This is a genomic window from Mesorhizobium sp. WSM4820, from assembly GCF_055811075.1.
On record NZ_JBVVQN010000022.1, the window covers coordinates 1 to 57,671 of the forward strand.

The 57,671-nt window shown below is 62.2% G+C and carries 46 protein-coding genes (1 of these 46 running past the window's edge); 15 read left to right on the top strand and 31 right to left on the bottom strand.

Annotation, left to right across the window (positions count from 1 at the left end):
- The first annotated feature begins 476 nt into the window (after positions 1–476).
- The 3 genes from AC0L2R_RS27785 to AC0L2R_RS27795 are packed head-to-tail and all read left to right on the top strand — an operon-like array spanning position 477 to position 3,305.
- Positions 477–956, top strand: coding sequence for a DUF6932 family protein (locus AC0L2R_RS27785; protein ID WP_473512710.1), 480 nt, complete (start codon positions 477–479; stop codon positions 954–956).
- Positions 953–2,230 carry a helix-turn-helix domain-containing protein gene (locus AC0L2R_RS27790; RefSeq protein WP_473512711.1) on the top strand — a complete coding sequence of 426 codons (1,278 nt, stop codon included), beginning with the start codon at positions 953–955 and terminating at the stop codon, positions 2,228–2,230. The genes AC0L2R_RS27785 and AC0L2R_RS27790 overlap by 4 nt, the downstream gene beginning before the upstream one ends.
- A complete protein-coding gene (locus AC0L2R_RS27795; RefSeq protein ID WP_473512712.1) occupies positions 2,217–3,305 on the top strand; it encodes a beta family protein in 1,089 nt (362 codons plus the stop codon). Before AC0L2R_RS27790 ends, AC0L2R_RS27795 begins: the two co-directional genes overlap by 14 nt.
- Here AC0L2R_RS27795 and AC0L2R_RS27800 read toward each other — a convergent pair.
- From AC0L2R_RS27800 to AC0L2R_RS27810, 3 genes are all read right to left on the bottom strand, one after another.
- Positions 3,247–3,864 (bottom strand): sce7726 family protein, encoded by a 618-nt coding sequence (locus AC0L2R_RS27800; RefSeq protein ID WP_473512713.1) that lies wholly within the window; start codon positions 3,862–3,864, stop codon positions 3,247–3,249. The two genes, AC0L2R_RS27795 and AC0L2R_RS27800, sit on opposite strands and share 59 nt — an antisense overlap.
- 322 nt (positions 3,865–4,186) lie before the next feature.
- Positions 4,187–6,550 (bottom strand): relaxase/mobilization nuclease domain-containing protein, encoded by a 2,364-nt coding sequence (locus tag AC0L2R_RS27805; protein WP_473512714.1) that lies wholly within the window; start codon positions 6,548–6,550, stop codon positions 4,187–4,189.
- The gene (locus AC0L2R_RS27810) at positions 6,547–6,927 is read right to left on the bottom strand and encodes a hypothetical protein (protein ID WP_473512715.1); all 381 of its coding nucleotides are present in this window, start codon (positions 6,925–6,927) and stop codon (positions 6,547–6,549) included. The genes AC0L2R_RS27805 and AC0L2R_RS27810 overlap by 4 nt, the downstream gene beginning before the upstream one ends.
- A gap of 433 nt (positions 6,928–7,360) precedes the next feature.
- Here AC0L2R_RS27810 and AC0L2R_RS27815 point away from each other — a divergent pair, with 433 nt between their 5' ends.
- The 4 genes from AC0L2R_RS27815 to AC0L2R_RS27830 all read left to right on the top strand — a co-directional run bounded on the left by AC0L2R_RS27815 (position 7,361) and on the right by AC0L2R_RS27830 (position 9,189).
- Positions 7,361–8,047 (top strand): ParA family protein, encoded by a 687-nt coding sequence (locus tag AC0L2R_RS27815; RefSeq protein ID WP_352722731.1) that lies wholly within the window; start codon positions 7,361–7,363, stop codon positions 8,045–8,047.
- A 4-nt stretch (positions 8,048–8,051) separates the two neighbouring features.
- The gene (locus tag AC0L2R_RS27820; protein WP_352722730.1) at positions 8,052–8,375 is read left to right on the top strand and encodes a hypothetical protein; all 324 of its coding nucleotides are present in this window, start codon (positions 8,052–8,054) and stop codon (positions 8,373–8,375) included.
- A gap of 42 nt (positions 8,376–8,417) precedes the next feature.
- A complete protein-coding gene (locus tag AC0L2R_RS27825) occupies positions 8,418–8,696 on the top strand; it encodes an HU family DNA-binding protein (protein WP_473512716.1) in 279 nt (92 codons plus the stop codon).
- Between the two features lie 214 nt (positions 8,697–8,910).
- On the top strand, positions 8,911–9,189 hold the full coding sequence (locus AC0L2R_RS27830) for a WGR domain-containing protein (protein ID WP_352786935.1): 279 nt from the start codon (positions 8,911–8,913) through the stop codon (positions 9,187–9,189).
- A gap of 20 nt (positions 9,190–9,209) precedes the next feature.
- On the opposite strand, the gene AC0L2R_RS27835 is transcribed toward AC0L2R_RS27830, so the two are convergent.
- The 4 genes from AC0L2R_RS27835 to AC0L2R_RS27850 all read right to left on the bottom strand — a co-directional run bounded on the left by AC0L2R_RS27835 (position 9,210) and on the right by AC0L2R_RS27850 (position 13,560).
- Positions 9,210–9,521, bottom strand: coding sequence for a DUF736 domain-containing protein (locus AC0L2R_RS27835; RefSeq protein WP_352631226.1), 312 nt, complete (start codon positions 9,519–9,521; stop codon positions 9,210–9,212).
- Between the two features lie 811 nt (positions 9,522–10,332).
- Entirely contained in the window at positions 10,333–11,262 is a 930-nt protein-coding gene (locus tag AC0L2R_RS27840; protein ID WP_473512717.1) for an ArdC family protein, read from the bottom strand.
- 243 nt (positions 11,263–11,505) lie between these two features.
- A complete protein-coding gene (locus tag AC0L2R_RS27845) occupies positions 11,506–11,691 on the bottom strand; it encodes a hypothetical protein (RefSeq protein ID WP_473512718.1) in 186 nt (61 codons plus the stop codon).
- A gap of 528 nt (positions 11,692–12,219) precedes the next feature.
- Complete coding sequence (locus AC0L2R_RS27850; protein ID WP_473512719.1) at positions 12,220–13,560, bottom strand: anti-phage deoxyguanosine triphosphatase; 1,341 nt, start codon at positions 13,558–13,560, stop codon at positions 12,220–12,222.
- Positions 13,561–13,944: 384 nt separating this feature from the next.
- On the opposite strand from AC0L2R_RS27850, the gene AC0L2R_RS27855 reads away from it, so the two are divergent.
- Positions 13,945–15,999 carry a DEAD/DEAH box helicase gene (locus tag AC0L2R_RS27855; RefSeq protein WP_473512720.1) on the top strand — a complete coding sequence of 685 codons (2,055 nt, stop codon included), beginning with the start codon at positions 13,945–13,947 and terminating at the stop codon, positions 15,997–15,999.
- Positions 16,000–16,526: 527 nt separating this feature from the next.
- Here AC0L2R_RS27855 and AC0L2R_RS27860 read toward each other — a convergent pair.
- The 12 genes from AC0L2R_RS27860 to AC0L2R_RS27915 all read right to left on the bottom strand — a co-directional run bounded on the left by AC0L2R_RS27860 (position 16,527) and on the right by AC0L2R_RS27915 (position 30,437).
- Positions 16,527–17,114 carry a hypothetical protein gene (locus tag AC0L2R_RS27860; protein WP_352631238.1) on the bottom strand — a complete coding sequence of 196 codons (588 nt, stop codon included), beginning with the start codon at positions 17,112–17,114 and terminating at the stop codon, positions 16,527–16,529.
- Positions 17,115–17,578: 464 nt separating this feature from the next.
- The gene (locus AC0L2R_RS27865; protein WP_473512721.1) at positions 17,579–17,914 is read right to left on the bottom strand and encodes a hypothetical protein; all 336 of its coding nucleotides are present in this window, start codon (positions 17,912–17,914) and stop codon (positions 17,579–17,581) included.
- Complete coding sequence (locus tag AC0L2R_RS27870) at positions 17,911–18,798, bottom strand: DUF7007 domain-containing protein (RefSeq protein WP_473512723.1); 888 nt, start codon at positions 18,796–18,798, stop codon at positions 17,911–17,913. The genes AC0L2R_RS27865 and AC0L2R_RS27870 overlap by 4 nt, the downstream gene beginning before the upstream one ends.
- On the bottom strand, positions 18,795–19,271 hold the full coding sequence (locus tag AC0L2R_RS27875; protein WP_473512724.1) for a hypothetical protein: 477 nt from the start codon (positions 19,269–19,271) through the stop codon (positions 18,795–18,797). The genes AC0L2R_RS27870 and AC0L2R_RS27875 overlap by 4 nt, the downstream gene beginning before the upstream one ends.
- A gap of 87 nt (positions 19,272–19,358) precedes the next feature.
- Positions 19,359–21,041, bottom strand: coding sequence for a ParB N-terminal domain-containing protein (locus AC0L2R_RS27880; protein WP_473512725.1), 1,683 nt, complete (start codon positions 21,039–21,041; stop codon positions 19,359–19,361).
- A 313-nt stretch (positions 21,042–21,354) separates the two neighbouring features.
- On the bottom strand, positions 21,355–26,463 hold the full coding sequence (locus tag AC0L2R_RS27885) for a helicase-related protein (protein ID WP_473512726.1): 5,109 nt from the start codon (positions 26,461–26,463) through the stop codon (positions 21,355–21,357).
- 84 nt (positions 26,464–26,547) lie between these two features.
- Positions 26,548–26,946, bottom strand: coding sequence for a DUF3085 domain-containing protein (locus AC0L2R_RS27890; protein WP_473512728.1), 399 nt, complete (start codon positions 26,944–26,946; stop codon positions 26,548–26,550).
- Between the two features lie 10 nt (positions 26,947–26,956).
- On the bottom strand, positions 26,957–27,559 hold the full coding sequence (locus AC0L2R_RS27895) for a DUF1419 domain-containing protein (protein ID WP_473512730.1): 603 nt from the start codon (positions 27,557–27,559) through the stop codon (positions 26,957–26,959).
- 444 nt (positions 27,560–28,003) lie between these two features.
- A complete protein-coding gene (locus AC0L2R_RS27900; RefSeq protein WP_473512732.1) occupies positions 28,004–28,186 on the bottom strand; it encodes a hypothetical protein in 183 nt (60 codons plus the stop codon).
- A gap of 226 nt (positions 28,187–28,412) precedes the next feature.
- A complete protein-coding gene (locus tag AC0L2R_RS27905) occupies positions 28,413–29,318 on the bottom strand; it encodes a DUF3991 and toprim domain-containing protein (RefSeq protein ID WP_473512733.1) in 906 nt (301 codons plus the stop codon).
- 202 nt (positions 29,319–29,520) lie between these two features.
- Entirely contained in the window at positions 29,521–29,655 is a 135-nt protein-coding gene (locus AC0L2R_RS27910) for a hypothetical protein (RefSeq protein WP_473512734.1), read from the bottom strand.
- A 275-nt stretch (positions 29,656–29,930) separates the two neighbouring features.
- Positions 29,931–30,437 carry an SOS response-associated peptidase family protein gene (locus AC0L2R_RS27915; protein ID WP_473512736.1) on the bottom strand — a complete coding sequence of 169 codons (507 nt, stop codon included), beginning with the start codon at positions 30,435–30,437 and terminating at the stop codon, positions 29,931–29,933.
- 58 nt (positions 30,438–30,495) lie between these two features.
- On the opposite strand from AC0L2R_RS27915, the gene AC0L2R_RS27920 reads away from it, so the two are divergent.
- Positions 30,496–31,083, top strand: a complete 588-nt coding sequence (locus AC0L2R_RS27920) for an SOS response-associated peptidase (protein WP_473512737.1) — start codon at positions 30,496–30,498, stop codon at positions 31,081–31,083.
- Between the two features lie 27 nt (positions 31,084–31,110).
- Here the strand turns inward: AC0L2R_RS27920 and ligD are convergent, their stop codons facing one another.
- The 5 genes from ligD to AC0L2R_RS27945 all read right to left on the bottom strand — a co-directional run bounded on the left by ligD (position 31,111) and on the right by AC0L2R_RS27945 (position 40,967).
- Entirely contained in the window at positions 31,111–32,103 is a 993-nt protein-coding gene (ligD, locus tag AC0L2R_RS27925; RefSeq protein ID WP_473512738.1) for a non-homologous end-joining DNA ligase, read from the bottom strand.
- Between the two features lie 229 nt (positions 32,104–32,332).
- Entirely contained in the window at positions 32,333–35,056 is a 2,724-nt protein-coding gene (locus AC0L2R_RS27930; RefSeq protein WP_473512740.1) for a UvrD-helicase domain-containing protein, read from the bottom strand.
- A gap of 457 nt (positions 35,057–35,513) precedes the next feature.
- Positions 35,514–38,774: an error-prone DNA polymerase gene (locus tag AC0L2R_RS27935; RefSeq protein WP_473512741.1), complete on the bottom strand. Its 3,261-nt coding sequence runs from the start codon at positions 38,772–38,774 to the stop codon at positions 35,514–35,516.
- Positions 38,771–40,294 carry a Y-family DNA polymerase gene (locus AC0L2R_RS27940; RefSeq protein ID WP_473512742.1) on the bottom strand — a complete coding sequence of 508 codons (1,524 nt, stop codon included), beginning with the start codon at positions 40,292–40,294 and terminating at the stop codon, positions 38,771–38,773. Before AC0L2R_RS27940 ends, AC0L2R_RS27935 begins: the two co-directional genes overlap by 4 nt.
- Positions 40,209–40,967, bottom strand: a complete 759-nt coding sequence (locus tag AC0L2R_RS27945) for an ImuA family protein (protein ID WP_473512743.1) — start codon at positions 40,965–40,967, stop codon at positions 40,209–40,211. Before AC0L2R_RS27945 ends, AC0L2R_RS27940 begins: the two co-directional genes overlap by 86 nt.
- A 257-nt stretch (positions 40,968–41,224) precedes the next feature.
- On the opposite strand from AC0L2R_RS27945, the gene AC0L2R_RS27950 reads away from it, so the two are divergent.
- Both AC0L2R_RS27950 and AC0L2R_RS27955 read left to right on the top strand, forming a co-directional pair.
- On the top strand, positions 41,225–41,890 hold the full coding sequence (locus AC0L2R_RS27950) for a DUF6088 family protein (RefSeq protein WP_473512744.1): 666 nt from the start codon (positions 41,225–41,227) through the stop codon (positions 41,888–41,890).
- A complete protein-coding gene (locus tag AC0L2R_RS27955) occupies positions 41,887–42,927 on the top strand; it encodes a nucleotidyl transferase AbiEii/AbiGii toxin family protein (RefSeq protein ID WP_473512746.1) in 1,041 nt (346 codons plus the stop codon). The genes AC0L2R_RS27950 and AC0L2R_RS27955 overlap by 4 nt, the downstream gene beginning before the upstream one ends.
- 476 nt (positions 42,928–43,403) lie before the next feature.
- Here the strand turns inward: AC0L2R_RS27955 and AC0L2R_RS27960 are convergent, their stop codons facing one another.
- Genes AC0L2R_RS27960 through AC0L2R_RS27980 form a run of 5 tightly spaced genes read right to left on the bottom strand, consistent with a single transcriptional unit; the run spans position 43,404 to position 47,744 of the window.
- Complete coding sequence (locus AC0L2R_RS27960; protein WP_473512748.1) at positions 43,404–44,924, bottom strand: SAVED domain-containing protein; 1,521 nt, start codon at positions 44,922–44,924, stop codon at positions 43,404–43,406.
- 39 nt (positions 44,925–44,963) lie between these two features.
- Positions 44,964–45,863, bottom strand: a complete 900-nt coding sequence (locus AC0L2R_RS27965; RefSeq protein WP_473512750.1) for a CBASS oligonucleotide cyclase — start codon at positions 45,861–45,863, stop codon at positions 44,964–44,966.
- Positions 45,863–46,363 carry an HORMA domain containing protein gene (locus AC0L2R_RS27970; RefSeq protein ID WP_473512751.1) on the bottom strand — a complete coding sequence of 167 codons (501 nt, stop codon included), beginning with the start codon at positions 46,361–46,363 and terminating at the stop codon, positions 45,863–45,865. Before AC0L2R_RS27970 ends, AC0L2R_RS27965 begins: the two co-directional genes overlap by 1 nt.
- The gene (locus AC0L2R_RS27975) at positions 46,360–46,830 is read right to left on the bottom strand and encodes a hypothetical protein (protein ID WP_473512753.1); all 471 of its coding nucleotides are present in this window, start codon (positions 46,828–46,830) and stop codon (positions 46,360–46,362) included. The genes AC0L2R_RS27970 and AC0L2R_RS27975 overlap by 4 nt, the downstream gene beginning before the upstream one ends.
- Positions 46,827–47,744 (bottom strand): AAA family ATPase, encoded by a 918-nt coding sequence (locus tag AC0L2R_RS27980; RefSeq protein ID WP_473512754.1) that lies wholly within the window; start codon positions 47,742–47,744, stop codon positions 46,827–46,829. The genes AC0L2R_RS27975 and AC0L2R_RS27980 overlap by 4 nt, the downstream gene beginning before the upstream one ends.
- Positions 47,745–47,891: 147 nt before the next feature.
- Here AC0L2R_RS27980 and AC0L2R_RS27985 point away from each other — a divergent pair, with 147 nt between their 5' ends.
- The gene (locus AC0L2R_RS27985; RefSeq protein WP_473512755.1) at positions 47,892–48,218 is read left to right on the top strand and encodes a helix-turn-helix domain-containing protein; all 327 of its coding nucleotides are present in this window, start codon (positions 47,892–47,894) and stop codon (positions 48,216–48,218) included.
- Complete coding sequence (locus AC0L2R_RS27990; protein WP_473512757.1) at positions 48,219–49,124, top strand: ImmA/IrrE family metallo-endopeptidase; 906 nt, start codon at positions 48,219–48,221, stop codon at positions 49,122–49,124.
- A gap of 104 nt (positions 49,125–49,228) precedes the next feature.
- Here AC0L2R_RS27990 and AC0L2R_RS27995 read toward each other — a convergent pair whose 3' ends face one another.
- Positions 49,229–52,558 (bottom strand): UvrD-helicase domain-containing protein, encoded by a 3,330-nt coding sequence (locus AC0L2R_RS27995; protein WP_473512759.1) that lies wholly within the window; start codon positions 52,556–52,558, stop codon positions 49,229–49,231.
- On the bottom strand, positions 52,555–55,167 hold the full coding sequence (locus AC0L2R_RS28000) for a PD-(D/E)XK nuclease family protein (protein ID WP_473512760.1): 2,613 nt from the start codon (positions 55,165–55,167) through the stop codon (positions 52,555–52,557). Before AC0L2R_RS28000 ends, AC0L2R_RS27995 begins: the two co-directional genes overlap by 4 nt.
- A 320-nt stretch (positions 55,168–55,487) precedes the next feature.
- Between AC0L2R_RS28000 and AC0L2R_RS28005 the strand changes: the two genes are divergently transcribed.
- Positions 55,488–57,611, top strand: a complete 2,124-nt coding sequence (locus AC0L2R_RS28005; protein WP_473512762.1) for a type I restriction-modification system subunit M — start codon at positions 55,488–55,490, stop codon at positions 57,609–57,611.
- Between the two features lie 2 nt (positions 57,612–57,613).
- Positions 57,614–57,671 carry the 5' end (the start) of a GmrSD restriction endonuclease domain-containing protein gene (locus tag AC0L2R_RS28010; RefSeq protein WP_473512763.1) on the top strand. The gene runs 1,739 nt beyond the window's last position, so only the first 58 of its 1,797 coding nucleotides appear in the window; its start codon is at positions 57,614–57,616; its stop codon lies beyond the right edge, outside the window.

Sequence of the window (57,671 nt, forward strand, 5' to 3'; positions counted from 1 at the left end):
CAGCCAGGCTTCGCGAGCTATGCCGAGCCACCACCGCGCGATGGCCGCGTCTATAAGACCTTTTGTGGGACCTGAACTGAGGTTCGTTGCGAAGAGATGCGTTGTATGACGAAAGGGAGCGCTCGATCGCGCGAGCGACGTTCCGGCTAGCATTCCAAGCGTTGCGCTCCGGCATCGCAGGATCGTGCTGGAAATGTCCCATCGTGCTTCTCCTTCGGGGCACCATTGGCAGGAAGGGAAGCGAAAGGGGACTAGCCGACAGCTACGGGGCCGCAGGCGGACGGGCGGCTTGGTGGCGGCGAGGAGCGACAGTGGACATTTGGCGCGTGCCAGGTTGCGAAGGCATTGCCGCCGGTTCAACGAGGGATCTTCCTTCTGGCGTTCCATCTGGGCTCCCAAGCTGAATCCGGCGTCGAGCGGACGCCCAAGCCCTCCCACGCTTGCTTTTTAGCGCTTACAACATTATTGTTGTAAGCATGATTCCTGCCCTCATCCCATTGCCCGGCTATCCGTGGACCGTTCTACCCTCTGGGGCGCACGTGGCAAGTTTGGAAGATGTGGCGGCTGCTTTCGCAACAAATGCCTGGCGGCGTGAGCTTTTCGACGGTCTCGTTCTCGCCTCTGGCAAGCTGCGATTGGCTGGATGTCCGGCGATCTATCTCGACGGCAGCTATGTGACCGGCAAGCCGAGGCCCGGCGACTTCGATGCATGCTGGGACCCTACCGGGGTCGATCCGGCCAAGCTTGATCCCGTGTTCTTGGAATTTGCGAACGGTCGGGCAGCGCAGAAAGCGGCATTCAAGGGCGAGTTCTTTCCGTCCTCGATGATGTGCGTGGATGTCGGGCAGGCATTCGTCGATTTTTTCCAACTGGATCGTTTTACAGGAAAACAGAAAGGGATCGTCTCCATTCCGCTTTCAGCCGATCCGCTTCTCTCCGGGAAGGTGCAGCCATGATTTACAGCGACAAACAGTATGGCGTATCGAGCGCGCAACTAGCGAAGTTGCAAGATGCGCTTGCTGCTTCAAAGGCGCGCGCATCGGATAAGACATGGCTTAAGCAGGCGGAGATCGATGGGCTCAAGAGTCAGATCGCCGATATCGAGGCCGAGCTTGCCGAATACGATCTGCTGAAATCCGGCCAGGTCTCGTTCTCGAAATCCTATGCGCTAGAAGAATTGCCGCGCGTACTGGTGCAGGCGCGAATCGCCTCCAGCATGAGTCAGACGGACCTCGCCGAAAAACTTGGCATGAAGCCGCAACAGGTGCAGCGCTACGAGGCGACTGACTACATGGGCGCAAGCCTTGGTCGGCTGATCGAGATTTCGAAGGCGCTCGGTGTGAAGGCGTCAGGAAGTTTTGAGGGACCGAAGCAGGCGGGCGGATCGGTGTTCGCGTGGCGCAATGCCGACGATATCGTCTGGGGTCAGCTTCCCTACAAGGAGATGATCAAACGCAAGTGGTTTGATCTGCCGCGCAGCGCAAACCCGATCGAGCGCGTGAAGGAATATTTCCTGCACGCGGCCGGACCGCAATTTGCTACGGCTTTTCATCGCAAGAAGATGCGCAGCGGGAACGTGCCGAACGAATACGCCCTGCTCGCGTGGCAGGCGCGCATTCTGGAGCGGGCGCGTGGCAAAATCGAAGCCGGTGAGGTTGGCATCTTCGAACTGGATGACCGGTGGCTGCCGGAACTGGTACGTCTTACCAATCGTAAAGACGGGCCCAAGCGTGCCCGCGATCTGTTGGCCGAGAAAGGCATCGTTCTCATTGTCGAGCGTCACCTTCCGGGGTCGTATCTCGACGGCGCGGCAATGCTCGCCGAGGGTGAGACACCGGTCGTAGGCCTTACGCTGCGCTATGACCGGCTGGATAATTTCTGGTTCGTGCTGATGCACGAACTGGGCCACGTCTTTCTGCATCTCTTCGACGGTCTGCGCTTTGACTTCTTCGATGAGGAAGGCGGCAATGACGGCGATGCGATCGAGGCGGAGGCCGATAAATTTGCGCTCGACGCACTGATACCGGAAGCATTGTGGGATCAGTGTCTGTCCCGCTTCGCCCTGTCGGAAGAGGCGGTGAAGATCGACGCGGAGGCGATCGGCATCGATCCGAGCATCATTGCAGGGCGCATCAGGAAGGAGCGCGGCAACTACACCATCCTGAATGATCTGGTTGGTCAGGGTCGGGTGAGTTCGCAGCTTGAGGAGGCGAACGATGATCTTGACTAGGGACATGTATGTTCCGGCACTACGGTGGCGAAAGGCTGAATCTCTGGCTTTGTTGCGTTTGAACGCAAAAGCCAAAGAACGGGTTATTCCCTTCATCACTATCCCGCAGCGCGAGTTCGATTTCGATTCCGGGGAGCCGAAAAGGACCATCCATGAGCACGTCCACCCTTTTGTCACCCGCTATGAAAAGAAGTGGGGCGGTAGACCGGCGTGGATCGGTGTCCATCCCGGGATTGCCGATGGCGTGATGAATGACGGCCGTGACGTTATTACCTACGTGTTCGACGGCTTGCGGACTCTAGACCACAAGATCATGCCCTCTATCCGGCTCGATGCCAAAAGTAGGCTTATAGATTCTGTTGCAGCTATCGTCAGGCGAGACGGGCAAGGCGTCGCCATTGCCGTCCGACTTGAAGACCTGATGAAGAAAGATGCATTTTCCCGTGTTGTTGCAATGTTTACATCGCTTGGGGTCAATGAAGACGAAGTCGATCTCATCGTTGATCTCGGGGAGCCAAACTTTAGGCCTTACGAAATATTCTCAATCGCGCTGATCGCCGCCTTGCGCCGGCTGGGAGATCTCAATCGGTTTCGCAACTTTGTACTCGTGGGAACCGCAATTCCGGAAACGTTCAAGGACATTGGTAAAGGGCATAATGTGCTGCCGCGTCACGACTGGTTATTTTTCCAGACGCTTCTCACAAAATTGCCGTCGGGCATGAGGCGACCGAACTACGGAGACTATACGGTAGTCCACCCGAGTTTTTCACCTATAGATATGCGTAAGATAAAATCGTCTGGTAAACTTATTTATACGACAAGCGGGTCTTGGTGGGTGCGTAAAGGTGGCGCATTTCGAGGCAATGAAGTACAGATGCACGAGCACTGTAGGGTATTAGTGGACGAATCTGGCGTATTCAAAGGGAGTGACTATAGCTACGGGGATAACTATATTGCCAAGTGCGCCGTCAAGGAAGCTCATCCGAGTGATCTTACGCGATGGAAGAACGTGGCAATCAATCATCACATGATGCAAGTGCTGGACGATCTCTCCACGTCTGGCGCTGCGCCATGAAGGCGCGGATGGAAGCGGTGATCTCGCGAAGGGTCATAGCTTCACATAGCATCTCGTAAAGCTGCTTTCTCGGCCGGCGAAGGTCTTTCGGCGCATATCCAGCCTGGTCCAGGAGTTCGATGACTTCATCACGCCAGAGCAGATGCGCCATCATGACCGGATCGATCTCGGGATTGGCGGCGGCATTTCGCAACACTTGGAAGTTGATGCCGCCTCTTGGTCCCTGCTCGGCCGCGATCACGCCGCACCATTCGGGAGCGTGACTCATGATGCCTGCGACATGCTTCGGCGCGGCGACGAGTGTGAGCTTTTGTAGCGTCTGGCGGTAGATATCGATCTGGGTCGCGAACCGGTCGAGGTTGTCCTTGGCGCTCTTGATTTCATAGCCGTGGATACAGCCGTTGATGACGGCCACGTCGATGCGGCTCCGCGCGTGCGCGAGGCCAAGTTCGTCGATCACGAGCGTATTGGGATGAGATCTGGCGCGTCGCAATCGCTTGGCGTGTAGCGCAGACCGAATGTCAGCGTCTGTCGTTCCCAACTTCGTCATGGCCGGCATCGTTATCCCCCAGCTTACCTTCTGCCGGATGTTCTGCTCCAAGCCAAGGTGGCATTCTGACTCACCTGACATTTCTCAATCGTGTCACCGGCGATGTCCGCTTCTGGTCGTCGGAAAGCCGGCTGGCACGACCGACTTCAGGCGCACAGCAGTCGTTCATCAGGTGTGACAAGAACGACTGGAACGGTGAAGGTTTTTCGATGCGGGCCGCGGCGCGGGGTTCGGGCTGGGATCGACATCGGCCCGCGTTGGAAAACCTCCCATCAGGGAAGGTCCGTAGGGAGGTCGTCTCCCGTCGTTTGGAAACCCGCCACCCCGCCGCTCAACGCTCCCGGTCATCGTCCAAAGAGCGCTGCGTGTTGCGGTTTTGCCGTTCGACACAGTCGGCCTGGTGCTCGGCTTTCTTTCCCGCTACGACGCTCGGCGCGGCATTTTTGTCGGGCTGCCGTGGATTCTGCTCGTTCGCGCGGTCCTGTGTCTTGGCCTGTTGCTCTTTTTCGCGAAGAGAGCGGCCTTCGTCGCGTTCTGTGTCAGTGGCCCCGGTTCCGCCAGTAGCCGCCTGCACCCGCACATCGTTCAGCCGTTCGTTCAAGAGACCGTTCATTTCCTCGCGTATGCCTGCGAGCTCCTGCTTGTGCTCCTTCTTCGCCAAGGAGCCGTCGATCCGGTCGAAAGCCTTGTTCACATCCGCGATCTTGCGGCGAAGTTCCAGCGGCGACAATTCCATGCTCACGATCTCCTGTATGCGATTGGTCAGGTTAATTAGAGTATCAACTTTTTCGACTGACGGCGATAGCGATGTCCCCTCCCCGCCTGACGCCGGCGCCGCGCGAAGTTCAGACCTCTGACCGGCCGCGATCTCGACGATCGCAGCCGAAAACGCCGCGACGCCTGCGTCCGCTTGCGAGCCGGGCATGGCCTCGTGCGTCATAGTGGCGGTCAGCCGCCAGCCACGCGAGATCCCTGCCCCATAGGCAGCGATGGTCTTTGCCTCAAAAACTGCCTGGCGCTTCGCTTCGACGCGCTCAGCGATCGTCGGCGAAACAGCGTAACGCGTGTTCCGTTTCGATCGTTCGTACGCGCCTGCCTGGCGCATGTTGAAAGGCCGCGAAGCGGCAAAGTCCATGCGGCTGGTCGCCACTATGGCAATCCCCTCCTCGCGGGCTTTTTCGGCGTAGGCCGCGCGCCAGTCGTAAAGGTCCGCCTTGCTGAAATGCAGCTGCCGGCCGCTTTCCGAGCGCGCAAGGATCATCGCGTGAACATGGACGTGCCCGGTCTCCGGATGATGCGCGATCGCCCATTTGTGGTCGGGAATCTTTTCGGCAAGCACGTTCTCGGCCGCGCGCAGCAACGCACGCGCATCTGTGCCGGCTCTGGCCGAAAAGACGACGTGATAAACGTTGCGTGGCTCCACCGTCTTGAAATCCGTTTTCCACGACGCATAGAGGGTTTGCGCGGCCTTGTCCGCACGCTGGCCGGCCGGCATCTCGTCGCCATCGGATTTGATCACGCCTGCATTGCTCCGAATGAATTTCTGCAAAAAATATTGGCCGCCTCTTTCGGTCGAAACGGCCGCTTTGATCTCGGCTTTGCCGGCCACGCCAGCGTCGTTCAGCCGGACCGTGATCCCGTCGTCTGCGCGCTGCAAGGCCCATCCCCTGCCGTTTTCGTGGTCAAGTTTCTGCAACGCTTTTGCCAGTGCTGCCGCTTTCATGTCCGTGTAGGCGTAGACCTTCACGGTGCTGCCGGCGCGCGCATAGACGAAGGGCTTGCTGCCGAACGCGGCATTCAACGCATCGTGCAGATCATCCCGGCCGGGATCGCCGGAGAGCTCGACGTCGACCTCGATGAAATTCGTGTTCTGGAACGGCTCGCGAAAGTCTTCCTGCCACTCTTCTAGAAGCGCCCGCCGCTGCTCGCGGGTCTCGACGCTGAGCCCTGAGCTCGTGAAAACCTTGATATCGTGTTTCTTGCCGTCCTCATCGGGCCTGGTGCCGAGATATTCGAGCAAGGCGCGGGCAGCACCCTTCGTCCCGGCCGTCGAAATGACCTTGAACACCGCCGGCTGCGCGCCGGCCGCAATTGCGGCACGCGCCGCAATCGCCTGCGCATGGCTTGGCCCGCGCGTGGTCTTTGCAACAGCGGTCGGAACCGGGCGGCCGCCACCGCCACCGCCACCCCCTCCACGTCGCCGTCTTTCATCCTCGTCATTGGCGACCGCAAGTGCTGCGACTTTGGTGAAAACGGCGATCGGGTCATTTTGCCCCGAAAACGGCCGTAGAGCGGCGGTGATGGTTGCCGTGTCCTTCGGGCCGGCAACTGCTGCCGCCGCTACGAGCGGCGCTGCCGGCGCGTTTGGCGTCGAAATTCCGGTGGCAGCGAATTTCACGGCTCTAGGCGCGGCCGTTGTCGCGTGGGCTGCAACAGCTGGCCGCCGCGTGGACGAAACTTTTGCGCTGCCATTCCCTATCCCCGCGGCACGCCCGGCCGACCGCGTCGCCGCAGCATTATCGGTGCTCGGTTCCGCCGCCGGCGAGCCCCAGGCCGCCACAGTAGCGGCATAGGCCCGTCGCCGGATCTCCTCTGCCTCCGACAGGTCGTCCGTTATCCCTGCCTCGACGGCCGGCGCGTTGTCCCCAAGCATCTCGTCGATGCTGAGCGCCAGCTCGGTGAAATACCCGCTCATGGATCGGGGCTCCGTCGTGCTCGGGCTGGCCGCGCCATTTCCGCAAGCCGCTTGTTCATCGGCTGCATCATTCCGACAAGCGCCGCGAGGCTCTTGGCGAGCGCTGGTTCGTAGCCGACACGGCCGGCATTCATGGCGCGAACGGCCTGATTTAGGTTGCCGCCGATCTTGCGCAGCTGCTCCTGAAGTCCCTCGATCGCGGATCGATCGACATCGGCCACCGGCAGATACAACCCCGTTTCGGCACGCAAAAGACGGCGGATGACCTCGGATTCCGGTACGCCTTCGCGCTCGCTGACGGCGGCGAGCGCCGCCTTTTCGTCGGCACTGACGCGGAATCGGACAACCTTTCCGTAGCTGGCGGTTCCACGCGGCATGGCCTTGTTTTTCCCCTATGTTTTCCGACCTAAGCCCGCTTGCCGGGCGCGCAAAAGGGATTTGTTCCACAAATCTCGCTATCCTGCCAAAGAAGAAATAACTTAAACATAGGGGAAAAACAAGATCGTAACACTGCCGCCCTCAGTGCCAATCATTGTTCAACCAGTACGTTGCTGCGCATGTAGCAATTATAATTGACGGATGCTTTAGCGCTATAGCGGTATTATTCTATGCCGTTAAAGCGGCGTATCAACACGCCATCACAATGGCACAGCGTCACGACGGCACAACGCTGCAATTTATGGCGGCGTAACGTCATGCCGCCACGGCTCTGCAGCGGCATAAATTAAAGTATCAAATTGCTTGAAAGTTGCACCGCCGCAACGTTATAAATCAGAACGCTATAGCGCTTTCAGCGAAGGACGGAGCCTGATGATCATCACCGTTGCCGTGGCAAAAGGCGGCGTTGGAAAATCCACGCTCGTGCGTGCCCTGGCCAGTGTCGCCACGCACCAAGGCCACAGTGTTTTCGTCATTGACGCCGACGAGCGAAAGAATATCGACCGCTGGTCCATGCTGCTCGACCGCTTCGGCAACAAGCCCGACAATCTGGAGATCGTGGCGGTCACGACGCCCACCGAAATCCTCGCTCTCGCCCAGGAACGGGACAGGCAAGGCAAGCTGGTCATCATCGACACCGAAGGCAAGACCAATGACGAACTGACCGCTGCGCTTTTTGCCGCCGACATCGCCGTGGTGCCGGTGCATCTTGCCATGGACGACATCACCGCCGCTCATCAGCTTGTAAACGGTCACATTCCCCTGGTCGCCGAAAACCGCGGCTTTGCCCTGCCGGTGATGTATGTGTTCACGAACAACACCGTCATCGACAAGCGGGCAAGGGCGCTTGCCGACTTGCGGGAGATCATCCAGCAAAACGGCACACGGATTGCCAGTGAGGAAATGCCGTATCGCATTGCTTACAAGGACATGCAGACCGGCGCGACGCTCTACACAGGCAGCAGGGTGGACCCGAAGGCGATAGCCGAATCCGAGGCGATATTTGCCGAGATTGTCCAGTATGTGATTGAGGCCAACCGGTCGGCAGCAGCGGAGTGAGCAGATGGACGACAACGCCAAAAAGGTCACTCTGTTGAGCGTCATGCAGCCGGCCCCGGCTGTGCTTCCCAAGCTCAATCGCCCGAAGCTGGAGCTGAGCGGCACGGAAATCCGCAAGGTAAAGGAAGCGGGCGAAAAACGTGATCCTGTCGCTGGGAGATCGCTCCGGGAGGACAAAAAAGAGCCGACGACCGTCTATATCGCAGCTAAAGACAAGCGGCGGCTGCGCTTGCTCGCCGCTTCGGAAGGCAGGCGGGTGAATGATTACTACGTTGAAGCAGTCAATGATTTTCTGGACAAGCATGCCGACCGCCTGCCGAAACTGTGACCGCGTTTCGCGCTGTAGGTGAGGATGATGCAACAGAGGATCATGACGACGACAACCGAAATGGCTAACAAGATTGCCGCGGAGCAGAGCCTGAGCAAGGCGCAGGCCAAGGCAATCGTGGAAAGCGTGTTTAAGGAGATCTCGGACGCCGCCCGATCGGGGGCGGAAACCAGCATACCGCGCTTCGGCAGGTTCAAGGTCAAGGACACGCCGGCGGGTGAGGGTCGCAACCCGTCGACCGGCGCCACGATCAAAATCGCCGCCTCGAGAAAGCTCACCTTCGCGCCGGCGAAGGCGGTGAAGGATGCGTTGAACGGCTGACCGCTCTCGCGGCTCGTTTCCGGTGGTCCGAGATCGTCGAGAAATCGAAGGCCCGGTTCGCGAACTGCACCGATTGGCGGGAGCCGATGTTGTCAACCTCGGCGCCTCGGGGCGTGTGCCGGTCCAACGACCCATCACGAGAATGAATCGATCCGGGTCCAGCGATTCAAAGCTGTCATTGGACGGCGGACTCCGCCTGCGCGATCCTGTTGGCATGGTTGCGCAACGCTATCGCCTCTATATCGAACGCATGGACGCGAGCCGGAATATGGCCCGGTTCTACGCCATGTCGCTCGATGAGACGCTGTTCGGTCAGACATGCCTGATCCGCCGTTGGGGACGGATCGGGACGCGCGGACGGATGGTCCAGCATTCCTTCGACAGCGAGGGTGAGGCAGTCGGCCTGTTCCTGCAATTGCTGCGCACCAAGCGGCAGCGCGGCTATCGGCCGAGGATTGCCGCTCGACACGCAGAAGCGGCCCCGTCTGGTTGACGGGGCCGCTGCGGAGCCGATCAGTCACGGTTCGGGCGGGACCAGATGAGCTGGAGGCCTTCCTGTCCGTCCACCTCGATCAGGGTGGCGTAGATCGGGGCCGGGAAGCTCGGATCGTCCAGCTTTACCGAAAGGTAATCGCGCTCGGTTTCCTTGGCGGTCTTCTGCCAGGCGGCGCCCAGTTCCACGGCGCCCGAGTAGATGCGGAAGTGCGGGCCCTTGTCGGAGGGATTGTCGACCCGCTCGATGCGCGCCTTGACGTTGAGGTTGAGGGTCTTGATTGTGCCGGTGAAGCCGTTGGCGGAGGTGGTGAAGGTGCCGATGGTGGCCATGGTGATGTTCCTTTCCTTGTGTTTCGGGCCGCGCCCTTCGCGGCCTCGATGGCAGTCGACAGACCGGAGACGATCGGACCGCACCCGCCAGGGCCGGAATGCAATGGAGGGCGGCCGGAAGCGGCTTTCTTGGTCCGCGAGGAAAGGCGGCGAAGCCGGCAGGGGAAGAAAGTTGCGGATGGCCGTTGCGGGAGAACGATCGAGGCGCAGCCGGTTTCCGGTCAGACATGCCTCATCGAGCCGCAGAGGGGTTGGCCAGGTGCAAGGTGCTGAAGGACCGAGCTGGCCCACGTGTCGGAGTTCGGCATTGATGGTATCGCTGGTGCGAAAGCATGCCGCCGTAACCGGTGTCGGCATGGGCCGTTGCGGGTAACGGGCTCCCTCGATGAAGGTCGGGTAGCTCTATCACCGATGACCGTGGCAGTGATCGGCCAGGTCCGGGAGTACCGCGAGATCGCGTCGCCGAACACTGTTGTCGACCTGGCGCCCTTGATTGTCCACGCGCCTCGCATGCCGGTCTCCACGATATGGCGGCAAGGTCCCCTCGCATCTCCTGATGCCACGCATTCCAAGACCAGATCCGGTCACGGACCATCAAGCAGAAGAGGACGCTTCCGAAAGGAAATGCTGGCTCAGTTCGAACAGAAGCATGTGTCAGACGCCGCACATGCCCTCGCATTCGTTCATCCGATCGAGCTGACCGTGATCTGCCAGCGTTGACAAATCTGCCTGATCGAGCGGCACGGCCGAGCGATGCAGATAATCGGGGAAGGTCCGTGACCCTCCCCGCCGACGATCGGTGCGTGGAACATCATGCGGCCTCGCGTGCTTCGGAGGCCGCCGGCTGAAGGCCGTGCAGGAAAGCGACGGCGCGCTGCGCCTGGGCAGCGGCCGAGAAGATCGCTCGCTTGTCTTCGGCGAGCACCTTGAGCCACGAATCCAGGTACCTCGCATGATCGGGCCGGGGCTCGAGCTCCGGTGCGATGCCGAGATCGGCGCAAAGGAAACAGCTTCCAAGTTCGGCGATCAGCTCCTCGCGCGCACGCTCGCTGCGATCCTTGGCGTAGCGGCTGAGATCGCGGTCTACGCGATGCGGTGCCGACGTCCAATGCGTGGCTTCATGACTCAGGGTCGCCACATATGACGCAGCGTCGCGGAAGGTCTGGAACGGCGGCATCTGGATGTGGTCGGTCGCCGGCGAGAAGTAGGCGCGGTCGCCGCCATGCCGGATCACCGCACCGGTATTGGCGAAGAACCGGTCGGCATGCTCGATGCGCGCGATCGGATCGCGCACGGGTTCTGCCTTCTGCCCGTAGTAATGGTCCGGCAGGCCATCGATCTGCGCGATGTTGAAAACGGAGTAGGCCTTGAGGAACGGAATCTCGCGATCGAATTCCTCACCAGCAGCGTCGGTCTCCGTCCTGGTGAAGCGGCTGGCGAAGACAACCATCGAGCCGGTCTCGCCCTTGCGAACCGCGCCGCCGAGCTCGAGGGCCTGCTTGAACGTCATCCAGATCGGGATGGCGTAGCCACGCGCGATGGTCTCGGACCACAGCAGCAGCACGTTCATGCCGCTGTAGGGCAGGCCGTTATGGCGTAGCGGCCGCGTAACGCGGCCGATGGCGTTGGTGGAATGCCACGGCTGCATCCAGGGGCGGACGCCCTTCTCCAACTCCGCGACGATGTGATCGGTGATGCGCGCATAGATGTCGATGCGCGGCGCTTTCTCTTTCCTGCTCATTTTCATGAACCTCCAGTTCTGGAGGCCGCGCCGATCGCGGCCCCGTCACGGGGTCCGCTTGGGCGGAGCAGGATGGCGGGCCGCGCACCTGCAAGGCCGGAGCGGAGCGGAGGACGGCGAAGCCGTTGCGCTGACCGACCGGCTCCGCCAGGACCGCGGGGCAGGACGGGACCGCGACCGGGCGAACGAAATGGAAAAGGCGGCGCTGGGCGCCGCCTCGATGCGGTCTGGAGAAAGGTCGGTTCAATGAACCGACCGGCCGCCACTGTAGGGATCGTATTCGAACAGGATTTCGACGTCGGCGTCGTCGAGCTCGTCGGCGGGCAGGACGCCGTATTCGTCGTCGACCTGGAAGAGGACCACCGTGGCCATGAGGGTGCGGGCGAGGTGCCAGGCGACCTTCTGGGCGAGAGTGAGATCGTGCGACATCTGAGGGCTCCATCTTGGAGCGGGCCAATTCCCGCTCGATGGCTCCGTCAGTGTGCGGCGGCGGTCGCGATCACCGCGCAGGCTTCAGCCAAGCGGCCGCAGCTTGCTAGCGGACCCCTTGCGGGTTGATCGTGGAAGATCCGCCGCCGCACCAGGAAAGCCATTACGAGAGCGGGATTGGGTGCGCTAAGTCCCTGGAGCCTAAGTCGGCGTTCCGATTCGCTTGAGGTGCCGTCACCGCGGTGAAGAGGATTTGTCCGAGGTGATCAGGGTGGAAGCGATGCCGCTGCGCGCGTGATGAGGTGATTTGCGCCAGAAAGGGTCGTAGCCCGTAGGCAATGGCAAATACGGGGCCGGAAGCGGAACGGCAGGTTAACTGCTCGGAACCTCCTTAAGCGGACCTGGCGACATTCGAGCCATCTGATAGACCCTCAGAGTTAATGGCCAACGATAGCGATGTAGTTCGTGAATACAACAAATTGCACAGTGGCGTATTCCCTGCCGTGCGACAACGTCACCGCGCGTCGGCTAAAGTCTATCGAATACGGAGCCCATCCTAGGGCTGAACAGTCGGTCATAGGTCCTCAGCAAATACCCATCCGTCATGCCGGCGACATAGTCACAGATGTGACGCAAGGGATCGGAAGCCTCCTTATATCGTTCAAAAACGTCGGCTGGCAGAAATTTCTCCGGGTCCGAACGCATCACCTCAAAGACAGCGATGACCATCATCTGGCCTTTGAACTCGAGGTGCTGAACGCTTGGGCTGTAGATGACTTCCTCCCGTACGAGGTCCTTGATCGCCACCACAAATGCCATCACCGGCGCCGGGAGCACGGCTTGATATTTAATCCGCGGTTCGGCGAACTCCGCTTTCTCGCGAATATCGACGGAAGGGATCACCATATTCAGAACGCGATTGATCTGATGTTTCCGCTCGTTCCCGTCGCCAAAGAGCCGGTTAGCAAACCCTGCATAGACGTCATTACCGTATTGGCCTGGGTATTCCGAATTGAGATAGTCCAACAGCGCGGTGCAATGCTGAGGCGTCACGTGCTTCTCGAAATCGACCCGCGAAATAAGCTGCATCGCCAGCACATCTTCGAGATCGTGAATACCGAAGCTGATGTCGTCTGCCAGATCCATCAGAGTGCATGCAAACGATTTATGCCGGGCTTCTTGATGCTTACCCGGCACCTCGTTGAACGCTTGGAACTCCTCTCGATCGGCCGGCGCGAGCGGCTCGAGAAGCCAGTCGACGACACCCTGTTCGCAATCGAGGTAGCATTTCGGTGGTTTCGACGCCTTTCGATCGAGGATTGGCGTACCACTTGTATCTTCCAGGAGCTTCGGTCTCTTGCTTGGGCTTGCGGCTTCCTTGTACGCCACGGGATATTTGAGCACGCCGAGCATCGTTTCGCGCGTGAGGTTGGAGCCAGCCGCTTTCGACATCTTCTCAAGCTTCGAGAGGATGCGAAGCGTCTGCCCGTTACCCTCAAAGCCGCCGGCATCGCGCATGCAATAGTTTAGCGCGACCTCACCGCCATGGCCGAATGGCGGATGGCCGAGATCGTGCGTGCAGGCGATCGCCTGCATCATGCTTCGCTCGGGCAGGTAATGGATTGCATTGTGGCTAGGCAGGTTGTGCCGGAGTTGGATCGTCAGCCCGACAGCTATCTGCGCTACCTCGAGCGAGTGCGTGAGACGTGTTCTGTAAAAGTCGCTGTCGCCCAGATTCAAGATCTGGGTTTTGCCTTGGAGGCGCCGAAATGAAGCTGAGTGGATGACGCGCGCATAATCGACATCGCCTGGCGTGCGCGCGTCGAATGATCGTTGTTGCCATGCCTCGCGGCGATCTGCCCACACCATCGCCGCTCCCTGCAAACGACACAACTAAGATGACCCGTTCAGCTGGCCTTTAACCTCGAACTCACCGGGTAGACCAAGATCAAGACATTAAAGGTGGTGTCAAAGGCTTCTGCAAGGCACTCATGGGCATGGCCGTTGCGATCGGCGACCGAGACAGGTGTCGCCCGTCTCACTTTGCGTCCGATGGAAAGCACTTAATATGGTTGATGTGCCCGTTTCCGTGCATCTTCTTTGGAACAGGCAGGCCTGCATCCATCCCGACGATGTTGGGACACGAACATTCAACCGCACGTTCTAAGGCCACGAACTTGCGAGGCGCCCAGCGGTAATCTTAGCTTCTAAATGAGCTGTTGACATTTGCATAAGGTTGCATGATGTTGCGGCATGATGCAGAATGATCGGCCTGATTTTCTATCGCTTGCGGATGCCGCCGATTATGTCGGTGTCTCAAAGGATACTCTTCGACGTTGGGATGCCGCCGAGAAGCTGAAACCCGTAAGGCGGCCGGGCAGCGGCTACCGCTTTTATCGACGGGCTGACCTCGAACCATTTCGTCTCGAATATAAGCGCGCCGAGCAAGCGGTTTCGGATGATGAACATCTTTTTCAAACTCTGACTGCCGACATCGAGGCGAACGTCTTGGTACGCGAGCCGCAGCAGGGCGCACATAAGGCAGTTCGCACCCACTTCGCGGCATCGAATGAGCCTGTGATACTCCAGATACCGGTCGGTTGCGGAAAGACGGGTGTCATCGCCACGTTGCCCTTTGGCATTGCCCAAGGACGGGCGCTCGTCATCACCCCGAATCTGACGATCAGGAAAGGCGTCGCAGAAGCGCTGGACATCACGAACCCCAAAAACTTCTGGCGGCGCGCCGCCGTGCTGCACGATTTCTCAGCTGGTCCATTCCGGGCTGTTTTGGACGGTGTCGACGCCAACCTTCACGATTGCAATGACAGCCAATTTGTCGTCACAAATATTCATCAGCTCGCCAGTTCGGCCGACAGGTGGTTGCCGCAGTTCCCGCCGAATTATTTCGATATTATCATGGTGGACGAAGGCCACCACAATGTTGCAGCAAGCTGGACCAAGGTCTTCGAGAAATTTCCGAATGCCAAGGTCGTCAGCCTCACAGCGACGCCGTTCCGCGGCGATGGCACACGTCCGCTCGGCAAGGTAATCTATCGCTATCCCTACACCAGGGCGATGGTGAAGGGATACATTAAGCAGATTCATTCGCGCAACGTCGCACCTTCCGAACTATATTTCACCTACAGGGACGATACACGTCGCCATACCTTGGAAGAAGTGATGACACTCCGGGAAAACGCTTGGTTCCGCCGGGGCGTTGCGCTTGCGCCGGAATGCAACGCCCACATCGTCGACGCGAGCATTAAGTACCTCCGGGAACTACGCGAGCGCACCGGCTTCAGGCACCAGATTATAGCGGTAGCCTGCTCCGTCGATCACGCCCGCCAAGTGCGCTCCCTGTACGAAGAGCGCGGGCTGAAAGCGCAGGAAATTTATGGCGAGATGGCCGACGAGCTAAAGGACCGGGTGATCGAAAACCTCCGTGGTGGGAGGCTCGATTGCATCGTGCAGGTGCAGATGCTGGGGGAGGGCTTCGACCATCCCCCGCTTAGCGTCGCCGCGATCTTCCGACCCTTCGCCAGTCTCTCTCCCTACATCCAATTCGTCGGCCGCGTGATGCGTGTCGTGCATGAGGCGAAGCCGGAACACCAGGACAACAACGCTTATGTCGTCTCTCACGTCGGGTTGAACACCGATGCGCATTGGGACGACTTCCGTGAGATTGACTTCGATGACCAGGCCCTCATCAGAAAATGGCTGCAGGGTCAGGACGAGGAGCCGGAAGGGGACGGCAGCGGTGAACCGCGTCGCTTTGACGTTGGCATGTTGGTCGACAGCGAGATCATTGGATCGTTCATCAACCGCTCGTTTCTCGATCCCGAAGACGACCGCGTTCTTGAAGAAATGCTCAACCACGAAATTGGAGGCGGGATTCGGCTCCGCGACCTTATCAAGAAAGAAGTGCTGCGCGAAACCTTGCGGAATAAACAACAAGACCGCGCCGATTTGGCCGAGGTCACGAGCCTGCCAGTGCAGCCGCAAAGCCGGCGCGTTCAAGCCCGCAGGCGGCTTTCGCAGCGCACGAATTCCGTCGTTGCCCGCATCCTGAAGGACCTTGGATATACGATCGCAGGCCGTGAAGTCGGTAAGGCTATCAAGACGGTCGCTGGCCGAGACAACCGGGCAGCAGTCGTCAGCCTCTTGCACACCGCAGTCAACGAGCATCTGGGCATCGCCTCGGGTAGCCGGAAAGAGCCCGGCGCCGACGACAATGAGGATGCACTGGCGGCTCTGGACATGCTCGGCGATCAGGTTCGGGACGCCATTCGAAAGGAGCTCGGGTCATAATGCCCAAGGTTAGAGATATCCTTATTCATGTATCCGTCGAAGAGGCGCAACGACAACGAAAATGTCGGCGTAACACCAGTCACACAATTGCAAAGGGTGAGATGTGCCTTGTCGTCAAAACAAATCCAACAAACGATGATTATAGTTATAGCTTGGTTCCGGCTAAAGAGATGCTCGACACAGCATGGGCTAAGCTAACGATCATTTACGCAAGTTTGGGAATCGCGCCGCCATCATAAGGTGATCACCTGATAATCACCGGTAGGGGAAAATGAACCATGCAACAGACAATGATACGCGCCCTTGATCAAGAACTGCAGGCCCCGACAAGCGGCCGAGTATAGCCTGCGCGAAGATCGTTTCCTTGTGCCGCCGCGCATTAATGTCCACTTTCGAGAAACGGTTGGGTTGACTTGAACGGCAGAAACTAGGCGCGAAGCCGCCCTTCGCACATTGTGGACCCGTTCCGATTTTATGGTCTCTTTGGGTATGAAGAAGCGGGCGGAGCCGAGGCTCCGCCCAAGGCTTTATCCTAAGGCCGCCATCTGCAGCTCGGCGGCCTTGCGGTCGATGGACTGGCCCGGAATCTCCACGGGACGCTCGAAGGGCTTCCAGGCCTCGCCGACAACGTGCTCGTAGGCGGTGACGGCGCCCTCGGCGGCCATGCGAAGTGCGTGGGCCTGGAGGGCCATGTCGGCCGCGAACTCGCGCTTGCGCTGGGCGGCGCTGTCGAAGCCGACCGGACCACCGACATCCTCGTCCCGGTCGTCGCAGGCGGCCTTGGCCGTCGCGTCACGGGCCTCGGTCACTGCCCGGCTGTAGAACTGGCCGGCGCCGTGGGCGGAACCCACAAACGCCCCGACGATGCGCTGCAGGTGGATCTGCATGGCGCGTTCGCCAAGTCCCTCGTCGAGTGCCGCGGCTGTGTCGACGATGAGCTTTTCGTGCAGGTCGCGGATGCCGTCGCTGTCGAGGACCGGGAGGCCGAAGCTCTCGGCGATGAGGGAGCATTGTGCGGCGTCGGGGCACGCGAGCCGCACCATCTGCAGGGTGGTGCCTTTGCGGAGCGGAACGACACGGGCGCTCGGGCGGGAAGTGGCAGTTTTCTTGGTCATGGCATGTCCTTTCTTCAGGTTCCCGAAGCTCGGACCGGCCTCGTGCCGGCCCTCCCTCGGGCGCGGTCTGACAAGAACCGGCGGAATGACGGGCGTTTCAGGGTCCGGGCGGACCGAGGCGAGCATGGAAGGTTTGCGGCCCAGCAGGGCTTCTTCAGCCCTCGCGCGGGACGCGGGCCTGCCATGTCGAGACCGGTTCGATCCGGCCGCCCCGCGGCGCGGAACGCGGCCTTGAAGCGACCGGCCGCCGGTTCAGGACCGCAGGAAGCCCGAGGGAGGACCGGCACGGGCCTCGATTTCGACATGGGAGCCGAAGGACAGGCGGTCATGACCATCTGCCAATTCGTGGGTCTCGATCCTGCAGGATTGCTGCCGCGACCACCATTGCCACGATGGTCGCTCGCGTGCTTGTCGCATCCGGCATCATCGGCAGCGTTGGCCATGTCGGCCGAACAGCGGCACGGCTAGACCTGCTCGCTCGTTTCGGCGGCTTCGGCGTGCCGGTCGAGGAACCTGGCCATCGCCTGCTCCTGCCGCGCGAGCTTGCGCGACAGGGCGTCGAGTTCCGGCTGGCGCTCAGTGGTTAGAGCTGCGAACTGGGACCGATAGCGCTCGAGGAACGCGCCAGAATCGGGCGCCTTGCCCCGACGATAGTGTGTCCGGCGTGGAAGCAGGCCCGGGATCAGCGCGGTCATGCGGCGTGTGATCTGCCGGTCGATCATGTCCAGTTGACGCTGCGTTTGTCGGCGCGCCTCCTCCATGCGGGAGAGCTGGCGGCGTAGCTCGGGCGCGAGGGTCATGGCGACCCCCTCCCCCGCCAGCCGACGAAACGAGACGGTCCGGCATAGACGGCATGCCGGTCCGGATCGATGACGAAGCCGAAGCGGCCGATATCGTACTCGTCGGCAGGGACGAGAAAGCGGCGCTCCTCGGTGCCGGTGCCGCATTTACCGCCGGGCGTGGCGACGCACTCGACGAACCCTTTCTGCTCCTCCGAGGTGATCGCTGAAACGACGATCCAGTCAGCGGCGTGCTCGGCCTCGAACGCACGCTGGTCCTTCTTGCGGGACTCGCCCGGGGCGAGGATGGTGCCGAAGATTGCTTCCCACGCGTCGGGCCAGGAATCCTTGATGGTCTGCTCGGCGTAGCGGCGCTCGAGCGCGGTGAAGAGGTTCGGGAAGGTGATGGCAACGATCGCCCAACACTCGTCCTCTTCGTACCATCCGCCAGCGGCGCGGAGCATCGAATGGACCTTGCGGTTCCGCTCGGCCGAGAGCTTGAAGCCACCGTGACCAGCGGTCGAGTGCGACGTGACGCCTTCGGCATAAACCGTGCCGCCCTGCGACGGCCCCCAGGGCGTGTGCGCGCCACCGGGAATGTCGCGGCGGCCGAGCGCCCGCTTTTCCAGGTAGTTCTGGGCCTGCTCGAGCACTTTCGCCCGAAAGGCGTTCTCGTCGGCGAGGTCACCGCCATGGCCGTAGAAGTCCGAGCGGTTCCATTCCGCCATCGGCCGGGCGATACGCCAGCCGCTGGCGAGATAGTGTCTCCCGTCGCGGCCGGGCGCCATGGCATAGGCGTTCTGACCGACAAGGGCGACCGGCATGCCGTCGGCGCTGTGCCCGAACGAAGCCCCGGTCGCATCCGGGGCTTCGGGTGAATCTGAGGTTTGAAGTGCCTGGCTCATGCCGCTGCCCTCCCCTCGACGGCATCGGCGGCGGCCTCATCGGCCGTGACCTCCTCGAACACAGCGTTCGGATAGCCGTGCTGCGACAACCATTGCTCGGCGGCGGCGCGATGCGGCGCGAGATGAACCAGCTCGGCATAGTCGCCGGACCGATCAAAGACCCGCACCGAACCGACAGACGGGCGCTCGATGATGGTGAAGTGCAGGCTGGAGCCCACCGAGAACGTCCGGTGGACGCGAATGGCGATGACGCCGCCGGCGCCGTAGTCGGCTTCGTGCAGGGTGAAGCTCGCGTATGGGACGAGCGTGCCGATGTCGCGGCCGCTCTGTTTGCGGATGAGCCGTCCCTGGCTGTTGCTGTTCGTCCAGGCGTCGAGTTTCCTGCGGTGCCGCTCCGGCGGCCGCGGCGTTCCGTCGGACCAGGCGACAATGGCGCCGATGGCTGCGTGTTCGAAGATCGTGTGTGCGGACATGTTGTCCTCCTGTTCGGGAAGGTGGAAACGAAACCGCCGCCGGGCGAACCCGGCGGCGGAAGAGCGATCGAGAAAGGGAGGAGAGGTTTACTCGGCGGCCTCGCGGTAGCCCTCCTCGAAGTCGTCGCCCTTGAGCGCCTGGTCCTCGCCGGCGACGCCCTCCGCGTCAGTGTCGTCGTCCTCGACCTCGGTGACGGCATTCCTGGCCAGCCACTCGGCAAGGCCGGCCCCGTCAGCCGCGAACAGGGCCGCGGGGTGGACGAAGTGGCCCGCCTTGAAGTGCTCGACGAGCGCGGCGCGGGTGTCCTTCACCCGCGCCCGCGGCAGCACCGGCGTATCGCTGCACGAGGTTTCGAGCGCCGGCCGCGACAGGCAGGAGAGAAAGTCCTCCGTGCCCATATTGGCGAGGAAGCCGTCGGCGCCGATCGCACTGCCGGCGACGATCGACACGATGCCGGACTTGCTGATGTTTTCCCGGCACGAGAGCACGTCGATCAGCACGCCGCGCGCCGCGATGCGCAGCGTATCGGTGTCGAAGGCGAACTTGCCCTCGGCATCGAACAATACAGCGGCATGGCGGCCGAAGCGGCCACCGTAGCGGAAATCGCCGCCGGCCCCGGAATCGACACGGACGTTCTGGCCGGCGAAGGCGAGTACGAGCAACGCGAGCAGCGTGTCGTCCTCGATGGGCGCGCGCGACAGCGCCTCATGCAGGGCATCGGTGCGCAGGTCGCCGATCATCTCGATGCCCTTGCGCGTGACGTCGGGACGGGGCTTGGAGACAACGATCGCCTCGTCGTCGCTGCCGGCGTCTTCCGCGCTCTTGCCCTTGGCCTTCTTCGTCTCGGGCATGCGGAAGTGAAGCGACTTCACCTTGCCCTCGCGATCGAGATACATCGCGGTGTGGTCCGACTTCTTGGGCGTGCCGTAGACGCGTTCGGCCTTGGGCGGCAGCTTCACCTCGCCCCAGCTGTTGGTCTCGGCGATGACGCCCTTCTTGGGAAGGTGCTGCGTCATCCATTCCTGCTGGGCGCCGAGGAAGGCCTCCACATCAGTGGTGTAGCGGCTGTCCTGGTCGGCCGGCGCGAACAGGTCCTCGACCCAGGCGATGCCGTAGGCCTGAGCGAGATCGTCGCCGAAGCTGGCATCGCGCGCATACATGCGGGTCTTGGCCAGGCCGTTGGCGACGGCCCACCACGAGACCTGGGGATCGCCTTTGGTCGGCTTGTGTGCCCTCCAGACCTCCTTCTGCGCCTCGAGCGAGGCGGCCGCGATGGTGCGGAGCTGGCGCTCGTCGGGCATGTCGCCCTTGGCCATATGATCCAGCATCGCCGGCAGCACATTGGCGAGCAGCCTCAGCTTCTTGATCTGGCGCACCGACTGCGCGAGCGCGATGCCAATCGCCTCCTCGGTCCAGCCGAGCGCCACGAGACGCTCGATGGCCCGCCACTGGTCGACGGGGTTGAGCTGCTCATGCGCGATCGTCGTGACCAGCGAACGCATGGCGCCGCCATCCTCGGCGCGGGGAACGACCAGAACGGCGACTTCCTCGAGGCCGGCGGCAATCGCCTGCTTGACGCGACGGTGGCCCTCGTCGATGACGAAGCCGTTGCCGCCACCCGTTTCGGCGGCGACGATGGGCGGCTGCACGATGCCAACAGCCTTGATCGTCGCCAGCAGCAGGGCGTCGGCCTGCGGGCTGGACTTGGAACGGCGCGCTTTGTCGGGATTGTCCTTGAGCGAGCGCGGATCAACGAATTTCAGTTCCATGGGAATACTCCTTGGAGGGTTGCGGACGCGGCCTTTTCGCCGGTCCTTTCTCGTCTTCTTTCCGAAGACATCCCCCGGCCCGCAGAGCGGGTGGGCCGGTGCAATTGCGCCCGAGCATTCCTGCCCGGCGAGCCAAGCGGGGCTTCCAGCCCTGCGCAGGATGACGGGCCGGGACTGCGACGGGAGCGATTGAGCGTCAGCGTCGGCGGAACGCGCGATCTGCGAGGAGCCCTCTCTTCCTCCCTCCGCTCCCCGGTCTTTCCTCTCCCCTGGAATGACACTCCATGGAAGCGACGGGCCAACGCACGCCGCCTCACGCTGCGCGGGCCTCGTCCTTCCTATTTCCCTCGACGTCCTGGGCGAGTGATTTCTCGATGTCGCCAAGCCGTCGGCGTTTTTCGGCCAGCTCACCCGAGAATGCGAAGCTGCCACCCTCGCGCGAGCGATAGGCTGCCAGACGTCGCTCGGCCTCGGCGAGGCGATGGCGATAACGCTCCTGCTCGTCCTCAAGGCTGGCGAGGACGTGCTCCAGGCGGGCGATCGCACCGAGGGGTGTCGTGGTCACGGGGAGCTCGATTTCCGTCTCGGCCCCGGTGCGCATGAGCACGGTGGCGTACCGATAGCCATCCTGGCCGAAACGCTCGCCGGAGTATTCGAGCTCGAAGCCGCCAATCGTCGCGATCACGGCGGCGTCGGCGTGCTGGAGCTGGACCAACGTCAGAATCTCCTTCATCAGCGCGCGCCCGGCGAGCTTGCGTTCGGCGAAGGTCGCGTCGCCCACCACCATCCGGAAGGCCTCGCCCGCGGTCGGAACCAGACGCTCAAGATCCTCGGCGATCTCGCCGATGCGACGTGTCGAATATTCGATGTCGCGTTCGGCGTCGCGGATCTGTCGGCGGATGGCGAACTGATCGTCCTGATGGGCCGAGCGCAGTCTTTCGAGCCGGGCGATGTCGGCTTCGAGGCCGGCTTTCTGCATGAGGCGCGGATCGCCCGATGCAATGGCCTTGGCCATGGCGAACTGGTTCGCCTGCCCCTCACCGAGATCCTCGAGCCGGCGGATGGAGGTATCACCTGAAAGGGCTGCCGCAATGAACCGGGCCTTCCGCTCATTGTTCTGCCACATCTGCGCATCCATCGACCCTTCCGTGGCATAGGCGAAGATGTCGACGACGTCGTGCTGGTTGCCCTGCCGCAGGATACGACCCTCGCGCTGCTCGATCTGCGAGGGCAGCCACGGCACGTCGAGATGGTGAAGAGCCTTGAGGCGCAGCTGCGCATTGACGCCGGTGCCCATTGTATCGGAGGAGCCGATGAGGAAGCGGACCTTGCCGGCGCGGACATCGCCGAACAGCCGCTGCTTGGCCTCCGACTTCTTGAAATCCTGCATGAAGGCGATCTCGTAGGCTGGGACGCCGAGACGCACGAGCTCATCCCGAATCCAGCGATAGGCCGAGAAGCCCCGGGTCTTCTCGACGCTGAGCGTGCCGAGATCGGAGAAGATCATCTGGGCGGCGCCGGTCTGCTCGAACGGCTTGCCGTCCGGACGGACATAGGCAACGTCCGTCGTCTCTTGCCAGATGCGAAAGGCATTGCCGACGAGGTCGTTGAGCTTGTTGTCGAGCTCGTTGTCATTGTCGGCATCGACCAGGCGTAGGTCGATCGCGGCATGGCGCCCGTCGGTGATGACCGAGAGCAGGATATCGTCGCCGGGTTCGGGCGGCCGGTCGCGTTGTTCGATCGCCTTGATGCGAGCATCGAGCAGGAGCTGGTAGCGCTTGAAGGCCGACGAGGGCTTGGAGGTCCTGATCTGCCGTGAGCCGGTCGAGAGCGCCGGCACCTTCACATATTCGTGCAGGTCCGCCGGCATCACCACATCCGCGAAGCAGCGGAACATGGCGATGAGCTCGGGGACGTTGACGAAGGTGGCGAAACGCGTCACCGGCTTGTATTTGCCGTTGGGCTGCAATTCGAGCTCGGTGGTCACGTCGCCGAAGGTCGACGCCCAGGCGTCGAATTCGTGCAGGCCGCGCTCGAACAACGCGGCATAGCCGAGATAGCGCTGCAACGAGAACATCTCGCCCAGCGTATTGGTAATCGGCGTGCCCGACGCGAGTACAAGCGCCCGTCCGGGGTTCTTCGTCTCGACAAAGCGCGACTTCACATAGAGGTCCCAGGCGCGCTGCGAGCCGTTCGGGTCGATACCCTTGAGTGTCGACATGTTGGTGGCGAAGCTGAGCTTCCTGAACTCCTGCGCTTCATCGACGATGATCTGGTCGATGCCGATTTCGGAGATGGTGAGCAGGTCGTCCTTGCGGGTGGCGAGCGCCTCCAGCCGCTCCTTGAGGCCCTCCTTCAGGCGCTCGAGACGCTTGCGCGACACGCGATCGCCGCTTTCGACCTTGGTCAACAGCGTCTCGTAGAGCTCGAGCTCGTCCTGAATCATCTGCTGCTCGAACGCGGACGGCACGCCGATGAAGCGGAACGCCGAATGGGTGATGATGATCGCGTCCCAGGTCGCGGTCGCCGCCCGCGACAGAAAGCGGTGCCGCTTGTCCTTGGTGAAGTTGGTCTCATCGGCAACGAGGATTCGGGCGGTCGGATAGAGCGCCAGGAATTCGCGCGCCGCTTGCGCCAGGCAATGACCGGGCACGACCAGCATGGCCTTTGCGATCAGGCCGAGACGGCGCTGTTCCATGATAGCGGCCGCAATCGTCATGGTCTTGCCGGCGCCGACGGCATGGGCGAGATACGTCGAGCCCGCCGAAATGATGCGCCAGATGCCCCGCTTCTGGTGCCCATAAAGAGAAAAGGCGCCAGAGGCGCCCGGGAGTTGGAGATGGTCCCCGCTGAACTTTCGGGGGGCGATGTTGTTGAAGCGGTCGTTGTAGACCCGCGCTAGGCGGTCGGTGCGATCGGGATCGGACCAGATCCAGTTCTGGAAAGCGGACTTGATCTTGGCAAGCTTTTCCTTGGCCGCTTCGGTATCGACGACGTTGAGCACGCGCTTCTCGCTGTCACCCTCCTTGATCGTGTCGAAGATCTGCGGCACCCGGCTGTTGAGGGCATCCGCGATGAGCTCGCCCGCATGACGGCGCTCGGTGCCCCACTCGGAGGTGCCGGCGGCCATCCAGCCGAGCTGCTGGGCGTCAACAGTCCATGAGGCCAGTTCGGGCATGTGGTGGATGCGGATCTCGGCACCCATTGTATCCTTGACGAAGGCGACAACGTCGGCGGCCGGAATCCATGGCGCGCCGAGACGCGCGGTGATGTCGGATGGACCGAGGTCGGCCGGCTGTACCGTGACCATGGCCCGGACATTGCGCTCGAAAGCCGGATCGAGCGCGGCGGCCGCTTCGGCGGCTTTGAGCTTGTCGCGGACCTTGCCGGAGAGATAGGCGTCATCCGTCTGCCATGACCCGCTTTCCGGATCGCGGAAAATGGAGTCGGCCAGGTCCGCAATCACCGTCTCGGCATCGACATGCAGCAATTCTGCAATGTGATCGATGTCAACATGGCCGCGCTCGTTGAGCACGATGGCGAGGGCATCGGCCGGCGAATTGATGATTGGCGCCGACGGCGGCGCGATGACCCGCTCGGAGAAGATCTGGCCGGGCCGAGCCGTGTCGGTATCGAGGTCATAGTCCTCGATGGAAGCGACCAGCCAGCAATCGGGATCGTCAAGGAACGGCTGCAGGTTCGGCCGGCGATGCGTCTCACGCACCTCCCCGCTCTCCGGGTCTTCCGTGGTGGAGACGACCGTGGTGTTGACCGGACCGAAGGCCCGGACGAAGTTTGACCAGGCAATGCGCAGCTTGACCTGCGCCGGCTTCCAGGGCCGGTCGAGCTCCTGGGCCTTGAGGACTTCGCGCACCGCATCGCGGATGGGGATGAGCTTGCGGATGATGCGGGCGTGCTTGTCGGGCACGCCTTCAGCGCCGCGTCGCTTTCGCACCGTGATGGTCACGGGCGCGCCGTCGACCATCTGCATCAGCGCCGTGTTCGGCGCGATGAAATAGCTACCCTCGCGGATCGACGAAGCGTCGGGAAGAGTCTCTCCTTCCCCATCGTCGCCGGCGCTGGGATCGATGATCTCGGGCGTGCCGTCGTAGATGGCTTCCGGGAGAAGACGGATCGCATCGGCAAGCGCTTGGTCGAGATCGAGGCCGTCGACCGGCAGGCACGTGTAGGCCTCGCCGAAAGGTCCGGAGGCCGTGGCATGCGTGCCGAGCACGAAATCGGGATGACGCGCTAACCAGCGGTTCACCCGGATTGCACCCACATCATCATCGGCGGGACGGACCTGTTCGAGATCGAGCCAGGTGACGTCGCCCTCGGCCTCTCCCGGCTGGCGCTTTCGGAAGAAGAGGATATCGACCACCACGTCGGTGCCGGCTTCGGCGCGGAAGCTGCCTTCTGGAAGGCGGATTGCCGCGACGAGATCGGCCGATTTTGCGATGTGCTCGCGGGCCGAGCTGTCGGCCTTGTCCATTGTCCCCGCGCTCGTGACGAATGCCCCAAATCCGCCCGGCTTCAGGAGATCGACGGACCGCGCGATGAAATAGTCATGCAGGCGCAGCCCCATGGATCGATAGGCGCGGTCCGAGCGGACGGTGCGATCGGAAAAGGGCGGATTGCCGATGGCGAGGTCGAACACTGCCGGCAGATCGGCACGGGCAAAGTCGGCATTGACGATGCGCCCCCGCGGCTGCAGCAGCCGGGAAATGCGGGCGGTGACCGGATCCAGCTCGACACCGGTGAGATGCACCTGGTCGCGAAGTCCCGCCGGCATCAGCGCCGGGAACAGCCCGCTGCCGATGCCGGGTTCGAGCACCCTGCCCCCGCGCCAGCCGAGACGCTGCAGCCCGGCCCAGATCGCCCGGACGATGAACTCGGGCGTGAAATGCGCATACTGCGTGCAGCGCGCCAGCGACGCGTAGTCCTGGTCCGAGACCGCCTCCTCGAGTGCGGCACCGATCTCATCCCAACCGGCGCGGAAACCGTCCTCGCCGGGACGCCGGAACACGCCATTGGCGAGCTCCGAGGCGCCGAAGCCAGTGAACCGCATGAGCCGCGCCTGTTCGTCGGCAGTCGCCGGACGATCCTCGGCCTCGATTTCGGCGGCGAGCCGGATAGCAGCCAGGTTGTCGCTTGCGCGCTGCTTCCAGCCTTTGGCAAGACCGCGATCGCCTTCGAGAATGAAGTTCTCGCCTCGCGCGACTGGCTCGCCCGCGCGGTCGGGTCGAGGAGCCGGCTGCGGGCTGAGCGGCGATTTCCGCGCCTCCGGCGCGGAGGGCGACAGGTCGTCCTCGAGGTCGTTGATGTCGAAGTCGCTGCCGAAGGCCGTGACCCCGAGACCGAGGCCGGACGAAAGGGCGGTGTTGTTGAACAGGTCGAGCGTGAAGGGATCGTCGTTGGACATTGTGATGTCTCCTGGAGGGATGGCGCGCACGAACGCCGGCCGAGCAGGTCGGCCGGGGATCTGCGGCGTGGGGTTCGGGAAAGGTCAGCGGGTGATCAGCGAGAGCGCGATTTCGGTCTCGGTGAGTTCAACGTTGAGGTGCGTCGATCGCATGTTGCGGTCGAAGAGCGGGATCAACCGCTCGGCTTCGATAAACTCGATGCCGTCATCGCCGCCGAAGTGGCGGCGCTTGTAGTCCCACCAGTCGGGATTGCCGGCCGGATGGCATTGCTCGGAATAGATGACGAGCGGACGTTCGCCCTCGGCGAGTTTTCCGTTGGACATGATGTAGACGCCCTCGTCGCCGACGAGCCAGATTCCGGGCTTCTCGCCCTCACCGGGCCGGGTGCCGTAATAGGGATTGCGGAACTCGCCATTGAGGGCGGCATCGGCAATGCCGCGGTCGACTACCTTGCGGACGCCAAGAATGGGAAAAGTGAACATCGCCCGCACCTCACGCCGCCGCCTTGATGGGCAGGTGCCTCAGATGCACCGGGAGCTTCGCCGCGATCTCCTCGTCGGTCAGATCATCGAGCAGCTTGAGCTCAGTGTGCCCCCCGCCATAGACGAGGACGGTGCGCTTGCCGCGGTGCGCATGCAGGAAGCGCTCGCCGGCGTAGCCGCGATATTCATCATGGGTGGCGCTCCAGATATGCTCCAGGCGCTCTTCATGCGTCATCGCCGTCACCGGCCGGGATTCACGCTCGACGATGGCGTCGCGCATCCCGACTGCAGAACGGGCTTGCGCCAGATCGCAATAGGCGTGGAAGTAGCGCATTTTGCCGTCGATGCGCAGCGTGTAGAAGACGCTGGTGATGCTGCCGGTGAGGAACTCACGCATGGCGAACATCTCACCCCGCATCCAGAGCGGCGGCAGGATTTCGAGCATGTAGTCGTGGTCGGCTCGGGCGATCTCGAACCACTCGCCGACGAACAACGCGCTGTCGTCGCTCTGCCAGCGATCGGGGCGCTGGACATGACGGTCAAACAGGCGGAACATCTGCCGGCGATCGGCGACGCCCTGGTAGATCTTGCGGGAGGGAGAGACGGGGTTCATAGCGGGCTCCTTGGCCTTTTGCGGGGCTGGAGCGCGGTTCATCCTCTTGACGTCACCATCATCTTCAGCCCTTGCGGACCCCTCCCCGCGGCCGCCTCTCCGTCCGGGCGGGTCAAGGGCCGGCGTCAGCCGGGCGAAGCTTCACCCTTGAGGCGACCGGCGGGCATGCGGCAGCCGGAATTGATTTTCTTCTCGCCGCCTCATTTCCCTCCCCAATTTGGTCGCACGCAGCGGCTCTCATGCACGGACGCGACCAACAGCCGTCATTGCACTCATGTTGCTTGGCACAACCACGGCCATGGCCGTCGAGCTGGAATCTCCCGACAGGGTCGATCCACTCTTTGACTGCTCGACGCCCGTGCTCGATGCGGACACGCCGGAAAGAGCAAAACTGCTCCGGGTTCAGTACGGGGGCGACGCTCTCGTCAGAGAGTTGCGCCAAACCTATGCGTGCCGACTCGCCGCCTGTTCTGGGATCAGCAGGAAGGCGCCGACAGCAGGCTGGTCCTGCGCTTGACCCGCGACGATCCGGTCGAAACGCGCAAGCTCTCGATCTGCGGCGAGCCGCTGACGGTCGCGTTTAATGCCGGCCAGATGCACACAAGCGAGGAGCTTCAAAAGCTTCACGCGGACAACCTCGAATGGTTCCGCGGCAGGTTCCCTGGGCTACAGGGGACCTATGCCGATGAACGCACGGGCGAGATCGTACTGGATATCTACATTCCGGGAGCCGAGGGCACGGACGTCGAGGCACTGCGGCAGCATGCCGAGTCCCGGCTGGGCGCTCCGCTGCGGGTCCACATGACGACGGCAAAACCGATGTTGAACCAGGAATGCTCCCCGGTAGTGGTTGTCAGCGCTGCTGCGCGGTTCTTGGTTTCAGCATCGCGTTCCAGTCCTCGGCCGCCGGTTTCAACCGTTCGAACTCGCAAGAGAGCTCGAAGGCAAGCTCGCGCAGGCGAGCGACGAAGACCTCGCCCTGAGGATTGGCATCGGTGGCCGCGACAAGCCGTGCCTCCGGCCGCTCTGCCACCAGGCGAATGGCCACGTCAGTCGCTGGCGACCAGCCGCCGCCGGTGCTGACATAAAGCGTGTCTGGTCTGCTTGCCTCGATCGCAGCGAGGCTCATGGCGTCGATGGCGGCTTCGGTCACGCAGACGCGGCCGGCGTCTGCCGGACCGAGCCGGAACAGCACCTTGCTGCCGCCCGTCGCAAAGCCGCGCCATTCCGGGCCGCGTTCCTCCCAACCGGTGACGATGCCGGCCGCATCGGTATGTGCCGCCCACATGCTGCCATGCGGGCCTTCGCGCAGGTCGTTCCGAGTGATCGCGGTGCGGATCACCGGTTCAGGAATATACCGTTCGTCGCGCAGGTAGCGCCAGGTCGCCGATCCGCGCCATGGCTTGCGACGGGCTCGCCAGCGTTCGGGAATGGAAAGATCTGGCTCGCGTTCCCGGGGCTGCCGCGTCCAAGCGGGCTCCGAGGGCACGAAGCCGACCAAGGACGCGACCTGAACGAATGCTTCCAGGAAATCGCAGCCGTCCAGATGCTGGACCAGCGAATAGACATCGCCCTTGGCGTCCGAAAGCGGATCGAACCAGCCCTTGCCGCCATGGATGACGATGATGATCGCGTCCCCGCGGCGATATTTCATCGCCCTGCGCGTGCTCTCCTTTAGATCGAGCGCAAACCCGCAATGCTCGAGTACAGCGCCGCAGGGCACTTTTTCTTTCAGCTCTTCCAGTTCTGCTTTTTCCATATTCGCCTGCACGTGCCCTGACGCGCTCCTTCCTATCCGATTCCCGCCCCAAGCTTATGGGGCACGAACCGGATGCCGCGAAGAGCAAGGCGGGCAAGGGCGCGGCCGGCAACCCGCCGATAGTGCCGGGTTGCCGGAACTGCAGGCCGCGGCGCAGCTTCCCTTGCCGGCCGCAGCGCGCAAGCGGCAACACCACCTACCATCAGGTATCGCGGCGCTCTTCCTCGGCCACGATCGCGCGGACCGCGTCAATATCCATCGCCGCCTGCAGCGCGATCCGGCCGACCTCGGCGGCGACCTTGGCCCAGTGATAGAACTCGCCCGCATCACCTTGCAAGCGCGCTCGGGTCGCGCGGCGCTGTGCCTCGTAATTGCGTTGACCTCTTCGGCCAAGATGAGCCTACGGGCATCGGCTTGCCAACGCCGCCGGATCGCCGTCTGTGTTCGACCCATCGCCGGATCGCGGTAAACATGGAGCCCTCCCTCTTCGCACGACAGCCCAGTGCGCGTCAGGGATGGCTGCCCGAACGGGTGAAGACCCCTTTGGGGCTTCAGCTCCGCCAACAGCCCGGCCCGCAGGGCGACGCCAATCACGAAGTTCGGGTTTTTGGTTCAAAATGCGAGCGCCGCCTGTGCAGATGCTTCGCGCGGCTGCGAAACCGCGAACGTGCCGGCAGGCAACGGCCGAAGCAACTTTTCTTCCGGACAAATCCGATCGAGCCAGTCCATCCGCCGATCACGTTTCAACACCGCCATCTGGCGGTCGTGGTAGGGCGCCACATCGTCGTTCGCCTCGATCGTCAGGATGGCATAAGCCTCAGGCCAGTCCCGTGTCGCCGGGCGCCAGACTCCAGCGAAATAGAACCAGTCACCATCGGCGAGCGAGAAGCTATAGGCCTTGCCCCTGCTCCGGTGCCGGAACTCGGATGCCGGAACGAGGCAGCGGTGACTGGGAAACGTCCTGCCCTCAGCGCGCACAACGGTGAAGGGCCTGCCTCCAACTTCGCTGGGCTGAAGGCCCCAAGGGAGCTCTGCCATCTCAACATCGCCGCCGTAGCGCCTTATGATGACGCGGCGTTCGTCGAGCGATGCGTCGGAATCGAAAACCGTCGCGCTCATGGTCACGCGAACATAACAGGAACACGATCGCGGTGCAATGCGATCGGACGGAGGATCGATGTGCAATGACTATCGATTGACGGTGGATGTCGCTTCGATCGTGGATGACTTCGCCGACCTGAAGATCAAGATCCGCTTCGGAGAAGGAGCGCCGAACCTCGAGGCGCGCGAGGACATCAAGATAACGGACGTAGCGCCGATCATCAGGACGATCGAGGGCGTGCTCAGCGAAGGCGATATGATGCAACGTCGCTGGAGCTGGCCCGGACCAAACAAGCGGCCCGTTTATAATTTCCGTTCAGAGGGCCGGGAGTTCTCGTCGAACCGGTGCCTCATCGTGGCGGACGGCTTCTACGAGTTCACCGATCCGATAGAGCCCAAGAAGAAGAAGGACAAGTGGCTCTTCACAAAGAAGGACGAGCCGATCTTCTGCATTGCTGGAATCTGGCGTGACACGCCGGAGGTCGGCGAAGCCTTCACCATGCTCACGATGGAGCCTGGGCCCGATATCGCGCCCTATCATGACAGGCAGATTGTTATCCTCGATCGCAGCGTGTGGGCGGACTGGCTCGACCCTTCGGTGTCAGCCAAGTCGCTGATCAAGCCCCTTCCACCCGGCACGCTGCAGGTGGCGCAAGTCGGATGAAATGAAGCGATCGGCGACCGATGCCGATCAGGGATGGGGCACGGAACGCACCACCTGCCGGGCCGGCTTGTCCTGCCGCTCCCCTTGATACGAGACCTGGCGCAGGAGATTGTCTTCGGTCCAGGTGAGATAGGCGACCTCGACCACCACTTCAGGCCTGACCCAATGCACGCGCGACAGCTCGAGCGGCGAGCCGAACCGGCTCTCGCGAGGCGGCGGGGCGTCGAGGGGCATTCGAGCTGCCTGAAGTGGCGCAAGCCGGCGAGCCAATCGCTTGAGCTCTGCAACCGTGATGCCCGTGCCGGCGCGGCCCGCGTACATCAGACGACCATCATCGGTGTAGTAGCCCAGAAGCAGCGAGCCGATATGCGGGCGGCTTCCAGTCGGATCGGTCCAGCCGACGACGATGAATTCCTCTCTGTTGAGACACTTTGACTTGACCCATAGGCCGCGATTGCCCGATGCGTAGGCGCTGTCGATCCGCTTTGAGATAGCGCCCTCGAGTGCAAGCCGGCAGGCGTGCTTGCGGAACGCAGGCCCGTCGCCGATCACGTGATCGCTGAAGCGCAGGCCGGGCATGTCGGTCGAAAACAGGCCTTCAAGTCGCGCTTTGCGATCGACGAGCGGAAGCTTCGCAATGCTCTCTCCGTTCAGGAACAGAAGATCGAAAGCAAAGAAGGCAAGATCGCCCGTGCGGCCCTCGTCCATAGCGGCCTGCAGGCGGCTGAAGGAGGTGACGCCGTCTGCCCGAACGGCGCACAGCTCCCCGTCGACATAGGCGTCTTTCACCGGGAGAGCGCGGAGGGCCGCTATCGTCGCTTGATAGCGATGCGACCAATCGAGGCCGGTGCGGGTGAGCAAGCGGATGTCGCTGCCGTCGATCCGCGCATGCATGCGGTATCCGTCGTACTTGATTTCGTGAAGCCAATCGGGGCCGTTGGGCGCTTCGTCGACCAGGCGCGTCAGCTGAGGCTCGATCCATTTCGGCGGATGCGTTTTATTCGGCTTTGTCGGATTCACCGTCTTTCGCGCCAATAGAGATAAAGCGTCGTCATGCGGGCCAGACTACCACATGATGACGGTATAGAACGTCGGGAATGTTGCGACCTTTCTCGCGCAAATGGGCGACGCCGCGTCAAGCCCTGACCTAGCTAAGCCGCGTAGATGCCGGCCAAGTCCGGTTTGGGCCAAAACGGCCGTGCCATCGCCGTTGTTAAAACGGCGAACCTCGCGAGCGGTACTCCTGGCGTTAGGCGCGTCTATGCTGGTGCGCCGTCGATTGCGCCGGAACACCTTCGCTGTGCCTGCAATCAGGGAACTGATTGCATCCGTGAAACACCGTCCCGTTCCTGTTGCGCTTCTCGACCATTTGGCCCACCAGACAAACGGGGCATTGACGCAAGGCAGCGCCTTCGATCGTCTCGTAGCGCACCTCATCCCCGGCTATCTCGCAAAGTTCCCGGATATAGCGGGACGGCTGGCGGCTGTTGGTGATGAGATATACGCCCCGGCTGGAGCGCGTGAGCGCGACGTAGAACAGGCGTCGTTCTTCAGCATAGGCGAAGGTTTCAGGTTGGGGAATGACCAGGTTGAGCAGTTCATCGTCCTCGATGCGGCTCGGCACGCCATAATCGCCTTCACTCACATCAAGCAGAACCGTGTAGTCCGCCTCAAGCCCTTTGGCCCGGTGAAAGGACTGGCCCGAAACCTCGATATTGGCGAAGGAGGGTGGGATCCCGCCGAACGGATCGAGCAGATTGTACCGCCATAGAACCAGCACTTTGAGTTTGGCGGCCGGTTCGCTGCGCCACTGCTCGGCAATGCTCCCCAGGGCGATGTCGAGCCGTTCGAGAAGACGATGGCAAGCCTGGGCGAATTCGGGCCTGCCGCGTTCGTCATCAATGGGAATGACCCGAATCGACCGCGGAATGGCAGGCCGTGTCGAACGAACCGATTTCGTGATCTGTTCGGGATTACGCTGGACGAATGTCGCGGCCGTCTCGGCAATGAGTTGATTGCAGCGATAGGTCTGTTCCAGGCGTCCCTGCCAGCTTGCCCCGAAATTGGCCTCGAACTGCGTGAAGATCGTGATGTCCGATCCGGCAAAGCGATAGATCGACTGCCAGTCGTCTCCGACTGCGAACACCTTGCTGAACGCCTTCTGCTGCTTGAGCGCCTTGATGAGGTTGGCGCGCGGCTCGGAAATGTCCTGAAACTCGTCGACAAGGATCAGGGAATAAGGACTCTGATACCGCCCGGTCTCGACCAGCCGGACTGCGTCGGCGATCATCGAGTCAAAATCGATCCGCTTGGTCTCTTCCAGTCTCCGGGAATAGCCCTGCGTGGTCATCCACACGACGCGGGCATAGAGCTTCGCGCGCTCCTTGTCGTGAAGGGTCCTGGCTCGCTCGAGCAGCATATCGAGCGTTAAATGGCTGGCGCGAATATGCTTGATGCAGGTGGATATGAGCTTGTGATAGTGCTTGATCACTACAGGGTCGACCGCTTTCGTGATCTCGGCATAGTTCTTGCGCTGGAAGTGAACCGCGCGCCGCGCCAATTCCGCTTCGAGTATGCTGAGCAGCGTCTCGCTGCTAGCCTGCGCCGAAGTGGTCTCGAAAAAATCGATCTCCTTCCGCCGATAGGCCTGCCGCTTGCTTTCGGCGTGCTGAACATAATTCGCAAAAGGCGACGTCCCGTCCGCATTAAGCGCGAAATGCTCATGCACCGTGTCAGTCGGCGGATAGTAGAAATCGGGATGCAGATGGCGAACCGTGCCGTCATCCTCCTCAACCGCAAGCTGCCGCTCGTATTCGAATGCGACGGAATGCAGCCACAGCCAGTTGACGATCTTCTGCTCCTGCAGCGATTTGACGATCACGCCGGCAAGCGAGCCGATCGTGGCTTCGCCCTTCCTGAGCCGATCCGAGACATAGCGACGGTAGTCAGCCTCGGTGTCGAAAACCTCGGTCGGGATGTCCGCCTTGGGATGCACCACGAGCAGGTCGCTCCACAATCGAGCGAATTCCGGATCGGTCTCGACTAGCTGCCGGATGATCTCTTCGATGACTCTGGCTTCGCCAGCGGGATGATCGACCCAGTTGGCAAGCTGGGGCGGACGTCCTTCGACCTCCTTAATGATGCCCCGTCCAAGCGCGTGAAACGTCGTGACGCGGCACTCCAGCGCGCTTTCTTCGACCTGTAGCTGTCGTGCGATCCTGGTCCTGAGTTCGTCGGCTGCGCTCTTATTGAAGGCCAGAAGCAGGATCTCATCGGGCCGGTAGAGTTGCTTTTCCAGGACATAGGCCAGCTTGCCGACCATGGTCGCGGATTTACCTGACCCGGCCGAGGCGACGAGCAGATTGTTATCCTCCAGACGGATACAGGCTTCGCGTTGCTGATCGGAAAAGGAGCGCCCGTCGAGATCGTCGAAAAATGGCTGGAATTTGCGCAACTCCGCGGCAACGAACGCTTCATTATAGGCGTGGCGAACGCCCGGGTCGGTCAGCATGGCGAACGAAGCCGGCAGGGACGCCTTGAGCCCGTCCGGCATCAATTGTGGATCCAGAAGCGGGTGAGAAAGCGCGGCAGCGGCGCTGCCGGGCACGCTGGCGATGGCCCGCCCGAGATCGGCCTGCGCGAGATACTGTCTGTTGTCTTCGGTGATCTCCCGAAGCCTGGCATCGACATCGAGCAAATGATCCGTCTCTGTGCCGATGAGGTCGAAGAGATGGGTGTTGATGAACGCATGAAGGTCCGCGGCCAGTTGCTCGGACGCGTCCCCCGACAGACTCGACAGATTGTCCGTTCTGCCGCGTGCGCGGATCTCGACGGTATGCCACAGCAGCGCCTTGCTGGTCGAAACCGACACGATATCGAGGCAGCTGAGATCAACATCGCCACCCTGGCTCAGCCGAATGCGCCCGGACAGCTTGGGGTCCAGGGTCAGCTTCCATTTTCCGGAAGGAAACATCCGCGCAAGGAAGCCAGGGCGGTATGTGCGCGCACGGCCAGATAGCAATTTACTCAGTGCCACATTCGATATGTCCAGTAAATCAAGGCTCCCAAGGAGCTGATTATCATCAACATATTGAGATGTTCCAAATCATCGCGGGCAACAGAATTGAAATGTTCGCGGAGACGCTGTCGCGGCCACAGTTCTGTCCCGGGACCTGACGCTTGGTGCCCGGTGCGGATTACCTGTTCCGACCGACCCTATGCGGACATCGTGCGCCGGAACATACCGAGGATCAGTTTTCACCCAAACTGTGGACGACCTCATTCCATTGATCGGAAAGCGAGAGGTGCCCTTTTGCCTTGTAGTCGTTGCGAAAGTGAACAGCAAAATCAAGACGCACGCGCTGAATAACTGCCAGATGGGTAAGGCAGTAGTGTGCACAACATGCTGCTGAAGTGTCCGTCCGGAAGCGCTACCGGAAGTCCCGCGTCTTGACCTTGATATGGTCGATATGGTCATAGGCATCGACGATGTCGCGCCCCTTCGGCATGCCGCGCGGATCGATGCCCGATCCGCCGTGATGAGCCTCATCCCCGCGGCCGTGCGGCAACGGAAACGGCGTCTCGCGGTTTCCGACGCTGGCCAGCTCGGCCGACAGATCGGTCAGCTCGTGGGCGACGAGATGCACCACCTCCCCTTCTCGCTGGATACGACCGCGTACGCCGAGCATGGCCGACGAGAGAAGCACGCGACGGAATTTCTCGAACACCTTGACCCAGACAACGACGTTGGCGGCGCCCGTCTCATCCTCCATGGTGAGGAACATGACGCCTTTGGCCGAGCCCGGCCGTTGCCGGACCAGCACCAGGCCGGCGGCCTCGAGCCACCGTCTGTCCCGCGCCTGCATGGCCTCCTCACAGGTCACGATTCGGCGCCGGCGTAGATCGGCACGCAGAAACGACACCGGATGGCTGCGCAAGGTCAGCCCGACATGGCCATAATCCTCGACAACCTCGCGGCCGGCCGTCATCGGCCTGAGCGTGATGATGGGCTCGTGGATCTCCGTCACCGTTTTCTGTTCACGGGACGTAGCGGCCGCAAACAGGGGCAAAGGTTCGTCGCGCAACGCCTTGATCGCCCAGAGAGCGTCGCGGCGGGCAAGGTTCAGATCCGGTAGAAATGCGTCGGCCTCGGCGAGCTGGACCAGCGAAGCCGCCGGCACGCGGGCGCGGCGCCACAGATCGTCGACGGAGAGAAATGGCTCGTCGGCCCGCGCCGCGATGATCGCGGCCGCATCATCATTGGCGAGACCCTTTACCATGCGCAGGCCGAGCCGGACGGCGAAGCGATCTTCGTCATCGGTCGGCTCGAGTGTGCAATCCCAGCGGCTGGCATTGACGCAGACGGGGCGCACTTCGACGCCATGATCGCGTGCGTCGCGCACGATCTGGGCCGGCAGATAGAAGCCCATCGGTTGCGAATTCAACAGCGCCGCACAGAAGACATCGGGATGCCAGCATTTCATCCAGGACGAGGCATATGCGATCAGCGCGAAGGAAGCGGCGTGGCTTTCGGGAAAGCCGTAGCTGCCAAACCCTTCGAGTTGCGAAAAGGTCCTTTCGGCAAACTCCGGCGTGTAGCCGTTGGCGATCATGCCGTTGATCAGCTTGTCGCGGAATTTCGAGACGCCGCCGGTGTGCTTGAATGTGGCCATGGCGCGCCGCAACTGGTCGGCCTCGCCGGCGGTAAAGCCGGCGCAGACCATGGAGACCTGCATTGCCTGCTCCTGAAACAGCGGCACGCCGAGCGTCTTGCCCAGCACGCGTTCGAGCTCCGGCGTTGGAAAAGTCACCTCTTCCGTCCCGTCGCGCCGGCGAAGATAAGGATGGACCATGTCGCCCTGGATCGGTCCCGGCCGGACGATCGCGACCTCGATGACCAGGTCGTAGAAGGTCCGGGGCTTCATGCGCGGCAGCATCGACATCTGCGCGCGGGATTCGATCTGGAAGACGCCGAGCGTGTCGGCCTTTCTGATCATCGCATAGGTGCGTGGATCTTCGGCCGGGATCGTCGCCAGGTCGAGTGTGACGCCCTTGTGCTCGGACAGGAGATCGAATGACTTCTTCATGCAGGTAAGCATGCCCAACGCCAGGACATCCACCTTCATGAATTTGAGGGCGTCGATATCGTCCTTGTCCCATTCCACCACCTGGCGATCCTTCATCGCCGCCGGCTCGATCGGCACGAGGTCGTCAAGCCGATCATGCGTCAGGACAAAGCCGCCCGGATGCTGAGAGAGGTGGCGCGGCGTGCCGGCAAGTTGCGCCGCGAGTTCAAGAGTCAAACGCAGCCGCCGGTCGCCGAGATTGAGATTAAGTTCGCCAGCACGCTGTTCATCGACAGCTTCGCCATGGCCCCAGACCTGGGAGGACAGGAGTTTGGTCATGTCCTCAGGCAGGCCGAGCGCCTTGCCGACGTCGCGGACCGCGCCCTTGGTGCGATAACGGATGACGGTGGAGCAAAGTGCTGCGTGATCGCGGCCATAGGTTTCATAGACCCACTGCATGACGATCTCGCGCCGTTCATGCTCGAAATCGACATCAATGTCGGGCGGCTCGCGCCGCTCCTGCGAAACGAACCTTTCGAACAGGAGGTTGTTGCGTTCGGGATCGATTGAAGTGATGCCCAGCACATAGCAGACGGCTGAATTGGCGGCCGAGCCGCGCCCCTGGCAGAGGATGTCCTGGCTGCGGGCGAAGCGGACGATCGAGTTCACTGTCAGAAAGTACGGCGCGTATTTGAGCGTCTCGATCAGCCGCAGCTCGTGCTTCAGGATGCCAACCACCTTGTCGGGCAAGCCCTCGGGGTAACGGCGGGCCGCACCTTCCCAGGTAAGCTTTTCCAGCGCCTGCTGCGCGGTGAGGCCCGGCATCGTCTTTTCCTCCGGGTATTGGTAGGCGAGTTCGTCCATTGAGAAACGGCAGCGGTCGGCAATCTCGATTGTGCGCGCCAATGCCTCGGGATAACGGCTGAACAGACGCGCCATCTCCTCGGCCGGTTTAAGATAGCGATCGGCATGCCGTTCGCGCCGGAAGCCGGCGTCATCGATGGTGACGTTATGGCGAATGCAGGTGACGACATCCTGCATCATGCGGCGCGCCGGTTCGTGGAACAGCACGTCATTGGTGACGATGGTGGGCGCGCGCATTGCGGTTGCCAGGTTTGCCAACTGGTAAAGCCGGAGCTGGTCGTTTGGGCGTCTGCGCAAGGTCAACGCCATATAGGCGCGGTCGCCGAAAGCGTCGCGCAGCCGCCGCAAACGAACGGCGCAAAGATCATCGGCTTCGTCCGGAACCAGGACCGCGATCAGTCCCTCCCCATAGGCGACGACATCGTCCCATTCGAGATGGCATTTTGCTTTGCCGGCCCTGCCCTTGCCGAGCGACAGCAGCCGGCAAAGGCGCGAATAGGCCGGCCTGTCCATGGGATAGGCCAGGATCGACATGCCGTCGACGAGATCGAGACGGCAGCCGACAATCAGCCGGACGCCTGTCGTCTTCGCCGCTTCGTGGGCGCGCACGATGCCGGCAAGCGAATTGCGGTCGACGACAGCCAGCGCCTCGATGCCAAGCAACGCGGCCTGCGCGAACATCTCTTCGCAGCTGCTCGCCCCACGCAGGAAACTGAAATGCGAGGTCACCTGCAGCTCGGCATATCGGGCTCCGCCAGTCATCCGAAGATCCCGTGCATGAACCATTTATGCGAACCGGTCGCGGCGGCTTCACCGTCGCCGGCGCGGTAGACCCAGTAGCGCTCGCCGTTCTCGTCTTCGACCTGGAAATAATCCCTCACGGCTGCGAGCTCGGCGTCGCGCTTCCACCATTCCCCGAACACGCGCTCCGGGCCGTCCGCCCGTTTCACGCGCCGGCGGACGCCGCGCCAGGTAAAGGTCACGGGCGGATGGTCGGGAAGAAGTGCTACCGTCTCGATCGGCTCGGGTCGTGGCAACAGCCGAGTTGGGCGCGGCCAATGGCTGGGCCAGCCCTCGCCGGTATCAGGCGCCATTGGGGCAATGCGTTGAACCGACCGTTCGGGAACGTCGCTCTGCACCGGGGCGAAGCGATAGAGCCGCTCCTCACCGACACGGTTGGCGAGGATGTCGATCACATCCGACACATCGGGTTCGGGCGCCTCGGCGAGCGAGGAAATCATCTGCTTGGCCCGCAGCGGCTCGGCAACGGTCGCGGCAAGCCGCATCAGCTCGATGCCGAATCCGGGATCGATAGTTTCTATTTTATCTGTGAGAAGCCGGGTCAAGCGCTTCGTGTCACGCACTGGCGTTGCAGTGCCGATACGGATCGCCTCGACGCGGTTATCGACGCGGAAGAACAGAAGGTCGAGCCGGCGTGCGCCAAGCCCTCGCGTCTCGAGTGAGGCGCACAGTTCAGCGACCAGCTTGCCGGTATAGCGCGCGATTGTTTCCGCCGCGCCGATCGGCTCGGCAAAATTGCGGCGCACCTCGACGATTTCCTCCGGCCGGATCGGCTCGATCGGTTCGCTCACCCTCGCGAACGCCTGGTCGAGGCGACGGCCGGGCTCTGGTCCGAAACGCAGAGCGAGCGCCGCGCGCGGCGTGCCGGCGAGATCCGTAATTGTGTCAAAGCCGAGCCGACGCAGACCATCGATCGTCACGGCGGGTAGGCGAAGCGCCGCGATCGGCAAACGTAGGACCGCCTGCGCCGTCTCGCCGGATGGAATAACGAATGTCTGCCGCCCGCCGAAGCGGGCCAAAGCGTGGGCGGCACCCCAGCTGTCGGCGACCGCCGCCCGGGCCGTGATGCGTGCAGCGGCAAGCCGCTCCACCATCTCGGTGAGCATCGCCGCCTCGCCGCCATGCAGATGATCGGCGCCGGTCGTGTCGATGACGAGGCCTTCCGGCGGATCGGCGGCGACGATCGGCGCATAGCGCCGCAGCGCCCACAGCGCCAATCGCCCGAGCGCCATTGCGTCGGCATCGGGCTCGGCGTCATGGACGATCAGGCCCGGAACAACAGCTTGCGCCTTGCTCGCCGGCATGCCGATGCGCAGGCCGGCCGTTTGCGCTGCCGCGTCGGCTGCAAGCACGACACGGCGACGTCCGTCGCGGCCGATCAAAACGAGCGGCGCCTCAGGCGGAGGCGCGGCGTCGCCCGATTTCCTTCTGAAGCGGTCCGTCGGCCACATCGGAAGGAAGAGCGATACGACCCTTGGCATCGCATGCCTCCACTGTAAAATCCGCACTCTCTCCGGCCCGGCATCGGATCAGCTCGACATGCCAGCGGGCCGGTCCGACGCCCGGCACCGGCAATGGTGTCGACGGCAGGACCGACACCCGCCAGCGTGTCTCGGCGGCGGTTGGCTGCCCAAAATCAGTGGCCTCCGTCTGCCGACGCCAGCGGCGAATGGCGATGCCGATGGCGCCGGAGCTTTCGGCGGCAAGCTGCAGCCGCCGCGACGCCGTCATCGAAAGCCGTGCAATCTCGGCAACGACAGCGCCAAAACCGCCACGAAGCCCCTCTTCGAAACAGGCGAGAACGGATTTTTCGTCGCCGGCTTCGACATAGATTACCCGTCCCGGAGGAAGGCCGGCCTGTTCGATCGCCGGTGCGAACAGGTCTGGCCGGGTAACGCACCACAGCACCTTGCCCACCGTGCGCGCGGCAATACCGGCAGCGAAGAGTGCCGCGGCTGCGCCATCGACGGAGCCATTTCCACCACCCGCGACCTCGTGCAGACCGCCAAAAGCCAATCCCCCTCCCGGCAGAACCCTGTCAATCGCGGCCACTCCGAACGGCAAAACCGTACGCTCGCGTGCATTTCCACCTTCGAGACGCGCGATGCGTTCTCGAAGCTCGGAAATGGCAGCAGGGGGCGCCGATACACTCATCTGACCCTTGAAACGCGGAAAGCCTGTGATATGTTCTACATTTGTTCTCCTCTTGGCTAAGAGTCAACCGGGATGATGTCGTGCCCCTGCGGAAGGAGGGCATTCGATGCTCTCGGATGGTCCAGAGCGCGGGCCATATCCTTCAATGCGAGAATGGGAGTCTTTTGGAGTTTTGGGCGCCACGGAGTGTCCGAAAATTGTAGCATACTTCGGACTCATGCCTTGCCTTTGTCCGAAACTTGTAGCATATTTCGGACATGCCCATCGTTGAGCCCGATACCGATCTTCGCTCGCGCCTGCTTGCCCGCATTGAGTCCAAACCCGACGAGGTCTGGACCCCCGGCGACTTCGCCGATCTCGGCGCGCGCGCCGCCGTGGACAAAACCCTGCAGCGCCTGGCAGCCGCCGGGGAGCTGCGCCGAATCGACCGAGGCCTCTATGACCGGCCGCGCACGAACAACCTGACTGGCCGCGCCACCGTGCCGGATTATCGCGCTGTGATCCGCGCCGTCATGCGCCGCGATCGGGCGCGCGCCGTCATCGATGGTATGACGGCCGCCAACGACCTCGGCCTGACGACCGCCGTCCCCGCCCGGATAGAAGTGCTGGTCGATGCGCGGTTGAAGCCAATCAAGCTCGGCACGCAGGAAATCCACTTCAAGTACGCTGCCCCTAGCCGCCTCTATTGGGCGGATCGGCCGGGGATGCGGGTCGTCCAGGCCTTGCATTGGATGCAGGACATGCTGACCCAAAAGGGCGAACGGAAGCGTATCCAGGCGACGTTGCGCCGCCTGTTTGCCGACCCCAAGCACGGCGAGGCCATTCGCGAGGATCTGCGCGCCGGTCTCTCCGCCGTGCCGATCTGGATGCAGGAGTTCCTCCGCGAAATCCTGAGGGCGGACCCGCACGAGGCGAAGCCATGAGTACCGATGCTTACCGCCAGATCATCGCGGCATCCCCACGTGACCGGCTCGACCTGTTCCTCGCCACGGCCAATCGGATCGGAGCTCCGGTGGGCAATGTCGAAAAGGACTTCTGGGTCTGCTGGACGCTCAATGCGCTCTATCACGATCGCCCTGCTGGCGAACCTCGGTTGCTGTTCAAGGGCGGCACGTCCCTGTCGAAAGGCTATGACCTCATCAAGCGCTTCTCCGAGGACATTGACGTCACGGTATTCCGCGACGACCTCGAGGAACCAGCCTCAGTTGAGGAGCTCGAGGCGCTGTCGAACAAGAAGCGTCGCGCCAGACTGGAGGCCATCCGGGACGCGTGCCGTGGCTATATCACAGGCCCGATGCGAGTATTTCTTGCCGCTCAACTAGCGGACGTTACCAACGGGGTCGGCCGCGTGGAAGTCGACGGGGCCGACCCTGATGGGCAGACGCTGCTGCTCTGGTACCCCGAGGTGGAGCCGCGTGACAGCGCCTACGTTCGGCCGGCGATACGTCTCGAATCCGGGGCGAAATCGGCGCTCGATCCTAACGGGCCCATCACAATCGCCCCCTATGTTGCGGAAGAAGCGGCAGGCATTGATCTCACCGTCGCCGACGTGACCACGATCGAGGCGACCCGTACCTTTTGGGACAAGGTGGTGATCGCCCATGGATTGCGCTGCTGGTACGAGCGGCGCGGCGAACTGCGGCAGGAAGGCCAGCGGGTGTCTCGGCACTACTATGACCTGCACTGTCTTCTCGGATCCGAGACCGGAAAGGCCGCGCTCGGCGATCTCGATCTTGGCGCCGATTGTGTGCGGCACGCACGAATGTTTTTCGACCGTCCCGACTATGACCTCGCTTCAGCGCTCCCAGGCAGCTTCGCAATCGCCCCGAGCCCCGAGATGGTGGACGCGCTCGCGCGCGACTATGCCAACACGACCGCCATGATCTTCGGCACACCGCCGAGCTTCGACGATATCCTGACCTCGGCCCGGCAGATCGAGCAGAGCATCAACGGCAAGTAGCTGTTCACAACCGCGTCCGCCTTCTCTCCCATGAGCGAGCCGCCTCTTTGCCGCCCTTAGTTCGTCGAGAGTTGGCTGCCACCAAACGGCGCCATCGATCTCCGTTTTGGAACCCCGAGCGCGAGAGCCAGGTTTTGATGAGCTCACCCAGGTCGGCAGGACGCCATTGCCCCCAGACTGTGAATCGGCGGCATCCATTGCCCCTCCTACTTGCAATGAAATCAACTGAATAGGACGCCGAACGGCATCGAGACCCCACTCCGATTCACGCCGGAACATCCGGCCACTAGTGATGGATGGGACCCGGCTGAGGCCCGTTGTTGCGTTCCGCGTTGCAATCCTATGCGACTTTGACCCGATATCGGTCGACAACTCCGCACCATAAGCGGGCTTTCACTCACGACGTGGGCAACAGCCGATGTCAATGTGCGATAGTGCAGCAAGGCCTGCGTGGGGGGCTCCAGGAAATCCTGTTTCTACTCCATCACAAAGGACGGCTGATAGGTCTTGTTGCCGCGGCGGTCGAAGTCAAACTCATAGACGATGCACGGCGCGATACCCTGATGCTGCTGGCCGAGGAAGAACAGGAGGCTGTTCGGGCACGCCGCGAAAACATGAACCACGGCATCCGGGTCATCGGTCTTGAGCGACCGCAGGTTATTGGAGATTTGTTCGGCAAGCGCGGCCGCGTGCGCTCCGCCTGCTACGTTCTGTTGGCCCGGGCCTGTCGGCAGGGCGAAAGAAACCAGCTTCCCGACCTCCGGCAGATTCGCGGCGATATAGGCCCGTGCCTGCGGTTCCGCCGCCCGGGACACGCTGATGGCGACGCCGATCGCGCGGCCGTTTCCGACTGCATCTTCCGCGATCGTAAATCTTGCCCCTTTCTCTGCCTTATCATCATCATCGACGCGCCAGACCTGCGCGCCAACGCGTCCCTTCTGCACGAGCTGCGTCCGGACACCTGATTTGAGGTCCAGGACCGTGCCGGCAAGAAAGGCGATGGACGCGTGCGCATCCAGTATCAGACGAAGCCGCGGCGACTTCCTGACGGACTCGCGCAGGAAGGTTTCGACCTTCGGCCTGATGTCGCGCTGCCAGTCACGCCCGTCCTGCAGGTAGCGTTGCCGGAATTCATCTGTGAGAAGCAGCGTGTCGTCGGGTGTCGCGCCTTCAATGTCGGCCGCAGGCCCGAGAAAGCTGCGAATGGCGACCGGAAGGAAGGTATCCGGCTCTCCCGACCGGCCAACCCAGATTCCCTCATCGCGGCAGAACTGGAGAAGCGCCTCGCGGTTCAACGCGCTCAGCTGCCGCACCTTCAGCTGCCGCGCCAGTTCGTCGAAGCGAAAATCCGATTCGGCGGCGTTGCACGCCAGCACGCCGACGACCGTCGCCCTGAAGTTGATCTCGGAGCGCAATTCGTCGAGCGACCGGTGACCGTCAATTACGCGGAAGCCGCGAATGACGGTTTTCAGTTCGTCGTCCGATCCCAGCTTCAGATGCTCCCGCCAGCACTTACGCACCTTCCCCATGCGGCTGCGGTCGGTCGTGCCGTCGAAGAGTCGCTCGATGAGAAGGGTGCGGTCGTGGCCCGAGACGAGGTCAGCCAGAGGATCGCCGTCCTTTATGCGGTAGGTGGTCAGGAAGGTGAAATGCGCTGACGCGGGCGCGGTGGCGCGTGCGTCGCGCAGACGCTCCAGCAAGGAGAAGGACTGCGCGCCGATAAAGTCGGGGTCGATGAAATCCACGAAGCCGAACCGGCCGCCGGTCTGAACGTGCCATTTGACTTGATGGTAGTCGGCTGAAATCCGTTCGCTGCCTGACCGGGCAACGGGCGGATCGTATCTGACGACGACATCGTCGAACGCCTTCGGTCCGTTGGCCTCGAACGTCACCTCGACCACGCTGCTGTTCGGCATCAGCAGGTTGAACGCGTTCTCCCAGAAAATGCGAGACTGGTAGTTATCGCCATGCCAGCGGGCAGTTACCGCGTCAGCCATGCCGGGACTCCTTGTTGGTGCGGCCGCCGTCGCCCTGGTTCATGACAGCGGAAACTTCGGGCCAAACAGCGCCCGCCACGCTTTCAGCGCGTCACCGTTCCGCCCCTTGCGGACGTGATCGATGGCTGTGGTTGCGTCGCGGCTCGCGACCAGGAGGAGGTCGCGAGCCCGCTGCTTGCGGGTGGCGTCCATGCCGTCGCTGATGGCAGGGCCGAGGCCGGCGGGGTCTGGCCACTGGTCGAAGATGCGGTCGGCCAGCGTCGAGAACAGCCCCTGGATTTCATAGTCGAAGCGGCCCTGCCAGTCGCCATAGAGGCATTGCAGCGCCATGACCTCGATCAGAAAGGACGGTTTGACGGGCTTTTCGCCGTGCCGTGCGTTGTTGTTCCAGTATTTGACCATCCGCACCAGGCCCTTCCACTCGTTGCTGTAGGCCTGGTGGGCGGCCGTAGCCTTGCTGGCATGGATTTCCGGATTGGTCTTGATCCATTTGCCGGTGTCGTCGTCGGGAATTTCATAGTCGTCGCCGGCGGCGAACGCGGGAACGACATCGACACTGACCACCCGGTAGTCGGTATTGTCGTCGGCGTCGATGACGACACCGAAATCGACATTGACCGAACGGCTCTGTTTGCGCACCGCCGCCTTGCCGTACTTGTCTACGAGCGCGTCATAGAAGTCGCCGATGACAACCGACGGCGCCTTGTTGCGGTAATGCTGCTCCGCCTCTTTGAGGACGAAGAAGATGTCGATGTCCTTCAGCGGCTTGGTCTTGGTGTAGCGCTTGTAGGAGCCGGTCAGGAAACTGCGTTCGATCGCGAACTTGGTGACCAGGTAGTCGCGCACCTCGTTTTGCCGTGCCGACGCGTTGTTCTGTTCTTTCTCGTTGAGTTCAAGCCGGCTCTTGAATTTCCGGAACGCTTCGTCGACCGTCAGCATCAGTTTTTCCTCCAGTAGGCCGCGTTGCCGCCGAGACCGTTGTGCTCGATGGTCGAACCGAGGCTCTGCCGGACGAAGCCGTCGGTCGAACGGTACGAAGCAGACGACCATCCGTCGACCGCGCCGTAGCCTTCCTTGTTCTGCAGCAGAAGGCGGTAGCCGGCATCGCCCGGCAGGAGCCCTGCCTTCCGGATGTGATATTTGATCTGCTCGGTATCGGTCCAGAATCCGCCGTCGCCGCTGCCGGTGGTGTAGATCACGTCGATGTCCCACCGGCCGACGAGCTCGTTGGTCTTTGGATTGAAAATCTCTAGCACGACGGTCTCAAGGTGCCGCGACCCTAGCCATGCCTGGAGAGCTCTCATGTTAGTCGACCAGCCATTGACGAGGTTCGCCGGGTCGAGGCCGCTGAGCCGGATGATGTCCTTCATGCTCTTGAGGATGTTGTCCGCCACATAGGTGACGGAATGCGTGAAGGTGTTGACTGTGACGCTGGTCATGAGCCGAGAAACCCCTTGGAATCGAGGGTGAGAGCCTTCGCGGGCGCGGCCGCCTCGGGCGTGACTGCCTCCGCGAGATCGCGGGCGGTGACGCGGCTGCCCTGCTTCTTCAGCGCCGCCTGGACCCAGTCCAGATCTTCGGCGGTGCAGGGCAGCGATACATGCCAGTCGCCTTTCAACGGATCGAACCCGAGCGAGTCCTCGTTGGCGTCGCTGCCGTCTATGGCATCGTCGTCATAAAGGCAGTAGACGCGCGTCCGCGACCCGTCGCATGTGACGACGATAGCCGCGTCCTTCGGCGCCTGGTCGGCGATCACGCTTGCAGCGACGCCGCCGACGGCGAGAAGCGCTGTGCGCGCCTCGCCCGCCTTTCCATGTGTCAGCATGTCGACAATGGCATTCCAGGTCACGAGCGCGTCGCGATGCGGCGTGCTGCGGAACGTGCGGCTGACGACCGTGTTGCTCATTTCGAAATACCTCCGGCGCTGCGGCTTCCCTTCGCGGCCTTAGCGGCGGCGAGGATGTCGTCGATGGTGACGAGCGCGGGGTTCATAGCGGTCTGCGGACTGCTCGCCAGCGCATTTGCGACCATCTTGCGGATGGCCCGCCCATCAAGTCCGACGCACTCCGCCGCACAGCGCGCGAACTGCGGCGCACCAACCAGCTTCCCGATGGCGGGATAGGTCTTCGCAAGGCCGGTCAGGCAATCCTTGAGGATGAGGGCGCAAGCCTCTTCGTCCGGCAACGGAACATGCATGACGAGATCGCAGCGCGAAGTGAAGGCGCTGTCGACAGCCTGCGGGAAGTTGCTGGTCGCCACGAACAGAAGTTGGGGAAACCGGTCGGCCAGAAGGTCGAGTTGGACAAGGACTGCGTCTGTCGCCCGGTGAATGTCGACCGGGTTGGCGTCAAGGCTCATCTTCGACCGGTCGGCCGCCAGCGTCTCGACTTCGTCGAGAAGGACGATGGTCGGCCCGTTCATCGCCGCCTCGGCGACGGACTGAGAGAACAGGTCCGACACCGCGCGCTGCGTCTTGCCCATCGACGAACTGGTGAGGTTGTGCGGCTCCACTTCGAGGAGGCGAAATCCCCCGCCAGGAAACGCCTTAGCGGTCCGGTGCGCTAGCCCCCGCGCCAGCGAGGTCTTGCCGGTACCGGGCGGACCGACGAGGAAAATGACGCCGTGCAGCGGAATAACAGTGCGATCGACCTTGTCGCGCAGAGTGAAATTCAGGACCGCCTGCGACAAAAGCTGCGTCTTCAGTGCCTCGTCGAGGATGATCGAATCCCAGAGTGCGCCCAACGCCGCGTCAGGTAGGCACCTGATCTGCTGGATGCCCTTGGGCCTTTCGTCGAAGCTGTTGGTGTTCATGTGGTTCATGATCTCGATCCAATTGGCGCGATGATTGGCAGACGATTTTGTACAGATAAATCTTACGCTATGAGTCGTCAAGGTCTTGAGGTATGATTCTATCCGGTTATATCTGACGACCTGTGGAAACCGGGGACGAGCGGGCGAAAGGAAGCAATGACACTGGCATCGAAGATTAAGTCACTTCGCCTGAAAAGCGGAAAATCGCTGCAAGATGTTGCAGACGCAGTCGGAGCATCCAAAGCCCACATGTGGGATATTGAAAGGGGAGCTAGCAAGAACCCAGGATTGGAGCTTCTGACGAAGCTTGCAGAATTCTACAAAGTTCCTATTGCAGATCTGGTGGGAGAAAATCCTGAAGCCGGAGGCGAACCTGAAGACCTAGTTGTAATGTACCGCGATCTCAAGAAGCTGGACTCCCGAGACCGGGAAGTTATCGCCGGCCTTATGGAACAGATGAAGGCCCGCAAGAGGAAGCATTGAATGGGCGTATCTCGAATGGATCTTGCCGATGCTACGACACCGGATCGGCTTGTCATTGAGATTTTCAAACACGAGCCAGATCTTCAGATTCCGATTCCTGTCGAGGACCTTTGCAGACGACTCGACATCTTCGAACTTCAACCCCTCAAAACCGCCGGCTACGAGGGCGGATTGATCACCGATCGGGACAAGTCGGACGGGATCATTCTCTATAATGACAACAGTCCTATCAAACGGCGCCGTTTTACGATTGCCCATGAACTCTGTCATTTTCTGATGCCGTCCCACGTTCCTTCAGAGGAAGGCGGGTTCCTCTGCTCACAAGAAGATATGTTCCGGCTTACCGGAGGCGAGGCGGATCGACGGATTAAAATGGAGGTGGAAGCGAACCGATTTGCCTCCCGGCTACTGCTTCCGGTGAAATCATTTCGCAGTGACGTCGACGCCACCAAGGATCCCGATCTCCAACAAGTAGCCAAGCTCTCGCGCGACTACGACGTTTCTAAGGAGGCCGTCGCCCGTGCTTATGTAGAGTTTCGCGAGGAGCCAACTGCGATCCTGATCGTCAAGGACGGCAAGATCGTGCGCATCTATCGCGACCTGCGGAAGTTTCCATTCTTATCAGTGCGTCAAGGCCAGGCGGTGCCACGACAAGCGTTCTTCCATCGAGGGAAACGCGATATCGGCCTCGCCAGCGACTTGGATGGAACAGAAGCCGGAATTTGGTTGGATTTGGCCAGGGGTTCGAAGCCGCCGACGCTTTTTGAACAGGTGATGCCGCTGAACTTTGGTTACGCGATGGTTCTGATAACGATCGAGCCCGAGGATTCTGAAGAAGAAGATACAGACGAACTGCGCACGTCTAAGGAACGGTATCGAGAGCGAATGGCTCGTTGGCAGCGGTAGATGTTCACGAGCCTAGACGGCATGAGTAGCGTCCGATCTATGAGTGAAACTTTGATTTTGGCGGCGTCGATGCGAATGACCGATTAGGGGTGAATTCGACGACGTCACGTGTTCCAATCGGCGCGGACACTAGGCTCCACCCACCGCACAGTGCCGAGGGTCATATAGACCAACGCGCCGCTGCTCGCCCCGGTTGTTCGCAAGTAGTCCTCGAGTTGGCCCGCGTGAATTAGCATGTCCTCCTCCGTCGGCGCGACGTCACTTTTCCAATCGAGAACGACCGAGGCGCGACCCTCGTCCAATGCGACGGCGTCAATCCGGCCGGCAAGCGCTGTGGGCTCGTTCGCATCGGCGAGCACGGCATAGATCGGCCATTCTGGAACGAGACCCGGTCGCAGCGCGGCGATCTCGGGAAGATGCAGGGTTCGCCACGCGGTCGAGGCGATTTCCTCGGCCTCGGGCAGACCGGCCTCGTCTTCGCGATCGGCCATCAGCTCCGCGATGAGCTCGCGGGCGCGACCGGCGAACTTGGCGAGGTCTTCACCAAGTTCGCCGGTCAGCACCTCCTCCATGAGCTTGTGCGAGATAAGTCCTCGGACACGTCCTGCGCCGATCGGCAGCCCCGTCTCCGGAGCGTCGCCGGAGTCGATCGCGATCGTTTCGGTCATAGGAACGCGATCGGGATCCTGGTTGCTCGGCTGGAGCCACGTGAGCGGGACGGCAGCAGCGGAGATGGCCGCGCGCTCTGTCTCGAAGATGTCTCGGGTCTGTACGTTTGGCAGATCGGCCGCGGCAGGGCGCGGTGCCCGATCGAAACGCGACAGGTCTAGCAGCGGGAGGTCATGATGCACCAGGTCGACGATCCGCGCCCAGGACCTTTGCTCCGCCTGCGGCAGCTCCGGGACGACGAGGAGCTCGCGAGCGCGAGTGCATGCGACATACCAAAGGCGCTCGCGTTCACGGGCAAGGCTTTCATCATCGGACGCGAGCGCCAGCAGAAGATCGGGCGGGACGACGTCGCCTATGACCCAGTGCAGCGTGTTATCGGACGCGCGATGCACGAACGGCTCGCGCGAGCGGAGCAAGGTGGCTGTGTTGACCGGAATCACCACCGGCCATTCCAGCCCCTTCGCGCTGTGAATGGTGATGATCTCGATGGCGTCGCCCTCAGCATCAACCCGGCCCTCGTTGGACGGAACCCCCTGACTCCAATCCCTAGTGATGTCACGGACGAACCGCTTGAGACCGGTGACGCCATAAGGCCGCGCCCGTTCGAGAAAGGCTTCTACGTTCGCAGCCGCGCGGGCGCTGCGATCATCTTCGCGCGCGGCAAGAATAGGTCGAACGGCCAACCACTCCGCTGCCTCGGCGAGCAGCAGCGCTGGTGTCGTCGCTCTCGATTTCCATCTCAGGTCCTGTAGAATCGAAAGTGTCCGACGCGCAATCGGATGGATGACGTGGCTCGGTTCCGAGAACAGCGAGAAGCACGGAATGGCTCGCGGGTGGCCGGGATCCTGGGGCAGAGCCGCGGTGATATCGAGAAGCTCTTCCTCGGTCAGCCCGACAAGCGGGCCGCGCATCAGCGCACCGAATGCCAGGGTGTCGCCGGCGTCCGCGAGCACGCGGGCCAAGGCGAGCATATCTTGCACTTCCTGACGCCGAAACAGACCCTTGCCCGCTTGAGACGCAATCGGCAAGCCGCGTTGTTCCAGGGCGCGTTCATAGCGCCAGAGTTCGGTGCCTGTCGGCGCAAGCAGGGCTATTCCGCCGGCGGTGAGCGGAACCATCACGCCGTCGACGTCGCGAACGTGCAGATTGCCTATGAGCCGCATGCAGAGTTCAGCGACGGCTTCTGCCTCGGCATCGCGGATGTGCTCTGATCGCGAATTGGGCGGCACGTCGACGGTGATCCTGGCCGCGCACGGAAGGTCGTGGGTGGGGGGATCGATGGTCGCCGTGAGCGCCACATAGCCAGGTTGCCCGACACCAGAAAGTGGCGTCTCGAAACACCGGTTGACATGGGTGAGAATGTCCGGTCGGGAGCGGAAATTTGCGGTGATCTGGATGATGTTGTCCGGCCACCGCCGTTCGATTGCGGTACGCGCCTGCGCATAAGATCCGACATCGGCGCCGCGGAACCGGTAGATGGCCTGTTTCGGGTCGCCGACCATGAAGAGCGCCCCTGGCCCCAAGACGCTGTCCTGCCATCGCGGCGTGCGGTGCTCTGCAGCGATCAGAAACAGGATTTCGGACTGGATGGGATCGGTGTCTTGGAACTCGTCCACGAAGATATGCCGGTAGCGGGTTCCGAGAGCGCGCCGCACGGCATCATTATCGCGGACCAGGGTCCGCGCCCGCTCCAGAAGATCGTCGAAATCGAGGACGGCCGCGGCGCGCTTGAAGGCGGCGTAGTCATCAAGCACCTCGTCGAGTTCGGCGGAGAGGCTTGCGACAAGTGCCGTGGCGATGCGGCCGAGCACCACTCGGTAGCAGTGGTCGACCCGGTCGAAGTGTTGGCCGGATTCCTCGCTGAGCCGGCCGCCCAGATCCTTGCCGGCGACCTTTTCCCAGGCCGATTTCCGTCTTGGCCTGATTAGATCGAATGTGTTCTTCCGCATGCAGGAAAGTCGTATCGGATGGGCGAGCGCCCAGAGCCGGGGAAAATCGGGCGGCGTCTCAAAGCTGCCGGCGTAAAAGTTTGCCAGCGTCTCGAGCTCGCCCAGCAGCTCGAGCGTTTTGGGCTCGACGGGTTGAGCGACTATCCAGCGCCGGAAATCCGCGACCGCTTCGACCAGGTCGATGTCCGGGCGGCCGGTGAGGTCGGCAGGCAGTGCCCGCGCGCCACGATGCTTGAGACGAAAGCGCGCGAGTTCCTGAAGGGTGGAGACAACGCGGCGGGGGTCTTGGCGCGACAAGACTGCGATCGGATCGCTTGGCCGCTCTGGACTGTTGAGCCGCCGTTTGAGCCATTGCTCGAATATGGAGTCAAACGCAGCGGCGGCCTGGACCGCATCGAGCATCTGCGCGCCTGGATCAATATCAGCCTCGACCGCGTAGCTTGAGATGATGGTCTGGCAGAAGGCGTGGATCGTTGCGGCCGTAAGTTCGTCGAGTTTGGCAGCGGCGGCGGACATTGCGTGCCGCTGAGCCGCATCGAGACCATTGGGCAGGGCTTCCCGCAATGGGGCCGGCACGCGTTCGGCCAGAAGTTCGTTGACGTAGCGGTGGACGCGCACCGACAGCTCGCTGGCAGCCAACTCAGTAAAAGTGATGGCCGCGATCTCACCGGGTTGGGCGCCGCGCGCAAGCAGCATCGTCACGCGCCCCGCCATCAGGGCGGTCTTGCCGGTGCCAGCCGCCGCTTCGACGAGCAAAGTCGAGTCAAGATCGGTCAGAGCCCGCCGGCGCGCGGACCTGTCTGCCAGTTGGATCATCGGCAACTCCAGACGCGCGCAAAATCGTCGAAGGCGCGACTCAGCGCCGCCTGTTTGATCTGAAAGTACGCTGTCGGCGATGCCGGAAGCGCCAGCCGGAAGTCGTTCCAGTTCTCGCGCGCGTCCGGTCCGGGTAAGGCCCTGCCCTGCCGCAAAAGGACGCCGGCCGCCGTCACATGGTCTGCGATTTCCGCGATGGCCTGATCGATGTCGGGCAGTTTGTAGACCCGCGGCTCGCCGCCGCCGAGGTAGATGAGGCGGGCGACGACGCGCGGGTTGTCAGGCACGAGTTGGCGCGCCGCCAGCGCATAGATGACGCGCTGGAGCTCGGCGCCGCCCCCGAGCACGATCTGATCGGCCTTCTTTGGTTCTGCACCCGTCTTGTAATCCGAAACGCGAACGGCGTTTCCTGTGGCGGTGATATCGAGCCGGTCGATGCTGCCCTTGACCCGAACCGTGGTTCCGGTGATTTCAACCGGGGTGGTCGGATCCCAGGGAAGATCGCCCGTCGTTGCAACTGCCCCGTCGGCATGGCCGAATGCCAGTTCGGTCCAGCTGCGGGTGCCCGGCAGGAACGTCTCGTCGAACGTCAAAGCTCTGAGCGCGAGCTGGGCGGCAGCGTCCACGGTGTGCCGCCACAGCAGCAACGGCGGCACGGATCGCTTCAGCGGCCACTCCGTACTGACCGTCGTCGCCGCCTCTGCCAGGGCGGCCTCGATCTCGTGCCGCGCGGCGTGGGAATAGCCTGGCCCGGGCTCGAGCGCATCGACGGTCCGCTTGAGGAGTTCATGCACGAGATCGCCATAGGCACGCGCATCGAGTGTCAGCGGCTGATCGTCTTCGGCGACTGACCGCCAGCCCAACGCATAGCGCCACACGAAGGCGAGCGGATCGCGGAGCATCAGACGCAGCGACGTCGCGGACTTAACCTCATTGATGGCGCTTGCGATGACTGGATGATCGGCCCTCGTTCGACCATCATGGGCGGTGATCGCGGGATTTCGCCAGTCGTGCCAGCACGCGTTAGCCGCCGTCAGCGCCAGCGAGTTCGCGGCTTCGTCCGGTCGGGCGAGCAGCCGATCGGCCTCGCTGAACGCGTGGGTCGGGATTCGCGCTCGCTTAAGCCCTTGAACACGGGCTCCTTGCGGCACGAGCCGACTGGCCGCAAGGAGGCCGCCTTGGGCATTCCGGCGGCTTCTCGACAGGATGCAGCCACCGGATGCCTGGGCAGTGATTACCTGGAACGCACGTCGGTCCTGCGCGGTGACAGGATCGGGATCGAGTGTGCCACGGGGCAAAACATGGCTTGGGATCAGCGGATCTTCCGCAGCGCGGCGCGGCCATGAGCGTGTCGTCATACCGAGAAGACGAACCCACCGGCGAGGTGCCGTGGCGAGATGACCCGCCGGGCACCACACGGCACAGGCGCCCGGATCGCCGCCGTCGGGCAAGCGAAGCTCCTGCAGTGAGAATTCCAGCGCCTCGGCAGGCGCGCGCCGCAGTGCCTCACTCCAAAGCACGCGAGCGGAGGTTCCCAGCAACATAGTGCCAGCCTGCTCGGCCGCGGCCGGGCCGTTGGCCAGCATTTCGAGAACGGGCGTGAGGATCGGCCTCGGATCGATGCCGTCGGTTCGGAGACGGCTCGCTGCGTCCAGTGCGCGAATCCATTGATCGAGTTCGAAGAGAGCGGCACCAGGTTGCAGGCCAAGCGACCAATTCTGCGGCAAGTCCTGCAAGGCGCGGCTCCGGCCCGCTGCATGACTGAAGAGCCGGCGCAGGCGGTCCTGACTGAGGCCATTCAACAGAACGTCGGCAAGTGCGCCGCAGGCCTGGCCTTCGCGCGACGCCAGGACCGGCACACCGTGCGAGAAATGCAGCGGTAGGTCGGCGTCCGCTGCCAGGACGAGAAAGTGCTCGTCCCATTCCTCGGTCGAGGTGGCGCAAATCGCAATTTCTTCGGGTCTCGCCCGTCCGGATGCGATGAGCTCGCGCATCCAGCGTAGGGCTTCCACCACTTCAGCAGCAGGATTGGCGCAGGACACCATCTCCATGGCGACAGCTGTTGGGCGCTGGTCAGTAGTGATCTTGCCCGGGAACCAGCTGACGTCCGTGGCGCCGGAACTATGCCAGGAGAGGGGCACCGTCTCATTGAGGGCCTGAAGCAGAGGGTGCCAGACCGGGGCGACGCTGACGACGCGGTCAAGCTCCACCGACCCTAGCACGGACGCCGCATGGACGAGGCGGTTCAGCGCGGCGTCGCGAAGGTCGCGCGTCGTCAGCACGCCTTTGGGTAGGTTTGCGCGGACGCGCTGCTCGATCTCGGCAATATCCGCCAGTCGGGCGCCGCGATCGTCGCCTATCGGCAGCGAAAGATCGGCCTGCCAGATTTTGGCGAGCGTCCTTGCGACGGCCCGGGTCATACCTGGAAGCAGCCGGATACTTTCTAACTCGGCTAACCCTCCGGCTTCGAGTGCAGCCCGGATAGCTGGATCAAGGTGCTCGGATCGGGCAGGTTGCGTAAAGCCGCCCGCCAAGCGGGCGGCCAGTTGCGGCATAGTCACGATTTGAACGCCGGCTTGGCCGCGTCGCGCGGCGGCGATCCGGCGCATCCGAAAGGCGAGAGGTCCTTCAACGACGACAGTCCGGCGTTTCATCGAGTGCCCTTTGTTCCTCGAACGGATAGTCGGGTATCGAAAATCTGGTCCGCCACCTCACTCCGTGCCCAAGCGACCCTTTTGGGCGGGCAATGTACATGTTGCCCCCGAACAAACACTCTGACGACTACAATGCTGCTCGTCATGGTGGATTTCACGTGGACTTTGTACACTCGGATATGTTTGATCAGAATTCGATTTGGGCTGGGCGCAACGCGACGCATACAATGCGAGTAGCATGGCTGGAGCCGATTCGGCTTCCGCAGGGGGATTGATTGAACATTAGCAATTTCATTTGGAACATCGCTGACGATGTTCTTAGGGATGTCTACGTTCGTGGCAAATACCGCGATGTGATCCTGCCGATGACCGTCATTCGTCGGCTCGACGCGGTGCTTGAACCTACCAAAAACGCCGTCCTTTCCATGAAGGGGCAACTGGACCGGGCCGGAGTAGCCAACCAGCATGCGGCGCTGTGTCAGGCTTCGGGGGAGGCCTTCTACAACACGTCGCAGTTTCGGCTTCGCGACCTTGCTTCCCGCGCGCGTCGCCAACAGCTGAAATCAGACTTCGAAGCCTATCTCGATGGCTTCTCCCCAAACGTCCAGGAAGTGCTGGACAAGTTCAAATTCCGCAACCAGATCCCGACTCTCGTCGAGGCGGATGCACTCGGCTTCCTACTCGAAAAGTTTCTCGACCCAACGGTCAATCTCAGCCCAAAGGCGGTGTTGCACCAAGACGGCAGCGTTCGTCTGCCGGGGCTCGACAACCACTCCATGGGAACAATTTTCGAGGAGTTGATCAGGCGGTTCAACGAAGAGAACAACGAGGAAGCCGGAGAGCACTTCACCCCGCGCGACGTGGTGGAACTCATGGCGTACCTGATTTTCATGCCGATCGCTGACGAAATTCAGTCCGGCACCTATCTCGTCTACGACGGCGCGTGCGGCACAGGCGGCATGCTCACGGTCGCGGAAGAGACCTTGGTCAAGCTGGCGGCCGACCACGGCAAAGAAGTGTCCGTCCACCTGTACGGGCAGGAGGTCAATCCAGAGACCTTCGCTATCAGCAAGGCCGATCTCATTCTCAAGGGTGAAGGCGCCGAAGCCGAGAATATGAAGTACGGCTCGACCCTGTCCAGCGACGCGTTCCCGTCAAACGAGTTCGATTTCATGCTGTCGAATCCGCCCTACGGCAAGAGCTGGAAATCGGACCTCGACCGCCTCGGTGGCAAGAAGGGCATTGGCGACCCACGCTTCGTTATCGAGCATGGCGGTGATCCCGAGTACAGCCTGATCACCCGTTCCAGCGATGGCCAGATGGTTTTCCTGGCCAACATGCTGAGCAAGATGAAGAAGGCAACAAAGGTGGGAAGCCGCATCGCCGAGGTCCACAATGGTTCATCGCTGTTCACGGGCGATGCGGGTTCGGGTGAGAGCAACGTGCGGCGCTGGGTCATCGAGAAAGACTGGCTCGAGGCCATCATCGCGCTGCCTCTGAACATCTTCTACAACACCGGCATCGCGACCTACATCTGGGTTCTCACCAATCGCAAAGTACCATCCCGTAAGGGCAAGGTCCAGCTGATCGACGCAACGACGTGGTTCAAGCCGCTGCGCAAGAACCTCGGCAAGAAGAACTGTGTTCTCGGACCGGACGACATTAAGCGTATCTGCGATAGCTTGCTCAACAGCGAGGAAAACGAGCAGTCGAAGGTCTTCCCCAACGATGCGTTCGGTTACTGGAAGGTGACGGTCGAGCGGCCGTTACGCTTGAAGGTCGAACTGTCGGCGAGCGTACTGCGTCGCTTCGCTAAGGCCTGCGCGGAGGTTGCGGAAGAACCGCTCGTCGGCGTTGTGGAGGCAGTCAGCGAACGGCTCGGCGAAGGGCCGCATTTCGATTTCAACCGTTTCCTTGAAGAAGCCCAAGCCGCGGCGAGCAGGCGCGGCGTCCGTATGACCACCAAACGCGAGAAGCTTCTGATGACTGGATTGGGCATCAAGGATTCGGAAGCGGCGCCGGTTATCAAGAAGGTGTCTAAGGTTCCGCCGAATGCCGACGTCCAAACTGACGTACTTCATGGCAGGTACCATCGAACCATCGGCGGAAAGCCAGCCGTCGCCGAATACGAGCCGGACACGGAATTGAGGGACACCGAACAGGTTCCCTTCCTAGAGGAAGGGGGCATCGATGCTTTCTTCCGCCGTGAGGTTCTTCCCCACGCATCGGACGCCTGGATCGACCCCTCGAAAACGGTCATCGGCTACGAAATCTCGTTCACCCGGCACTTCTACAAGCCGCAACCACTGAGGACACTTCAGGAAATCGAGGCCGACATTCGGGCGCTTGAGCAGGAAACGGATGGTCTTCTTGAAGATGTGCTGGCGGGAGGTCGCTGACCATGGCCACACAGCGCTACTCGGTCACGCCGCATCCGATCGAAACCCTGCTCACCTGGA

Coding starts and splice junctions, on each gene's coding strand:
- AC0L2R_RS27785 (WP_473512710.1), top strand. CDS start 477: ATGATTCCTGCCCTCATCCCATTGCCCGGCTATCCGTGGACCGTTCTA.
- AC0L2R_RS27790 (WP_473512711.1), top strand. CDS start 953: ATGATTTACAGCGACAAACAGTATGGCGTATCGAGCGCGCAACTAGCG.
- AC0L2R_RS27795 (WP_473512712.1), top strand. CDS start 2,217: ATGATCTTGACTAGGGACATGTATGTTCCGGCACTACGGTGGCGAAAG.
- AC0L2R_RS27800 (WP_473512713.1), bottom strand. CDS start 3,864: ATGCCGGCCATGACGAAGTTGGGAACGACAGACGCTGACATTCGGTCT.
- AC0L2R_RS27805 (WP_473512714.1), bottom strand. CDS start 6,550: ATGAGCGGGTATTTCACCGAGCTGGCGCTCAGCATCGACGAGATGCTT.
- AC0L2R_RS27810 (WP_473512715.1), bottom strand. CDS start 6,927: ATGCCGCGTGGAACCGCCAGCTACGGAAAGGTTGTCCGATTCCGCGTC.
- AC0L2R_RS27815 (WP_352722731.1), top strand. CDS start 7,361: ATGATCATCACCGTTGCCGTGGCAAAAGGCGGCGTTGGAAAATCCACG.
- AC0L2R_RS27820 (WP_352722730.1), top strand. CDS start 8,052: ATGGACGACAACGCCAAAAAGGTCACTCTGTTGAGCGTCATGCAGCCG.
- AC0L2R_RS27825 (WP_473512716.1), top strand. CDS start 8,418: ATGACGACGACAACCGAAATGGCTAACAAGATTGCCGCGGAGCAGAGC.
- AC0L2R_RS27830 (WP_352786935.1), top strand. CDS start 8,911: ATGGTTGCGCAACGCTATCGCCTCTATATCGAACGCATGGACGCGAGC.
- AC0L2R_RS27835 (WP_352631226.1), bottom strand. CDS start 9,521: ATGGCCACCATCGGCACCTTCACCACCTCCGCCAACGGCTTCACCGGC.
- AC0L2R_RS27840 (WP_473512717.1), bottom strand. CDS start 11,262: ATGAGCAGGAAAGAGAAAGCGCCGCGCATCGACATCTATGCGCGCATC.
- AC0L2R_RS27845 (WP_473512718.1), bottom strand. CDS start 11,691: ATGTCGCACGATCTCACTCTCGCCCAGAAGGTCGCCTGGCACCTCGCC.
- AC0L2R_RS27850 (WP_473512719.1), bottom strand. CDS start 13,560: ATGGTGTGGGCAGATCGCCGCGAGGCATGGCAACAACGATCATTCGAC.
- AC0L2R_RS27855 (WP_473512720.1), top strand. CDS start 13,945: ATGATGCAGAATGATCGGCCTGATTTTCTATCGCTTGCGGATGCCGCC.
- AC0L2R_RS27860 (WP_352631238.1), bottom strand. CDS start 17,114: ATGACCAAGAAAACTGCCACTTCCCGCCCGAGCGCCCGTGTCGTTCCG.
- AC0L2R_RS27865 (WP_473512721.1), bottom strand. CDS start 17,914: ATGACCCTCGCGCCCGAGCTACGCCGCCAGCTCTCCCGCATGGAGGAG.
- AC0L2R_RS27870 (WP_473512723.1), bottom strand. CDS start 18,798: ATGAGCCAGGCACTTCAAACCTCAGATTCACCCGAAGCCCCGGATGCG.
- AC0L2R_RS27875 (WP_473512724.1), bottom strand. CDS start 19,271: ATGTCCGCACACACGATCTTCGAACACGCAGCCATCGGCGCCATTGTC.
- AC0L2R_RS27880 (WP_473512725.1), bottom strand. CDS start 21,041: ATGGAACTGAAATTCGTTGATCCGCGCTCGCTCAAGGACAATCCCGAC.
- AC0L2R_RS27885 (WP_473512726.1), bottom strand. CDS start 26,463: ATGTCCAACGACGATCCCTTCACGCTCGACCTGTTCAACAACACCGCC.
- AC0L2R_RS27890 (WP_473512728.1), bottom strand. CDS start 26,946: ATGTTCACTTTTCCCATTCTTGGCGTCCGCAAGGTAGTCGACCGCGGC.
- AC0L2R_RS27895 (WP_473512730.1), bottom strand. CDS start 27,559: ATGAACCCCGTCTCTCCCTCCCGCAAGATCTACCAGGGCGTCGCCGAT.
- AC0L2R_RS27905 (WP_473512733.1), bottom strand. CDS start 29,318: ATGGAAAAAGCAGAACTGGAAGAGCTGAAAGAAAAAGTGCCCTGCGGC.
- AC0L2R_RS27915 (WP_473512736.1), bottom strand. CDS start 30,437: ATGAGCGCGACGGTTTTCGATTCCGACGCATCGCTCGACGAACGCCGC.
- AC0L2R_RS27920 (WP_473512737.1), top strand. CDS start 30,496: ATGTGCAATGACTATCGATTGACGGTGGATGTCGCTTCGATCGTGGAT.
- AC0L2R_RS27930 (WP_473512740.1), bottom strand. CDS start 35,056: ATGTTTCCTTCCGGAAAATGGAAGCTGACCCTGGACCCCAAGCTGTCC.
- AC0L2R_RS27935 (WP_473512741.1), bottom strand. CDS start 38,774: ATGACTGGCGGAGCCCGATATGCCGAGCTGCAGGTGACCTCGCATTTC.
- AC0L2R_RS27940 (WP_473512742.1), bottom strand. CDS start 40,294: ATGCCAAGGGTCGTATCGCTCTTCCTTCCGATGTGGCCGACGGACCGC.
- AC0L2R_RS27945 (WP_473512743.1), bottom strand. CDS start 40,967: ATGAGTGTATCGGCGCCCCCTGCTGCCATTTCCGAGCTTCGAGAACGC.
- AC0L2R_RS27950 (WP_473512744.1), top strand. CDS start 41,225: ATGCCCATCGTTGAGCCCGATACCGATCTTCGCTCGCGCCTGCTTGCC.
- AC0L2R_RS27955 (WP_473512746.1), top strand. CDS start 41,887: ATGAGTACCGATGCTTACCGCCAGATCATCGCGGCATCCCCACGTGAC.
- AC0L2R_RS27960 (WP_473512748.1), bottom strand. CDS start 44,924: ATGGCTGACGCGGTAACTGCCCGCTGGCATGGCGATAACTACCAGTCT.
- AC0L2R_RS27965 (WP_473512750.1), bottom strand. CDS start 45,863: ATGCTGACGGTCGACGAAGCGTTCCGGAAATTCAAGAGCCGGCTTGAA.
- AC0L2R_RS27970 (WP_473512751.1), bottom strand. CDS start 46,363: ATGACCAGCGTCACAGTCAACACCTTCACGCATTCCGTCACCTATGTG.
- AC0L2R_RS27975 (WP_473512753.1), bottom strand. CDS start 46,830: ATGAGCAACACGGTCGTCAGCCGCACGTTCCGCAGCACGCCGCATCGC.
- AC0L2R_RS27980 (WP_473512754.1), bottom strand. CDS start 47,744: ATGAACCACATGAACACCAACAGCTTCGACGAAAGGCCCAAGGGCATC.
- AC0L2R_RS27985 (WP_473512755.1), top strand. CDS start 47,892: ATGACACTGGCATCGAAGATTAAGTCACTTCGCCTGAAAAGCGGAAAA.
- AC0L2R_RS27990 (WP_473512757.1), top strand. CDS start 48,219: ATGGGCGTATCTCGAATGGATCTTGCCGATGCTACGACACCGGATCGG.
- AC0L2R_RS27995 (WP_473512759.1), bottom strand. CDS start 52,558: ATGATCCAACTGGCAGACAGGTCCGCGCGCCGGCGGGCTCTGACCGAT.
- AC0L2R_RS28000 (WP_473512760.1), bottom strand. CDS start 55,167: ATGCGCCGGATCGCCGCCGCGCGACGCGGCCAAGCCGGCGTTCAAATC.